Consider the following 57,671-nt stretch of genomic DNA (forward strand, 5'->3'; position numbering starts at 1 on the left):
TGGTGGGCGCGTACGGAACGGCGGTCGTGATCAGCAGGAGGTGAGGGGGGGGGCGGGGGGGTGGGGGCGCCCCCACCCCGCGGCGGTCACGCCAGGCGCCGTGCGTTGGCGTCGATCGCGTCCCGCAGGTGCTCGGCCAGGCCCGGCCGCATCGACTCGTAGAACGCGCGGAAACCCGGGTCGGACACGTACATCCCGGCGAGCCCCTGGTGGATCTCGGTGGTGCACTCGTAGAACCACTTGCCGATGTGCAGCCGGTGGGCCTCGGCCAGGTCCATCGCCCGCTCACCGGTGGCCGGCTCCCCGGCCTCCATCAGCGCGTCGTAGGCGGCGCCCCACTCGGCGACCTCCGCCTGCATCCGCTTCCAGTCGTCCTTGGTGTACCCGGCGGCCCGGCGCTGCGACTCGGCGTGGGCGTCGGTGCCGCCCCAGCGGCGTTCCGCCTCCTCGGCGTGCTCCTCGGGGTCCTTGCCCCCGAAGACCTCGAACTTCTCCTCGGGCGTGAGGTTGATGCCCATCTTCCGTGCCTCCATGGCTGTTTCGACGGCGGCGGCCATTCTTCGCAGTTCGGCGATCCGGTCGGAGAGCAGCCGGTGCTGTCGCCGCAGGTGCTCCTGCGGGTCCGCTCCCGGATCGTCGAGCAGTACCGCGATCTCGTCGAGCGGGAAGCCGAGTTCCCGGTAGAACAGGATCTGCTGGAGCCGGTCGAGGTCGCCGTCGTCGTAACGGCGGTGCCCGGCCCGGCTGCGCCCGCTGGGCGAGAGCAGTCCGATTCCGTCGTAGTGGTGCAGGGTGCGCACCGTGACTCCGGCGAATCCGGCGACCTGTCCCACGGGGTACTCCATGGCTTCCCCGCTCCCTTCTCCGATCGGGTACGTAGCGAGCCTGAGCCCTGACGTGACGTGAGGTGCAAGCCCGAAATGCCGTCACCCCGGCGCCATTAGGGCGGTTATGTGCCTTTTGTATCGTTATGGTGAGCCGATGGCCATCGATTCCTCCGTGCCCGCCGGACCCGTGCCCGAGTCCACCCCCGTACGGCGGCTGCTGCCCGTCATCGTGCCCGCACTGGCCGTCGGGGTCCTCTCCGCCCTCGTCCTGCTCGGCGTCAGCCTGCTCGCGGAGAGGCTTCAGGACGTGCTCTGGGAGACGCTCCCCGACGCGCTCTCCGTCGGCCGCTACTCCACGCTCTGGATGATCGTGATGCTCACCGTGAGCGGGCTGGCGGTCGGGCTGCTCGTCCGGGTGGTGCCCGGTCACGCGGGCCCCGATCCGGCGACCACCGGGCTGGTCGATCCGCCGCTGCCGCCGGGCGTGGTCCCGGGGCTGCTGCTGGTCACGGCCGTGACCCTGGCGGGCGGGGTCAGCCTCGGCCCGGAGAATCCGATCACGGCCGCCAACATCGCGCTGGCCTTCTGGCTCGGCCGCCGTTTCGTGCCCGGCACTCCGATGGAGCTCTGGCTCTCGCTCGCCGCGGCCGGCACCATTGGGGCGCTCTTCGGCACCCCGGTCGGCGCCGCACTGATCCTCACCGAGACCCTCACGGAGCGCGCCGGACCGGGCGCGCTCTGGGACCGCCTCTTCGGCCCGCTCGCGGCGGGCACCGCGGGTGCGCTCACCATGACGCTGCTGGCCCACCCCAGCTTCGACCTGGCACTGCCGGCCTACGACGGCCCGCACTGGGGCGACCTGCTCTCCGCCGTCGTGATCGCCCTGGCGGGGGCGGTGCTCGGCATGCTGGCCGTGTACGCGCTCCCGTACGCGCACCGGTTCTTCCGGGCCCTGAAGCACCCGGTCCTGGCGCTGACGGCCGGCGGGCTGCTGCTCGGACTGCTGGGCGCGCTGGGCGGCCATCTCACCCTGTTCAAGGGGCTCGACGAGGTGAAGGAGCTGGCCGCCGACCCGAGCGGATGGCCGGCCGGGCAGTTCGCGGTCATGGCCGTGGTGAAGACGGCCGCGCTGGTGATCGCGGCGAGCTGCGGCTTCCGGGGCGGGCGGATCTTCCCCGCCGTCTTCGTGGGCGTCGCGCTGGGGCTCTGCGCCCACGCCCTGGTCGCCTCGGTGCCGGTGGCACTGGCGGTGACCTGCGGGGTGCTGGGGATGCTGCTGGCCATCACCCGGCAGGGCTGGCTGAGCCTGTTCACCGCGGCGGTGCTGGTGAGCGACGCGGCCGTGCTGCCGATGCTGTGCGTCGCGTCGCTGCCCGTCTGGCTGCTGGTGACCGGGCGGCCGCAGATGCAGCTGCACGAGGACGGTACGCCGCTGAAGTGAGCCCGGACCCCTCCCGGACCGGGCGCCGCCTCCCGACGCGCTGAACGCCCGTCTCTTCCGTATCGTCGCATCCGGATCGATTCATTCGGGTTTGCGAAGTTCACCCGGGCCATCAAGGACGGCCTCACCGCCGAGAGCTGAAAGGACCGCCCCCGATGCCTCTCCACAAGGGGTCGCCCCAGACCACGGAACCGTCCGACGCCCGCCGCCGACTCGCCCTCAACCCGTTCTACGGGGAGGCCGACCCGGCCGCGGGCATGGAGTCGGCGCCGCCCCGGCACAAGCTGCCCGACGGGCCGATGCCGCCGTCGACCGCGTACGGCCTGGTCCACGACGAGCTGATGCTCGACGGCAACTCACGGCTCAACCTCGCCACCTTCGTCACCACCTGGATGGAGCCCCAGGCCGGGGTGCTGATGGCCGAGTGCCGCGACAAGAACATGATCGACAAGGACGAGTACCCGCGCACCGCCGAGCTGGAGCGGCGCTGTGTGGCGATGCTCGCCGACCTCTGGAACGCCCCCGACCCCTCGGCCGTCGTGGGCTGTTCGACGACCGGCTCCAGCGAGGCCTGCATGCTCGCCGGAATGGCGCTGAAGCGCCGCTGGGCGACCAGGAACGCCGACCGCTATCCGGCGGCCGCCCGGCCGAACCTGGTCATGGGCATCAATGTGCAGGTCTGCTGGGACAAGTTCTGCAACTTCTGGGAGGTCGAGCCGCGGCTGGTCCCGATGGAGGGCGACCGCTTCCATCTCGACCCGCAGGCCGCGGCCGACCTCTGCGACGAGAACACCATCGGCGTCGTCGGCATCCTCGGCTCCACCTTCGACGGTTCCTACGAGCCGATCGCGGAGCTGTGCGCGGCGCTGGACGCCCTCCAGGAGCGCACCGGCCTCGACATCCCCGTACACGTGGACGGGGCCTCCGGGGCGATGGTGGCGCCGTTCCTGGACGAGGACCTGGTGTGGGACTTCCGGCTGCCGAGGGTCTCCTCCATCAACACCTCCGGGCACAAGTACGGCCTGGTCTACCCGGGCGTCGGCTGGGTGCTGTGGCGCTCACCCGCAGAGCTGCCCGAGGAGCTGGTGTTCCGGGTCAACTACCTGGGCGGCGACATGCCGACCTTCGCGCTGAACTTCTCCCGGCCCGGCGCGCAGGTGGTCGCGCAGTACTACACCTTCCTGCGACTGGGCCGGGATGGTTACCGGGCCGTCCAGCAGGCGTCCCGGGACGTGGCGCGCGGGCTCGCGGAACGGATCGAGGCGATCGGCGACTTCCGCCTCCTCACCCGGGGCGACCAGCTGCCCGTCTTCGCGGTGACGACCGCGCCGGGGGTGGAGGCGTACGACGTCTTCGACGTGTCGCGGCGGCTGCGCGAGCAGGGCTGGCTGGTGCCCGCGTACACCTTCCCGGCCAACCGGCAGGACCTGGCGGTGCTGCGGGTGGTGTGCCGCAACGGTTTCTCGTCGGACCTCGCCGAGCTGCTGCTGGAGGACATCAAGGTGGTCCTCACCGACCTGCGCCGCCAGCCGCACCCGATGAGCCGCGACCGGCAGACGGCGACGTCCTTCCACCACTGAGACGTCCTTCCGCCACCGGGACGTCCTCCCAGCCGGTCCGCCGCCGAGCGGGGTCAGCGCTCCTTCGCGTAGGGATTCTCCTGCCCCTCGGCGAGCACCCCGACGAAGGGCTCGCCCTCCCCCGCGAAGGTGTACGCCCCGCCCTCGATGCGGGCGATCAGCCCGCGCGTCCACTCGGCCCCGGCGTCCGCCGAGTGGACCCACATGTTCATGATCTCGCCGATGTGGCCGATCGACTCGGGCCCGGCCTCCGGCGTGTAGTACTCCGTGACCGTGGCCCGCCAGGCCGCGAGACCGGCGACCCGCTCCTTGAGCAGCGCGACCGCCTCGGCCCGCTCCAGGTCGACGATCCCGCCGAGGGCCGCCGAGAGCAGGTCCGGCTTCTGGTCGTACGAGGTCAGCGCCGCGCGCAGCAGCGTGAAGTACTCCTCGTCACCCCGCCCGGTGATCTCGTACTCGGTACGGGGCGGGCCGCCCGCCGTGCTCGGGGCGGTCTCGTGGGCGAGCAGCAGTCCCTGCTTCGCCATCTGCTTCAGTGCGTGATAGACCGACCCGGGCTTGGCGTTGGACCACTCGTGCGCGCCCCAGTACTCCAGGTCGTTGCGGACCTGATAGCCGTGTGCCCGGCCGTGCTGACGCACGGCGCAGAGGACCAGGAGCCGGATCGCGGACATCTCACGCACCTCTTCTACTCAACTTTGATTAGAGTAGCCCTTCGCCTCGGCGACCAGCTCGAACGCGGTCCGGCCGTCCAGGGACTCCCGGATGATGTCGGCGTGCCCGGCGTGCCGGGCGATCTCCTCGACGAGGTGGGCCAGCAGCCAGCGCATCGAGACCCGCCCGTCCTTCGGGAACCAGGGCGCCTCCGGCAGCGGGAAGGTGTCGTCCAGACTGGGCACCGAGCGGATGAACTCCTCCTCCTCGGCCACGACGCCGTCCCAGAACTTCAGCACCTGCTCCACCGTCTCGTCGCCGACGAGCCGGAAGCCGTCCGCCCAGGTGGTCTCGTTCCGGACGAGCTCGTTCAGCTGCTGCTGGGCCATCCGCAGCCAGTTCAGCTCGACCTCGGCGACATGCTTGGCCAGTCCGGAGAGGGAGAGCTCACTGGCGCTGGGCCGGCTCGCCGCCTGCTCCTCGGTCAGCCCGATCAGGGAGCGCCGGATCGCGCCGCGCTGGGCCTCGATGAAGGAAAGGAACATGCCGCGCTCGTCGCCGGGGGCTTCCGAGGGAACGTGGGTGACCATGGTGTCCGCCTTGATGATCCGTGCCGGTTCTTTCTGACACCGACCAAACTACGGACCCTTGCGGTCAGCCTCTGTCCTCAACTCGAGAATCAGAACGGGAATTCGCTTCGGCCGTGCTGGATCGAGATCCATCGCTGGGTGGTGAAGGCCTCGACGGTCGCCTCGCCGTTCAGCCGGCCGAGCCCGGAGGACTTCTCGCCGCCGAACGCCACCAGCGGATCGTCCTGCACGGTCGAGTCGTTGACATGGAACATCCCGCTGACGATCCGCCGCGCGAACCGCACCCCGCGTTCGGTGCTGCCGGTGTGCACGGCGCCGCTCAGCCCGTACGGGGTGTCGTTGGCGATGCGTACGGCCTCGTCTTCGCCGTCGAATGTCAGCAGCAGCGCCACCGGGCCGAATATCTCCTGGGACAGCAGCGGTGAGCCGTCGGGGAGCCCGGCGAGCACTGTCGGCTCCACGAGGTTGCCGCGGGTCCGGCCCCGGACGAGTGCGGTGGCCCCCTCGGCGATCGCCTGGTCGACCAGTGCGGTCAGGGCGTCGGCCTGGAAGGTGTTGATGACCGGGCCGATCCGGGTCTCCGGTTCGCGCGGGTCACCGGTCTTCAGCGCGGCGACCGCGGCGGTGAACTTCTCGGTGAACTCCCGCTCGACACGGCGGTCCACCAGGATCCGGTTGGCGGCCATGCAGACCTGCCCCTGGTAGACGAAGCGGCTGTGCACGGCGGCGTCGACCGCGTAGTCGATGTCCGCGTCCTCCAGCACCACCAGGGCGCTGTTGCCGCTGAGTTCGAGGATCGTCCGCTTGAAGTGCCCGGCCGCGACCGCGCCGACATGGCGGCCGACCCGGTCCGAGCCGGCGAACGAGATCACCTTGGGCACGGGGTGCTCGATGAACGCGTCGCCGATCTCCGCGACATCGGTGATCACGACGTTGAGCAGTCCCGCGGGCAGTCCGGCGTCCGCGAAGATCTTCGCGATCAGGGTGCCGCCGACGATCGGGGCGTTCTGGTTGGGCTTGACGACTACCGCGTTGCCGAGCGCGAGGGCGGGTGCGACGGATTTCATCGCCACCAGGAAAGGGAAGTTGAACGGGCTGATCACACCGACGACACCGACGGGCAGCCGGTAGAGGCGATTCTCCTTGCCGTCCGCCAGGGCGGGCAGCAGCCTGCCGGGCGGACGCAGCGCCTGCCGGATCGCGTCGCGCAGGAATTCCTCGGCGACCCGGACCTCGTACTCCGCCTTGACGCGGGTGCCGCCGAGTTCATCGATGATCGCTTCGACGATGCCGTCGCGCAGTTCCCCGGTGATACGCAGTGCGCGTTCCAGGATTTCGCGGCGCTCGTACGGTCCGGTGGTGGCCCAGGTGCGCTGGGCGCGCTCGGCGGCGCGGTAGGCCAGGTCGACCTCCTGCGCGGTGGCAATGGTGATCGCGGCGAGTTTCTCCCCGTTGAAGGGGTTGAAATCGATGATGTCCCACGAGCCGGTTCCGGTCCGCCACTCACCGTCGATGTATTGGTCGGCCAGCTCGTAGAAGAAGGACATGCCGATCCCTTGACTCAGGTGCAACTCCCGTCGAACCGTCATCGTACTGACGAATCAGGTGAGTTGGAGTAGACCACGCAGCAGATCGCGGCTCTCCTCGGGCCCGGGGCTGTCCTCGTGGAGTCGCACCATGGCCTTTTCGTACTGAGCGACTTCTTCGGCCTTGTCCAGATAGAGCGCACTTGTCAGCTGCTCCAAATAGACAATGTCCGACAGATCGGATTCCGGGAATCGCAGCATCGTAAAAGAACCGCTCTCGCCGGCATGCCCGCCGAAACTGAAGGGCATGACCTGGAGAGTGACGTTGGGCTGTTCCGACATTTCGATCAGATGCCGCAATTGCCCGCGCATCACTTCACGATCGCCGTACGGCCGGCGCAGCGCCGCCTCGTCCAGTACGGCGTGGAGATGGGGTGCGCGTTCGGAGACGAGGGCCTTCTGACGCTCCAGCCGCAGTGCCACCCGGCGGTCGATCTCGACGGCGGGCGCGGCACCCATGCCCCGGGTGACGACCGCGTGTGCGTACGCCTCGGTCTGCAACAGGCCGTGCACGAACTGGACTTCGTACACCCGGATGAGCGATGCCGCTCCCTCCAGTCCGATGTACGTCTGGAACCAGCCCGGCAGCACATCGCCGTAACTGTGCCACCAGCCCGCCACATTGGCCTCACGCGCCAGACCGAGCAGGGCGTCGCGCTCCGCCTCGTCCGTGACTCCGTAGAGCGTGAGCAGATCCTCGACGTCCCTTGCCTTGAAGCTCACCCGTCCCAACTCCATGCGGCTGATCTTCGATTCGGAGGCCCGGATGGAGTAGCCGGCCGCCTCACGGGTGATGCCGCGCGAGTCGCGCAGCCGCCTGAGCTGCGAGCCCAGCAGGATGCGCCGCACCACAGATCCACTCGACTCGCCTGCCGCCACTGGCCCGGTCCTCCCCATCGCTTCCCTGGCATCGGGGCTCCCCCCTGAACCCCAAGTGCCGGATTCTGCCACCAAAACGCTTCAGCCCGTACTCATTCGATTACGGAAATGAGAAGCCTTCCAGAAAGCTGTGAAAATACGCGCAGGGAGAAATGACCAAGAACCGGCACGGGTTCGGACAGGTCAGGCGCGTGCACGTGCATCTGCCCTTGCATCTGCCCTACGCATTGGGAACCATGGGGCTCGCGCACCTGCGTGCTCGTTCGTGTTGTGCCGCTGTACCCCCCGCAGTTCTGATACAGCCGCGAATCCCGGGAGTGCCTCGCATGGGGACGAATGGATCGACGATGCTCGAGCCGTTACGGCAGGGGCTTCCCCCCATCGATCCCTCAGGCGTCTCCGGATCGGCCACCTGCACACTGCCCGCCCGCTACGAAGCCGTGGGCGGGGCGAGGCGGTTCACCCGGACGACGCTGAACGGATGGGGGCTCGCCGACCGGTTCGACGACGTCGCGCTGGTGGTCTCCGAACTCGTCACCAACGCCCTGCGGCACGCCCTGCCCTCGGACAGCACCGCGCCGGAGTCCCAGGACCCGCCGGTACGGCTGCACTTGATGCGCTGGAGCTCACGGCTGGTGTGCGCGGTGCGCGACCCCAGCCAGGAGAGCCCGGTCGCCTCCGAGGCGCCGGACTGCGCGGAATCCGGCCGCGGCCTCTTCCTCGTGGAGTCCTTCAGCGACTCGTGGGGCTGGCACCCCTCGCCGGAGACGGAGGGCCCGAACGCCCCGGCGTCGTCGCGCGGCAAGGTGGTCTGGGCGCTGTTCCGGCTCTCCGACGGCGTCTGATCCGCCCGGCCGCGACGAGCGGCCGGCGGTCCGGGCCGGACACCGGCCCGCGGGGAGCGCTCAGCCGCCCGCTATGAGGTGGTCGAACTCCCCGTCCTTCACGCCGAGCAGCAACGCCTCTATCTCGGCCGGCGTATAGACCAGCGCCGGCCCGTCGGGGTGGCGCGAATTCCGCATCGCCACATCTCCGTCGGGCAGTTTCGCGAACTCCACGCAGGAACCCTGGGAGTTGCTGTGTCTGCTCTTCTGCCAGACGACTCCGCGAAGCTCTGTGGCCGCCATGCCGTTGTACACGTGGTGCACAGGACGCTCCCCGAGTTGCAAGGTGCAAGTGTCAACTGTCTCGGATCATAGCTCTGTTCAAATGTACCTGCATGCGCAGATGCATGCGCGGATGCACGTGCACGCGGGGTGTTCCCGCGATTACAGCTTTACTCCGTATGGATAGACGCAGCGGACGCCGTTTCGGCTGCGTCTACCCCGGGTCGAGCTCTCCATCCCGGCGGAACCCGCTGATAACTTGGCTCGGTCTTTCGTCAACAAGGGGGAATTACAGATGCACAGGCTCGTACGGACCGGCGTGGTGATCGCCGCCGGAATCCTCTCCGCCGCGGCACTGACCGGCTGCGGCAGCGACAGCGAGAAGAGCGACGCCCCGAGCGGCTCCACCGCCTCGGATCAGCCCGGCGGGACGTCCGGCGGGTCGTCCGGCGACGACAGCGGGTCCGGGACGAACGCGGCGGCGCTGGAAGGCGGTTGGGCCGGGAAGACCGACGGCAAGGCGGTCGTCCTGTCGGTGGCGTCGGGCAAGGCCGTGCTCGTCACCGAACAGCACGCCTGCACGGGCACCGTGCAGGACGCGGACAAGGTGACGCTCACGCTGAAGTGCGTCGACGGCGCCGCCGACCGCACCGCGGGAACCGTCGAGTCCAACGACGGCAAGACCGTCGTGGTCTCCTGGGCCGGCGGGGTCGAGGACACCCTGGCCAAGACCGACCCGGGCGCCCTGCCGTCCGGCCTGCCGGACCTGGCCGACCTGCCGACCACGGCTCCCTGACGGCTGCCGCCCGGTCTTCTCAATCCTTTTGATCCGAAGGCGGGTTCGTCGGCTTCGGCTCCGGATCCGTCTTCGGAGCGGTCTTCGGAGCCGGAGCCGCATTCGGAGCGTTCTTCGGCTTTCCGTCCAGCCCCCGGGAGAAATCCTCCAGGGCTTCGAGGAGCAGGTGGGCCCCTTCCCGTACGAAGGGGTCCGCCTTCCCCTCGTCCGCGAGCTGCCGCGCGTCCCACTCCGCCAGCGCCTCGCGCACCTCGGCCCAGTCCGGCACCTTCCGCTCCCGCACCGACTTCGCCCCCTGCTCGGTGGCCCGGCGCAGCGCCCCGGCCAGGCGCGCCGCGTCCGGTACGGGGGTGGCGCCGCCGCCCGGCAGATGGGCCTCCAGGAGCATCGCGGCCCGGCCCAGCTGGGCCAGCGCGTGCTGGGTGTCGTCGGCGGCGGCACGGGACAGGCCCCGGTTGCGGACCGGTTCGTGCTGGGCGGTGGCCAGCGCCTCCTGCCAGGCGACCCGGGCCTCACGGGTGTCGAGCAGCGCGGAACGCACGTCGTCGTGGCCGCGCGCGGCCGGTTCGGCGTACTGGTCGACGACCGAGGCGGCGTACCGCCCGTCCGCCTTCAGCCAGTCCCCGAGCCTGCCGCGCAGCCTCGGGGTCTCCCAGGCCGGGTAGAGGGCGTACGAGATCATCGCGAGCAGGCCGCCGGCCAGGGTGAGGACGACCCGTTCGAGCACGGTCTGCGACCAGTCGTCGCCCGCCATCCCGAGCAGGAAGACGACGTACGCCGAGACGCAGGCCTGGCCGACCACGTACCCCGTGCCCATCAGCAGGTACATCAGCAGGGCGCAGAGCACGGAGAGCACCGCGGCCGTGGTCACCCCGGGATGGGCGGTCTGGACGATCGCGGTGGCGAGCGAGACGCCGACGATCGTGCCGCCGAACCGGGCCACGGACCGCCCGTAGGTCTGGGAGAACTCCGGCCGCATCACCATGACGGCGGCCATCGGCGCCCAGTAGCCGTGGCCGAACGGCAGCGCGGTGCCGATGAGATAGCCGACGGCCGCGACGACGGACACCCGGACGGCGTGCCGCAGGATCGGTGACCCCGGGCGCAGCTGCGCGCGCATCGCCTGCACGACGACGGGGACCAGCCGGAGCAGGGTGGGACGGCGGCGGTGCGGGGCGGGGGGCGTCCCGTCCGAGGGGATCTTGATGGCCTCGGCGGCCTCCTCGGCCTTGGCGTCCTGCTCCTTCGTCCCCTCGCCCTCGGCCGTCTCGATGACGTCGGAGAGCAGTGCGCCGAGCCGGTCGGCGGCGCGGAGCGGCGGGCCGGTGAGCAACGTTCCGGTGTCCGGTGTCTTCAGCGCGGCGACGGCGGACGGGGTCAGCTCGACCGGGTCGCCGTGCCGGATCGCGCGGGCCGCCGAGTCGAGCACCGATCCGGCGGCGGCGAGCAGCTCACGGACCCGTTCCCGCTCCGGCCCCTCGTCCGGCACCCCCAGGGACGGGTCGGCGAGCGAGGCGAGCACGGGCCTGATCCGTTCCGCGACCCCTCGGGAGCCGCGCAGCTCGGGCGGCCGCCGGCGGGCCTGGCGCGGGGTGACCGCGGCCGCGCTGCGGGCCGTCATCAGCGGCACCGGGTCGAAGGGGGCGAGCGGGTCGTGGCGCAGCCGCCGGGCGTAGTCGGCCTCGGCGGCCAGCGCGTCGGCGAGGGCGTCACGCTGGGCGCCCCATCTGCGTACCGGGAACAGGACGATCAGCGCCGCCTGCACGATTCCGCCGAACAGGATCATCATGGCGTGCACGGCCGAGTTGGCGACGGAGGTGGGCAGGGTGACCGTGACCAGCATGATCGCCACGTTGGACGCCGCGATGATGCCGGCGGTCGGGCCCGCCGCCCAGGCCAGTCCCGCGATGAACGTCCAGAGCACCAGCAGGGCGAGGAACAGCGGCAGCCGGGAGCCGGTGAGGTAGCCGAGGAACGTCGACACGGCGAGGCTCGCCCCGGAGACCAGGGCGAGTACGGGCCGGGGGCGCCAACTGCGCTGGAAGGTGGCGATGGCCGCCTGGAACGCGCCGAACGCGGAGCTCGCGGCGACCACCGGGCCGAAGAACGCGAGGCTGACCCCGATGACGAGGGCGAGACCGGCCGCGCCCCGGATCGCGATGAGCGGTTCGAGACGGCGCCGCTCGATCGACAGGCCCGAGCGGGCGGTCTCCTTCAGCGCCCGGAGCCAGCTCATGCCGAGAGCCTAACCGGAATTACCGATTGGCCCGAGTTGCCGGGAGTGCGGCAATTGCCGATTGGCCCGAGTTGCCGTGGGGGGGTGGGGGCACGACCGGGGTCCGCCGGGCGCTCCCTCGGCGGTCGCCGCGCAGGGGGCGTCCCATGCTTCTCGGTGCCCGCCGTGCAAGGGGCATCCCGTGCTTCTCGGCGCTCACCGCGCAAGGGGCATCCCGTGCTTCTCGGCGCTCACCGCGCAAGGGGCATCCCGTGCTTCTCAGCGCTTGCCCCGGCCGCCTCGGAGCTCCGGACCGTTCCCGCCCATCCGGGCCCGGTCCGCCGCCGCCGTGCCGTGGGTCCATCCGTCCAGGTCGGTGGCGCCCCGGACCCGGGTGGTCGTGGTCTCGGGGAACATCCGCTCGGCGGTGTCCGTGACGGCCATGTCCCGGGCGGCGAGGACCGGCAGCAGACCGGGGCCGCCGGGCCCCGCCGGTCCGGCCGCGGATCCGGTACCGGCCTCGGCGGCGGCGGTGACGCGGGCGGTGTCGGCGGCGAGCCTGCTGCCCAGCCGCTGGGCGTACGCCATCAGGAACGACTGCCGGAACGTCTTGGTCCGCTTGCGTCCGCCGGCCCGCTGGCCCGCCTCCGCCTTCGTCATCGCCACCGTGCCCTGGACCAGCAGGGAGGTGTGCAGCAGTTCCACGGCGTCCAGGTCCGGCTCGAAGCCGACCACCGTGGAGAAGCCGAGGTCGCTGTTCCACACCGCGCGGCAGCGGTTCGCGGCGGCGACCGCGTCGAGCAGGATCGCCTTCGCCGTCTCGTACGGCGCGTCCACCCCGATCCGGCACGCCCCCGGCGCCTCCTTGCTGTGCGTACGGGCGGCGAGCAGGGCCTCGTCGATGGAGTGCCGGGCCATCAGCTCCTGCGCCTTGGTGGTGAGGGCCTCCGCCTCCTCGGGGAAGCCGGTCGCCTCCGCCTTGGCGAGCAGGGCGCGGATCCGGGTCAGCATCCGGGGCTCGTCGTGCGCCGGCGGCAGGTGGAGCCCGTGCGGGGAGGCGCCGGGCGGCGGCCCGACCGGCTCGATCGCGGGGAGCCGGAGCAGCAGCCGGTACAGGCCGAGGACGGCGGAGGCGTAGGAGAAGCGGTCCGGCCGGTTGCGGGGCGGTGCGGCGGGCAGCCCGTCGAGCTGGCCCTGCCAGCGGGGCGGCAGCCGCTCGTACCGCGCGGTCTCCGGGACGATCAGCCCGGCGGCGAGTCCGGCCGCCGTCTCGTCGAGGTCGCGGCGGACCAGGCGTACGACATCGGCGGGCTGCCAGCCGCGCTCCCAGGCCCGGCGGACGAACTCCTCGCCGCGCCGGAACAGTTCCGCGTCGGCCGTCGGGTCGGCGGCGAGCAGGGAGGCGCCGGCGTCGAGACCGGCGTCGCCGTCCGAGTAGAGGGCTGCCGCGAATGCCTGGTCGATCACCGGTTCCATGAGGTCAGGGTAGGCAGGGTGGCACGGCGGGGCGGGAGGGGGCCGAAGATCCCGGCCGGTTCGGCGACGCCGCAGATGCGCGTGCCGGACCCCGGGAGCCCGGCCAGGATCTTCAGCCCCTTCCGGCGGCCGGCCCTGCCCCGCGGACGGACGCCCTCACCGGGCCCGGACGGACAGCGCGTTTAGTCCATCCAGCCCCACCCGCTGACGAAGTATCCGCTTTCATTCTTTCGTCATGATTTCGCATGCTTTCATCTCGCCATGAAGGCGACCAACGGAGGCGATCGGACGATGACCGGAGACCGACAGCAAAGCCCGGACGACGCACGGGTGATCACGTCACGGCGGCGCGTACTGGCAGCCGCCGCGCTCGCGCCGGTACTGACCGCGGCGAGCCCCGCCGCCGCCCGCGCCCTGCCCACCGGAACGACCGGGCCGGGGCACGGAAGACTGGTGAAGCCGGTACCGACCGAGCTGGACCACTGGGCGGGCGTCGCGAAGGCGCTCGGCCGCAGTGGCAGCATGCTGCGCGGCACGACGTACCACACGGCTTTCCCCCGGCGGGATCTGCTGGTGGTCTCCGACGGCGTCGTCGTCACCCCGGGGCTGGCACTGGGCACGCACGTGGCCTTCGTCCGCTACGCCGACGGCAGCACGATGGTCATGGGCGACGTGGTGGTCACCGAGGACGAACTCCAGCACGTGATCGACGCATGGCAGGCGAACGGGATCCAGCAGACCGCGCTCCACAAGCACCTGCTCGCCCAGACGCCCGACCTCTGGTGGGCCCATGTCCACGGACACGCCCACGACGCGGTGGCCCTGGCCCGCGGGCTGCGCGCGGGATTCGACCGCACCGGCACCCCGCCCGCGGTGGCCCCGGCCCGGCCGGCCACGGTCGATCTGGACATCGCCCGGATGGAGGCGGCGCTGGGGGCGAAGGGCTCCGTCGAGGACGGGCTCTACAAGATCGTCTTCGTGCGCCGCGAGACCGTCTCGGACGGCCATCTGATCCTGCCGCCCGGCCTGGGCTCGACCAGCGCGTTCAACTTCCAGCCGCTCGGCGGCGGCCGGGCCGCGCTCAGCGGCGACTGCGCCATGCTCGCCGACGAGGTCCCGCACGTGCTGAAGGCGCTGCGGCGCGGCGGGATCAAGCTCGTCGAGCTGCACAACCACCACCTGTCGGAGGACCCCCGCCTGTTCTTCACCCACTTCTGGGCGGTGGACGACGGCGTGCGGCTCGCCCGCGCGCTGCGCCGCGCGGTGGACGCCACCAACGTCGTACCGGGCGGCTGAGTCCGGCCGAGGACCACCGGTCACCGCCCGCCCCGCCGGCCACCGGTCACCGCCCGCCCCCGCCGGCCGCCGGACCGGATTGCGCCGGTCCAGCGACCGGCATCGTCCGATCCGTTCTGCATATGGACCAATCGGTCCGGGGCGGCGCGTGGCCCCGCGGGCGACCGGGCACCCATGTCCCGTCCAGGCCCGCGATTTCGTGAACCCCCGTCAGATCCCCCTCTGGAGCTCCGCATGGAACCAGTAGCCGGCGCACGGCACTGCCCGTTCGACTACGCCGAGGCCCTCGAATTCGACCCGGTGCTCAGGCACTTGATGACCGAAGAGCCCGTCTCCCGCATCCGCCTCCCGCACGGCGACGGCGAGGCATGGCTCGTCACCGGCTACGACGACGTGCGTACGGTGACCACCGACCGGCGCTTCAGCCGTACCGGCATCATCGGCCGGAACTTCCCGCGCATGACCCCCGAACCGATCGTGCAGGACGAAGCGATCAATGTGATGGACCCGCCGGGAAGCAGCAGGCTGCGCAGCCTGATCTCCAAGGGCTTCGCCCCCCGCCACCTGGAGCGCATGCGGGTGCGCACCCAGCACGTGGTCGACGAGCTGCTGGACCGGATGGAGGAGCACGGCACCCCGGCCGACCTGTTCGAGCACCTGGCCGCCCCGCTGCCGCTGACCACCATCTGCGAGGTCCTCGACATTCCGGAGTCCGACCGCGCCCAACTACGCGCCCACGCCCGGACCATGATGGACACCACCGTGGAGAACAAGCCCGCCGCGGTACGCGCCAAGGCCGATCTCCGCTCCTACTTCGAGACGCTGACCGCGCAGCGGCGCGCCGACCCGGGCGACGACCTGATCAGCGCGCTGGCCACCGCCCGCGACGGGGACGAGATCCTCAACGACCAGGAACTGACCGTCATGGCCATGGTCCTGCTCATCACGGGCCAGGACACCACCACGTACGAGATCGGGAACATCGCCTACACGCTGCTCACCAGGCCCGACGAGCTCGCCATGGTCCGCGACCGCCCCGAGATGCTCCCGCAGGCCATCGAGGAGCTGCTGCGCTTCATCCCCTTCCGCAAGGGTGTCGGCATCCCCCGGGTCGCCCTGGAGGACGTGGAGCTGAGCGGCGTACGGATCCAGGAAGGGGACATCGTGCACGTCTCCTATCTGACGGCCAACCGCGACGGCCGGAAGTTCGACCGCCCCGACGAGCTGGACCTGGAGCGGCAGGGACCGTCCCACATGACCTTCGGGTGGGGCGGGCACCACTGCCTCGGTGCCCCGCTCGCGGCCACGGAGCTCCAGATCGCCATCGGGACGCTGCTGAAGCGCTTCCCCGCACTGAAACTGGCGACTCCGGCCGAGGAGGTGCGCTGGAACAGGACGTCGATCTGGCGCTATCCCCTCGAACTGCCCGTCACGTGGTGACCGGGCGCTCCGACAGCCGTCATCGATGATGCGTCGGCCCCCGGCCGGCGGCAACCCGGACCACTTTCCGGGCCGCCGACCGGGGCCCGGCCCCTCCCCGACCCGGCACAGTCCCCTCCCCGCCCCCTCCCCGACCCCGCACAGTCCCCGACCCGGACTCTCTCCGGCCCCGACCCGGACTCTCCCCGGCCCCGACCCGGTCTCTCACGGGCCCCGACCGGCCCCCGACGCTCTCCGCGGCGCCCTCCGCGGCACCCGCCACAGCGCTCCCGGCGGGTGCTCGGCGTGCGGCCCCGATCCGCCTGCCGTACCGTGATTCCGACGGCCACCCAAGCCGTGGCGGATCCGCTTCCGCCCACGAACGGCTAGAACTCAGTCTTCGACGGTCGGCCCGTCCGCGCCCGTTCCAGGGGTACCTGACCCGGCGCCGGAATCCACCAGTGAATCCCCATCCGCGCAACGCCGCGCGTGCGGAACCGTGGTGGCCGCCTCCGGCCGGGAAGCCCCGGAACCCTTCGGGCCCGGCCGTGTTGGACCATGTCCGCTTAGGAGGAGTTCCATGGCGGTTCTCTGCAAGCCGGCCATTGCGGTTCCCGAGTACGTCATCACCAACGAGGAAACCCTCGACCTGGCTCGACGGCTGCACGGCGACCACCCGCAGATCGACCTGGTCCTTCGTCTCATCGAACACACCGGGGTGCAGAAACGGCATCTGATCCAGCCGATCGACAAGGTGTTGCAGCACCCGGGCTTCGACGCCCGCAGCGTCACCTACGAACAACACACCAAGGCCCGGGTACCGGCGGTGGTGCGCCAGGCGCTCGACCAGGCCGAACTGGAGCCGCAGCAGATCGACTTGATCGTCTACGTCTCCTGCACCGGCTTCATGATGCCGCCGCCGACCGCGTGGCTCATCGGTGAGATGGGCTTCCGGCCGGAGACCCGGCAGCTGCCGATCGCCCAGCTCGGCTGCGCCGCGGGCGGTGCGGCCGTCAACCGGGCCCACGACTTCTGCACCGCGTACCCCGACGGCAATGTGCTGATCGTGGCCTGCGAGTTCTGCTCGCTCTGTTACCAGCCCACCGACCTGGGTGTCGGATCGCTGCTGTCCAACGGGCTGTTCGGCGACGGCATAGCCGCCGTCGTGCTCCGCGGCAGCGGCGGCACCGGGGTCCGTCTGGAGCGCAACGGCTCGTACGTCATCCCGGCCACCGAGGACTGGATCTCCTACGCGGTCCGGTCCACCGGGTTCCACTTCCAGCTCGACAAGCGGGTGCCCGGCACGATGGAGCCCCTCGCACCGGCCCTGGAGGCGGTCGCCGAGGAGAACCAGTGGAACGCGGGCAAGATGGACTTCTACATCATCCACGCGGGCGGACCGCGCATCCTGGACGACCTGAGCCACTTCCTGGACGTACCGCCCGAGGCGTTCCGCTTCAGCCGGGCCACGCTCACCGAGTACGGCAACATAGCCAGCGCCGTGGTGCTCGACGCCCTCGGCCGCATGTTCGACGAGGCATCGGCCCTCGACGGCCACCGGGGTCTGATGGCCGGCTTCGGCCCCGGCATCACCGCCGAGATCTCGCTGGGCACCTGGACGAGCGAGTCCGAGTCCTGACGCCCTCCGGTCCCCCGGCCCCAGAGCCCGCCAGGCATCTGCGGACCGGGGGACGCGCCCCGGCCGTCTCCCGTCCCCGGGCGTCTCCCGTCCTGGGTGGGGCGGCGCGCGTCGCGGCCCGATGTCAGTGCCGGGTGCCAGACTCGAAGACATGACCGAACGGTGGGCTCTGGCCATGACGGAGACCGGCGGCGCCCTCCTCGCCCCGCTGGACCCCACCGGCCTGCCCGCCGCCCCCGTCGTCGCCGAACCCGACCTGGTGGAGGCGGTCCGCTCCCGCCCCGACGTCACCCGCTGGGTGTGGCGGTCCACCGCCGAGATCTACCCTCGGCTGCTCGCGGCCGGCGTCCCCGTGGGCCGTTGTTACGACATCGAGGTCGCCGAATCCCTCCTCCTCGCCCACGAGGGCCGGCTAGGTGAGCCCCGTTCCGCTGCCGCCGCCCACGCCCGCCTCCGGGGCGCCCCCGTACCCCCCGATCCCCCGGCCCGCTCAGCGGAGCCCGGCTCGCAGTCCTCGCTCTTCGAGCCCCGCTCCGGCACCCGGCTCCCCTTCGAGGACCTGCTCCAGGTGTACGCCGACCAGCTCCGCAGGCACGACGCCACCGAGCACCCGGGCAGGATGCGGCTGCTCACGGCCGCCGAGTCGGCCGGCATGCTGGTCGCCGCCGAGATGAACAGGTCCGGTCTGCCCTGGCGCGCCGATGTCCACCGGCAGGTCCTGGACGAGCTGCTCGGCGAGCGTTACGCGGGCGGCGGCGAGCCCCGCAGGCTGGCCGAGCTGGCCGACGAGGTCTCCGCCGCCTTCGGCAGACGGGTCCGCCCCGACCTCCCCGCCGACGTGATCAAGGCGTTCGCGCAGGCCGGCATCAAGGTGAGGTCCACCCGCCGCTGGGAGCTGGAGGAGCTGGACCACCCGGCGGTGCAGCCCCTCGTCCAGTACAAGAAGCTGTACCGGATCTGGACGGCGCACGGCTGGAGCTGGCTCCAGGACTGGGTGCGCGACGGTCGCTTCCGCCCCGAGTACCTGCCGGGCGGCACGGTCAGCGGCCGCTGGACGACCAACGGCGGCGGGGCGCTCCAGATCCCCAAGGTGATACGGCGGGCGGTCGTCGCCGACGAGGGCTGGCGGCTGGTCGTCGCGGACGCCGACCAGATGGAACCCCGGGTGCTCGCCGCGATCTCCCGCGACCGCGGCCTGATGGAGGTGGCGGGCCACGAAGGCGATCTGTACACGGCGCTGTCGGACCGGGCGTTCCACGGCGACCGGGACCACGCCAAGATCGCACTGCTGGGCGCCGTCTACGGCCAGACCTCGGGCGACGGCCTGAAGAATCTGGCCGCCCTGCGCCGGAGGTTCCCGCTGGCCGTGGCCTATGTCGACGATGCCGCGAAGGCGGGCGAGGAAGGACGTCTCGTACGGACGTGGCTGGGCCGGACCAGCCCGCCCGCCGTCGGGAGCGGGGCCGACGAGGAGGCCGGTATCCCTCAGGAGGGCGCCGACCCGCCCTCCGCCGACAGCGGGTTCACCCCCGGCTACGCGTCGTCGAACGCCCGCGCGCGGGGCCGCTTCACCCGTAACTTCGTGGTGCAGGGCAGCGCGGCCGACTGGGCGCTGCTGCTCCTGGCCGCCCTGCGCCAATCGCTCGGCTCGGCCGGTCTGCGGGCGGAGCTGGTCTTCTTCCAGCACGACGAGGTGATCGTGCACTGCCCCCAGGAGGAGGCGGAGACCGTCGTGGAGGCGATCCGGGCGGCCGGTGAGCTGGCCGGGCGGACCGCCTTCGGTGATACGCCGGTGCGTTTCCCGTTCACTACGGCGGTGGTGGAGCGTTATTCGGACGCGAAGTAGTGCCCGGGGCGGACCCGGGTGCGGTGCCGGGGCCCTCGCCGAACCCGGCGAGCCCGTGGTCGTAGTGCGCCGGACGCAGATGCTGATGCCGGTGCCGGGCGTTGAGCAGATGGATGACGAACGCTGCGATCGCGATCATCGCGAGGACGACCACGACCATGACCAGGGTGTCCATGCGATACCGGCCCCCTTCGATGCGCAGGCCGACACGAGCGGCTCACCGGGAGCCGTACGCCTCCAGGCTACTCCGCCGACCGGAGCGCGCCCCCGGGAAGAATCCCCGGGAGCGCGCCCGCGCAGCGGCGTACCCCCCCCCCCCCCCCCCACTGAGCTGTCTGCCTACCCGCGTTCCCACAGCGCGGGGACGTTCGGCGGTTCCCAGCCGGCCATGGCCGAGTGCGCCTGCAGACAGCGATATGTGGCGCCGCCGTACGTGACGCGGTCTCCCGCGCTGTAGAGCGTCCCGGCCGCCCAGGTGGAGCCGGGCGGGTCGGTCGGCGGGTCGGTGGGCGGAACGGTCGGCCCCTGGTCGACGTCGAGGACGAAGTCGAACGTCCCCTCCCGCCCGGAGCCGATCTCCCGGACGTTCATCAGGAGCGCCGGGTCGAAGATCGAGTCGGTGTTGTTGCGCGGTTCGTCGGGGAAGTACAGCTGGGTGGTCAGGATGCCCGAGCCGGGCGCCTGGACCTTCACATGGATGTGGCGCGTGCGCCCCGGGTACAGCCCCGGCACGATCGTGGTCAGGCTGAAGGCCCCCGACTGATCGGTGAACTGGTGCCCGCGGAAGGCGAATCCGCTCATGTCGTACGCGCCGTTGGTGTCGGCCTGCCAGAAGTCCAGCAACGCTCCGGGGACGGGCTTGCAGCTCCGCCCGAAGACATAGCCGCTCACGGTCAGCGGGACGCCGGGCGTGCCTGCGGTCACCAGGCTCGTGCGGAGCGGGGAGTTGGGCTTGAAGTAGGGCCCCTCGATCTGCTCGTGGGTCGGGCCGTCGCCGTCGTCGCAGTTCGGCGTGGGCGCCGGCGGCCGGCCACCGGTACCGGCGTCGCGGGCCAGCGCGACGCCGCCGCCCGCGAGCAGCGGGACGGTGCCGGCCACGAGCGCGGCCTTGAGCAGGGTCTTGCGGCTGATCCGGCGGTCGCCGTCCGGGCCTTCGGTCGGTTCTGGGGTCATGGCTGATTCCTCGGGTGGGGGAAGGGCACGTGCATGACACGGAGCAGGAGCGGGAGGTGCGCAGCGGGGGGTGCGCGCCGCCCGGCCGGGAGGCGTGGAGTTGAGGCCGGGCGGGCGCGGTGATCGGCGGCGGCCCCGTCGGAGCCGCCGGACCGGCCGGTTCGTGGGAGACCGGCCGGAGTGCGGGGCGGCCGTCAGATGCGCTGCCAGAGGGCCGGGACATTCGGCGGCGTCCAGCCGGGCTGCGCCTGGTGGGGCTGGAGGCAGCGGTAGCTGTCGGAGCCGTACGTCACGACATCGCCCGCCGCGTACGTCGTGCCCTGCGCCCAGCTGCCGCCCGGTTCGGTCGGCGGGTCGGTCGGGTCGGGCGGGGTGCCGTTGGTGACCAGGGTGAGTCCGTACGCCTGGAGCGCCGGGTTCACCGGCTGGAAGTACGTCGTACCGCCCTGGGAGCAGTTGCCGGAGCCGCCGGAGGTGACGCCCTGCGCCTGGCTGCCCGAGATGAACGAGCCGCCGGAGTCGCCGGGTTCGGCGCACACATTGGTGCGGGTGACGCCGGAGACCGTGCCCTCCTGGTAGGTGACGCTGGTGTTGCGCTGCTGGACCGTCCCGCAGTGCCAGCCGGTCGTCGAGCCGGAGCGGCAGATCGACGCCCCCTCCAGCGCCTCGGTGGACCCGGTGACCGTCACATCGCCGTTGCCGTAGCCGTTCACCAGGGCGCGCGGCGTCCAGCCGGTGTTGGTGGCGACCCAGGAGTAGTCGCGGCCGGGGAAGGTGGAGCCCTGGAAGGAGCCCTGGGCCTGCTGGTTGTACCCGCTGGTACTGACCCCGGGCGTCCCGCAGTGACCGGCGCTGACGAAGCCGGACTGGCTGCTGCCGCGCTTGACGGGGAAGCCTATGGAGCAGCGTCCCGAGCCGTTCATGTAGTACGCGTCACCGCCCCGGAGATCGGTGAACGTACGGGGCCGCTCCGCCGACCGACGCACCGTCACCAGATCGCGCGGCACTCCCGCCTCGGCGAGGAACCCATCGGCGGCCGAGGCGCGGGCGGCCTGCACGACGACCCGGTTGGTGGCCACGTCGACGTACCAGACGGGCACCCCCTCGGGGGCCCGGCGCAGCGCGACGCGGTCCAACGCGGCCTTGGCGGAGTCGAGTTCGGCCTGACTGTGCTCGACGACGACGGGCCTGGCACCGGCCTCGCGGATCCGGGCGGCGTCCGAGGCGTCGGTGGTGGCCACGGTCAGGGCCGCGTCGTCACCGCTCACCCGGGCCCCGGCGAAGTCCGCGCCGAGGGAGTACTTCAGCCCGGCGGCGACGGCCGCCGCCCGGGCCTCATGGCCGATCCGGCCGCGCGCCTCGTCGGCGGACAGTCCGAGATCGCGCCGCATGGCCTTCAGCAGACCGGGCGAGAGCTGCCCGGTCCCCGTGGCGGTGGGGGTGCGGAACTGCGAAGCCGGATCGGCGGATGCACTGCCGGTCAGGCCGGCCAGCGCGAGCGCACCGACGGCCACGGTGGCGGTACACGCGGCCAGGGCACGTCTGCGGAGCACGGAGCTCTCCACGGAACTCTCCTTGACTTCGGGGGAATTGCCGCCAAGGTAGCCGCGTACACGTCATCCCCAGGAGATCCCGTTCACCCCCTCACTTCGCGTTATGGGGCCCGGCCGGCCGCCACGGCGCCCCGCTCCGTGGTCGTGCCGGGGAGGTCCACATACGCCGCCGATCCCCGTAGGTTCGCCCCATGCGAATAGGTGAGCTACTGGGTTCCGGCCGATCCGCCGATGTGTACGCACTCGACGACACGTGGGTGCTGCGCCACTACCGCGACGGCATGGACGCCACTCCTGAGTGGATGGTCATGTCCTACCTCGGCGCACACGGCTTCCCGGTCCCCCGCCTCGGCCCCCGGGACTCGGAGACACCCCCCTGCGACCTGGTGCTGCAACGCCTGACCGGCCCGACGATGCTGGAATCCCTGCTGGCCGGCGAGGTGTCGGCGGCCGACGCGGCAGCCGTGCTGGCCGGGCTGCTCGCCGAACTCCACACCGTCCCGGCCCGGCTCTCCCCGGACCCCGAGGACCGGATCCTCCACCTGGACCTGCACCCGGACAACGTGATGCTGACGGACCGGGGCCCGGTGGTGATCGACTGGAGCAGCACCAGGGAGGGCGTCCCGGCCGCGGACCGGGCGACGACGTCCCTGATCCTGGCCCAGGCAGCGGTTGATCCCGGGTTCCCGGCGCCGGCGGACGCCCGCGCCCTGCTGGACGAACTGCTGCCGTACTTCTCCGCGTCCGGCGGCATCCCCGCCCGTCACCTGGCCGAGGCCGCCTCGCGACGCGCCGCCAACCCGACGACGAGCCCGAGCGAGGTGGCACTCATCGGCGAGGCGGCATCCCTGATCACCGAACTGACGGCCTGAACACCGGCACCGCCCGGCTCACTTCGCGGCGGGCTGAGCCGGCAGCGAATAGACGTGCTGCGGGGTCACGACGCGGGTGATCGCCTCACCGAAGAGGGTGCTCGGCTCCGAACCCCGGTAGTCGGTGTCCGTGTTGAGGAGCACGACCAGGGTCGCCCTGGACTCCGGCAGGTAGATGACCAGGGCTTCGTACCCCGGCAGCGAGCCGTTGTGCCCGATCCAGCCATGGGCGTCGAAGATGCCCAGGCCGTAGCCGGTGTCCGGCAGATTGCTGGGGACCGTCTTCAGCCGCTCGGCCTGGGTGGCCGGGCTGAGCAGCGTGCCGGTGGCGAGCACCCGGGCCCAGGTCCGCAGGTCCCGCTGGTCGGAGATCGCGCCTCCGGCGGCCCATGCCCAGGAGGGGTTCCAGTACGTGGCGTTCTCGGTCCGGCCGCTCGCGGTCTGGTCGGTGTACCCCTGGGCGTGCGGGGCGGGGAACGCCGCGGTCCGGGGCAGGAACGTGTGGTTCATGCCCGCCGGCTCGAAGACGTACTGTTCGAGGTAGTCCGCCAGCGGCCGGCCACTCGCCTTCTCCACCACGAGCCCCAGCAGAATCGCGTTGGTGTTGGAGTACTCGAACTTCTCGCCCGGCCGGAACTGCATGGGGTGCTTGAAGGAGTAGTTCAGCAACTCCTGTGGTGTGAACGGCCGTTGCGGGTCGCTCGTCAGCGCCTTGAAGAAGTCCGGATCCATGGAGTAGTTGAAGAGCCCGCTGCGCATCCCCGCCAGCTCGCGCAAGGTGATCCGGTCCCCGTCGGGAACCCCCTTCACATACTTGCCGATCGGATCGTCCAGCCGGACCTTCCCCCGGTCGACCAGGGTGAGCAGCGCCGTCACCGTGAACGTCTTGGTCACACTGCCGACCCGCATGTTCAGACCGGTCGACATGGGTGCCCCGGAACTCTTGTCGGCGACCCCGAAGGCCCGGACGTAACTCCCCTTGCCCGGAACCCAGAGCCCGACCGTGACGCCGGGCACCCGCGCATCCCCCATGACCTGGCGCACCGCTCGGTCCAGCTGCTTTGCCACGGCGGGGGTGAGCGGCGGGAACTCCTCGGTCGGCGACGCCGACGACGAAGACGAGGGAGGTGAGGGAGGTGAGGGAGGTGAGGGAGGTGAGGAAGACGAAGCGGATACGGAGGGTGACGGAGCCGTCTCGGACCGGGCCGCTCCCACCGGCACCGTAACGGCCAACAACCCGGCGGCCGCCACGGCTGCGGCCCCCCTGCGCAGTCGTATGTGCGAGCGCGTCATGGGCCGACTCCCGTCACGAGAGAACAGGACTCCACAAGCAGCGTAGGCCCGGAGCGCCGGTGCCGCACGGACAGGGACGGCCGCCGGAATCCGAACACGGCCCGCGTCGGCGCACGGACAGGGGCCGCCGCCGGGGTCCGAACACGGCCGACGTCCGCGCACGGCCGCGATGCGGCACCCGACGGCTCAGGACGACCAGCCCACCGCCGCACCTCCCACGAACGGCAGCAGCCGTTCCGCCTCCTGTTCCAGGGCCGCCCGGTCGGGGTCGGCAAGCGGGCGGAGCGGGGCGAGCCGCAGTGTGCCGGTGTCCAGGGACCACGTTCCGTGGACCCGGCCGTCGACCAGGAAGGTGGGGCGCACCCGGGCCTGGCCGGGCATCACGTGTCTGCGGTCCTCGTCGCTGATGACGCGGGTGCGGTCGGCGTGGCCGAGCAGGACGTTGTCGAAGGCCGGCAGCAGCCGCACCGGGGCGGGGGTCTCGGGGTCGGGCAGCTCCGCGCCCGCCAGGTCGAACAGTTCCCGGCCGTCCGGGTCGCGGTGGCGGCGCAGTTCGCCGCGCATCTCCGCGACGACCTCGCCGAGGCGGGTCAGCCCGCACCAGGCCTGGGCGTCCTTCACCCCGGCGGGGCCGAAGGCGGCCAGATAGCGGCGGATCAGCTCCTTCGCCGATTCCCTGACGGCGGTCGCCGACGCCCGGTCCGCCATCGGGCGGCCCAGCCAGGCATCGGCGGGCGTGACGGAGACCGCCGACCGGTTGCCCCAGGAGCCCCACGCGCCGGTGGCCGCGCCGTGGACGAGGGGGGTGCTCAGCTCCGCCTGGCCGGCCAGGATCCGCCCGTCGCGTCCCGGGTGGCGTTCGGCCAGCCGCCGGGCCAGCTCCTTGCGGGAAAGGGGTTCGCCCGCGAGCAGGCCGAGCGCGTCGGACACCAGGGACGCCGGGTCCAGGCCGGTGCTGTTCCGGGTGAAGTGCGGGGAGGCCGCGGTGCGGTCGAGCACGGGTTGCAGCAGCGGCCGCAGCCGACGGAAGTCGTCGGCCGCGGCGAGGTGCTGGGTACTGCGGAGCAGGCCGGACCTGACCACCTGCCGGTCCTCCAGCAGCCTGGTGAGCCGGGGCTGCGTGAAGCCGTTGATCCTGCTCCACAGCCCTACATAGGCCCAGTTGGGCTCCTGCGCCTGGAGCGCGACCAGCCGCCCGATCACCTCCAGCGGAGTGCGATCGGTACGGGCCAGCAGGAACTGGCGGTCCATCAGTGACCGGTTCAGGGCCCGGCGGGAGAGAGTGGTCACGACAGCCGCACCGACACATTGCCCCGGTAGGCCCCCTGGAGCAGGGCGAGGAACGCCGCCGGCACGTCCTCGATACCGCCCTCGACGACCGTCTGCGGGTAGACGAAGTCGTCCGCGTCCAGCCAGGTGCTGAAGTGCTTCTGCCAGGCCGCGATCTGATCGGGTGTGTGGTGGCAGGAGAACGGCAGCAGCTCCACGTTCCTGGCCTCGGCCGCCGCGCGGTCGGGGGTCGGGAAGCGCTCCGCCGCGTCGCCGAGCTGGCTCGACAGCGAGCCGCACAGCGCGAAGCGCGCCCCGGGCCGGGCCACCTGCAACGCGGCCTCGTACTGCGCGCCGCCCACGACGTCGAAGAACACCGAGATGCCGTCGGGCGCGAGCTCCCTCAGCCGGTCGGCCGGGAGACCGTCGTGGTAGTCGAACGCGGCGTCGTAACCGAGCTCGTTCACCAGGTAGTCGACCTTCTCCGGGCTTCCGGCGCTGCCGATCACCCGCGCCGCGCCGAGGCGCCTGGCGATCTGCCCGGCCAGCGAGCCGATCCCGCCCGCCGCACCGGAGACGAACACCACGTCGCCCTCACCCACGGCCGCCACGTCGGCCATTCCGTAGTACGCGGTCGGCCCCTGGCCGAGGTGGTGGCCGGGGTCGGGGAAGAGCCCGCGGTCGAGCTTGACGTACCCGGCGGCCGGACCCGCCGAGTACTCGCTCCAGCCGGTCATCGACCGGACCAGGTCACCGGCGGCGAGCCCGGGGCTGTCGGACCGGACGACGGTGCCGACGGCGGCCACTCCCACCCGTCGGCCGGGCTGCCAGGCGGGCACCGGGATGGTGCAGTCGGCCCGCATCAGCTCCAGGTACGTCGCGGCGAGCCCCACCTGGTCGGTCCGCACCAGGACCTCGCCCTCCACCTCCGTCTCGGCGACGGTGAAGTGGCCGGGCGTGGGGACGCCGGTGATCTGCGCGGTCAGCTGGATCTCACGGGTGATCATTTCTTGGTCCTCGCGTCGGTCCGGTTGGTTCGGTTCGGCCTTCGAGACCGACCCTAGGGAGGCTTCCGGTCACTTTCCGGCCGGAAGTCGCGAGAGGATCCCGGGATGGCGAACACCAGCTCACGGACGCTCAGACTGCTCTCACTGCTGCAGACCCACCGCCACTGGCCCGGCCTGGAGCTGGCCGGCCAGCTCGGGGTGTCCGAGCGGACCCTGCGCCGCGACATCGACCGGCTGCGCGAGCTCGGCTACCCGGTCAGCGCGGCCCGGGGCACGGACGGCGGCTACCAGCTCGCGCCCGGCGCCGTACTGCCCCCGCTGCTGCTGGACGACGAGGAGGCGGTGGCTCTCGCGGTCGGCATCGGCGACGCCGCGCAGAGCGGGATCGCGGGGATGGAGGAGGCGTCCCTGCGGGCACTGACCAAGGTGGTACGGGTCCTGCCGCCCCGGCTCCGGGCCAGGGTGGACGCCCTGCGCGCGGTGACCGTCTCCGCCTCCGCGTCCGGGCCGGCCGTCGCGGCGGGCGTGCTCACCGCGATCGCCCAGGCGTGCCGGGACGAGGAACGGCTGCGGTTCGGCTACGCGTCCAGGGGCTCGGCACCGGCCGAGCGCGAGGTCGAGCCGCACCGCGTCGTCGCCACCGGCGGACGCTGGTACCTGGTCGCCTACGACCTGCGCCGGCACGACTGGCGCAGCTTCCGCCTCGACCGGCTGACGGGTCCGACGGCGACCGGCACCCGCTTCCGCCCCCGCCCGCTCCCGGCCGAGGACGCCGCGGCCTTCGTCCGGGCGGCGAGCGGCGCCCCGGCCCCGTACACGGTCGAGGCCCTGGTCCACGCGCCCGCCGCGCGGGTACGGCAGGCGGTCGGCCGGTGGGGCACGGTCGAACCGCTCGCCCCGGACAGCTGCCGCCTCACCATGACCTCCACCTCCCTCGACTGGCCGGCCCAGGCGCTGGGCAACGTGGGCGCGGAGTTCGAGGTCCTGGGACCGCCGGAGTTCGCCGCACACGTCCAGGACTGGGGCGCCCGCTTCCTCCGCGCCACCGGCAAGGCAACGACGAACCCCAGGTCAGAGGCCTGACCTGGGGTTCGTCCCGGACTGCGGACCGAGACCTGCGCGCTACGAGCGCCTGCGCACTGCGAGTAGCTGCGCGCACGGGACTGTGCACGTACGTGGCTGTGCGCGTGGCCCCGTACCGCGTCACTCCTCGTCGCGCAGCCGGGCCGCCAGCGAGGTCAGCGGCTCGGCTTCCCCGGTGTGGCCCAGGGCGGTCAGGCGGGAGACCGCCGCGGCGAGGCGCGGAAGGGCGGCACCCGGGCGTTCCAGGTAGATGCCCTCCACAGCAGCCGTGAGACGGACGCACTCGGCCCACTCACCGGCGTGGTCCTCCCCCCTCTCCGGCGTCGGCTCGCCGAGCAGGGCGAGAGCCTTCTCCAGGGCCGCCAGGGCGTCCTCGTACTCACCGGCGTAGGCATTGACCCGCCCGTGCTCGTAGGCCAGGGCGGTGTCCAGGGAACGGCCCTGGGCCTCGTACTCGGCGGCGCGGGCCTCCTCGGCGATCCGGCCGACGTCGGCGAGGTTGGCGAGGGCGTCGGCCAGGCCCTCGGCGCCCTGCCGCTCCGCCTGGAGACGGGCGAGTTCGCGCAGGCAGCCGCTGAGCTGCTCGTAGCGCGGGGCGCGGGCATGGGCGGCGATCGCCTGCTCCGCGGCCTCGCGCGCCCGGCCGAACTCGCCGGACTCGCCGAGGAGTACGGCCGTCTCCGCGGCGATCATGGCGTGGCTCCCCGGGTCGTCGTCCCAGCCCGCCGACTCGGCCGCGAGCGCGACGAACTCCGTCGTGGCGGCCTTGAGGTCCTCGCCCGTGTGCAGCGCGCGGGCTCGGGTCAGGCGCAGCTGGACGACGAGCCGGTCGTCCACCTCTCCGGCGGCGACGTCCGGTTCGGCCAGGAGCGAGTCGAGCAGCGCGATGCAGTCCTCGACGCGGCCCAGGTCGAGGCAGAGCTGAGCGGCATTGCTGTAGGCGCAGTACGCGTCCGTCCGGCTGCCCCGGCGCAGCTCCTGCTCCGCCGAGCGCGTCAGGTGCCGCAGTGCCTCGTCGGGGCGGCCGAGGTGCATGCAGGCCTCGGCCAGATCGGCGTGCAGGCGGGCGGTGTCGACCACGTCGGCCGGCCAGTCGGCGGCCAGCCGCAGCCCCTCGGCCAGGTCCGCCTGCGCGGTCTGCGCGTCCCGGAGGCCGAGCTGGAGCCGGCCGCGCAGCGCGAGCGTGCGGGGCAGGTGCCAGGCGGGGCCGTGCGCCTTCAGCCGGTCGAGGACGCCGTCGATCACGGTGACCGCGGCGGGCAGGTCGCCGGCGAGGGCGTGGGTGGTGGCCCGCAGCAGCAGGGCACCGGAGATCTGCCCGCCGAGATCGTGCCGGGTGGCGAACGCGAGCAGCAGGTCGGCCTCGGCGAGAACCGGTGCGACGTGCGCCTCGTCCCCCGACGTCTGCAGCCGCATGCCCAGCGCGGTCGCCCGCAACCGCAGCAGGCGGGCCTCCTGGTGCGGGGCGAGACCGGACGCCTCCTCGTGCAGGCGAACCATGGCCGCGTGAGCAGCGGCCAGCGCGGCAACCTTCACCTCGGCACCCTCGGCCTCACCGGCCCCACCAGCCCCACTGGCCTCACCGGCCTCACCGGCCTCACCAGCCCCACCAGCCCCACCAGCACCCTCGGCCTCACCGGCACCCTCGACAGGGATCTCCGCAACGGCGAGCAGGGCACAAGCACGCGCGACCGCCGCGTCGCCCTGCGCTCCGGCGTCGTCGTACAGGCCCGCGGCCTCCTCGTGGAGAGCGGCGGCCTCGGCGAACTCGTCCTTCTCGCCAATCCGGCTCGCCTCGTCGCTCAGCAGGTCCGCCCGCAGCTGTGCGAGCGGGCCCACGGCCGGATCGTCGGGGTGGGTGTATTCGCGGGAGGCGGCGAGCGTGTGCAGCTTCGCCCAGCACGCCCGCGCGTCCGGGTGCCCCTGCTCGTCCAGCGTCCGTGCCCGGAGGATGAGTTCGGGCAGCGAATCCGGGACCTCGGCGGCCGTACGGGCGGCGGGCGCGGCGACCGGTGCGGCCGGGGCGGCCGCCGGGGTCACTTCGTCGAGGCCGCGGGTGCGCAGGGTCAGTTCCAGCGCGTCCACGAGCGGCGCGCGGTCGAGGCGGGCCCTGCGGCGGTCGGTGTGGGCCGTGGTTCCGTTGCGGGCGTCGAAGCGGGCGGCGAGGTCGTCGGCGCGGTCCCGCACTTCGGCGCGCAGGCCGGCCACCGTCCAGGTGCGGCCCGCGTATCCGGCGGCGGGCAGCTCGCCGTGTCCCAGGGACTCGACGCGCTGGAGGAGCACTTCCACACCGGTGAGGAAGTCGAACAGGTCCAGCGGCGAGTCCACCTCGCCGAACAGGTTCCGGTTCTCGGCGAGCAGTTCCAGGCCGCGCGCCTCGTTGCCGGTCAGCGCGCAGAACTCCAGGTGCCGGCCCACCTCTCCCGCCATCGACGGGTTGCGGCGGCAGCTGCGGTAACCGGTCAGGTGCAGTTCGCGGGCCCGGTCGGCGCGGCCGTCGCGCAGCAGGGGCAGCAGCGCGTACGAGACGGAACGGGCCGGCTCCTCCTGGCAGGACTCCTTCCCGGCCAGGACGGGTTCCCAGGCGCTCAGCGCCCGTTCGTCGTCGCCCGCCGCGAGGTGGTAGAGGGCGCGCTCGCAGATCTCGCAGGCCTCGCAGTCGCTGAGCCCGGTCCGGGAGCGGCCCGCCCACAGCTCGTAGGCGAGGGTGGTGCCCTCACCGATGTGGGCGGCGAGCTGATACGCCTGCCCGTAGTAGGGCTGGAGGCCCAGTCCGGCCTTCTCGTACCGGTCGCGCATCTCCGTGAGCCACTGGCGCAGGCTGGAAAGGGGTATCTCGGGCAGCACGCGCAGCGCGTCGGCCACCCACTTGAACCGCCAGAACAGCGTGTGGCGCCGACGCTCGTCGAACACATCGGGCTGCTCGTCGAACAGGTTGAGCAGACGGGCGAAGACGACCGGCGACTTCCGGGGCTCGGAGCCGTAGGTGTAGGCCTCCTGGAGCTCGAAGAGCGCGTGGACGAGCGGGACGGGCTCGGCGAACTGCTCGGCGGCGTCCACCAGTTCCTCGGCGGTGACCGTGCGGGTGCGGCCGTAGGGGCGCCGGTCGTTCTCCTCCAGCGCCTGGTACAGCTCGTCGGTGTTCTGGGGTGCGGTCGGCATCGTCAGCTGTCCTTGCGGAGGGCGTGGGCGAGGAGGTCGAGGAAGGAGCGGTTGATGAGGCTCGATTCGGCGGGTCTGAGCGGGCGCCTGGACAGCAGCACGGCCTGCCCGTAGAGGGCTTCGGCGCTGGTACGGGCCAGCTCCGGCTCCTCGATGGCGACGGCGGCGCGGACCAGCGGGTTCAGCTGGTTGAGGATCAGCTGGGCCCGCGGGGCCTCCTGGCGCAGGGCGCCGAGGATGTCGCCCCACACGCCGCCCTCCTGCTCACGGGCGAGCTGGGAGCGGGTCCGCTCGTGCCGGGCCTCGCGGCTGTCGACGAGGAGGGCGGGAGCGGAGGCGGGCTGGAAGGTGCGCAGCGCGACATCGCAGTCGAAGACGGCGAGGGCGTCGCGGGCCAGGGCGAGGTAAGCCACGGCGGCCAGTTCCGTCTCGCGGTCGACGGGGTCGAGGTGGGCGGTGAGGGTCGCCGGGTCGAGGTCGGCGACAGCGGCCTCGGGCCTGATCTCGGGCAGCCGGTGGACCAGTTCACGGTCGTACGTGTAGCCGCCGTTGACGACGCCGAGCCCGGCGGCCGAGGCGATCGCCGCGACCTGCCGGAACTCCTCCACGCTCGATGTCACGAGCACGGTGCGGTGGGTGCGCGCGAACTCGTCGAGAGTGGTGTGCCCGTCGGTGGTCTCGAACGGCAGCCAGGGCAGCAGCATCCGCAGGATCTCGTCGTCGTGCACCGCGAGCGACTTCACGGCCAGGTGGTGGGCCTGGAGGAACCGGCCGAGCAGGTCCGGATCGCTGGCGGCGGCCCTGGCTATCCACTCGCGCAGCCGCTCGGCGAGGGCGTCGCGGACGGCGGCGAGAGTGTCGTCCTCGTACAGGGACTCGCGGGACGCCGTCGGGCGCAGGCCCTCGGCGTCGATGACACAGCGGACGAAGAACGCCCACTCGGGCAGGAGTTCCTCGGCCTGCTCGGACAGCAGCATGCCCTTGACGTGCACGCGATGGCCATGGCGGCGCCCGGCCGGCACCGCCTCGGGCAGCACGCACGCGATGCCCTTCAGGCCGACGGCCGGCAGGTCCAGCTCGATGGTGTCCAGCGGCGTGAACCCGAAGACCCCCTCCCCGTACGCGGCCAGCGCCCGGGAACGTGCGCCCGGCGTGGGGTACGTACGGGCCCAGGGCGCGGGCTCCGGATTGACGGCCACGCCTGCTCCCCCCGTGCCGTCGTCGAAGGTCACCGGGTGGCGCAGCAGGGAGCCGAAGTGCCGGGCCAGCACGTGCACCTGGGCCGGCCTAGTCCACTCGCCCGCGTCGGCGCGCGGCGTCAGCGTGACGGTGGTCCCGGGGCGGGTGCGGGCGGACGCGGGCAGGGTGCGCACGGTGTAGCTGCCGTCGCCGCGCCCCCGCCACTCCACGGCGGGTGCGTCGGGGGTGCGGGCGGAGCGGCTCAGGACATGGATCTCGTCCGCGACCAGGAAGCAGGAGAGCAGCCCGATGCCGAACTGGCCGATGAAGTCGCCGCGTTGCTCGGCGATCCGCTCGGCGCGCTTGCTGCTGCGGCCGATCGTGGCGAGGAAGCTGTGTACGTCGGCCTCGGTGAGACCGACGCCGTCGTCCTCGACGCGTACCGCCGAACCGTCGGCGTACAGGCGGATGCCGAAGGCGTCGGCGGGGGCGTCCGGTGCGAGTCCGCGCCGGGCGGTCAGCGCGTCCACCGCGTTCTGCAGGAGCTCGCGGAGGTAGACGCGTGGGCTGGAGTAGAGGTGGTGGGAGAGGAGATCGACGAGGCCGCGCAGATCCACCTGGAAGGTGCGATCGGCGCCGGCCGGGTTCGCTGCGGTGTCGGGCAGAGTCATCGGGCAGTCCGGGGTGAAAGGGGCGACGGGTGGCGGGGGTACGGCCGCAAGCGGCTCCGGCGGCAGCCGGAACCAGGACCGGGACCGGCGTGCGCTCAGGCGCGACGCTGGTGGCGGGCGAACTGTTTCTCGGGCTCCGCGAAGTAGGACCAGGGCCATTCGGTGCGGGCGCCGTCGAGCGCCTGGAAGACGCGCCGGACCGTGTGGCGCTCACCAGCCAGCGACAGGGCCATGGCGAACATGTTGAAGTCCTGCTGCCAGCCCGGCTGCCGCACGTAGTCGGAGTGGAGAATGCTGCGATCGGCCGCGATCCTCAACTCCGCCTGGATTTCAGGAGTTTCGAGGCACCCCGCATGTTCCGACTCGACCCATTCCTCGATGTGCGCCATGGCGATCACACAGCCGATCCGGTGCCCCTGCGGAGCACGGGCGAACGCGTCGCGGGCGAACGCCAGGGCCTGGCCCGGTTCGCCGCTCCAGCGGGGCTGCAACTGCGAAACCCAGTCGATGTGGGTCTCCAGGTCCAGCGGATCACGGCGCAGGGCGGCGTCGAGCCGGGTCCTGTTGACGACCGGGCCCAGCGACATGCCCCGGCCGGAGGTGAGCAGGCAGCGCCACGGCGTGATCCACTCCGGCCGCAGCTCGGCGGCTTCGAACAACTGCTCCTCGGCAAGGTCGAGCCGCTCGTGGAAGACCCGCCACTGTTCCTGCGTGACGTTCACCGCACGCTCGGCCGTACGCGCCTCCCAGCCCCAGACGACGTGACGCGCCCCGGATATCAGCAGGGCCGTGGCCCGGTGCTCCTTGTCCTCCTCGACGGCACGGCCGATCCAGTCCTGCACACCGTCCAGGTCGGCCAACTGGCCCAGGACCTTGTGGTCGTGGCCGAGATCGAAGGGGCGCAGCGCCGCCTTGACCGCCTCCCAGTCACCCGCATCCGCCGCCTCCACCAGCGCGAGCACCCGCGCGTCCCCGAGCGCGCGCAGCGTGTACACCCCGTTCCTCCGCCGCCTCGGCACGGGCAGGGCATTCGAATCCGCCGCCGGCCCCTCCCCGCCCCCACCGAACAGCCTGCCGAACATACCGAGCCCTCCCCTGGTCCCGCGCGATCGTCCGGTGCAGCATAAGCGGCCCCACCGACATCGCTTCCACAGAGTTTTCACGGGGGCTCCACACCACGGCCCCGAAGGCCATTCATGACGAAAAAACCCCAGGTCAAAATCTTGACCTGGGGTTTTCCACGGAGCCGCCTTCGGGATTCGAACCCGAGACCTACGCATTACGAGTGCGTTGCTCTGGCCAACTGAGCTAAGGCGGCACGCCCTGTCGCACCATGGTGCGATCAGCAGCGTCGCCAAGTCTACACAGTTTCCGAGGGTGCTCCGCACCAGCCTCGTTCCGGGGGATTTACGCAGGTCAGTGGCGAGGTGGGGTGGTCAGGAGCACTTCTTGTCCTTGGCCGGCGGGGTGCCTTCCAGGAGGTAGGTGTTGATCGCCGAGTCGATGCAGTCGCTGCCGCGGCCGTACGCCGTGTGGCCGTCGCCCTGGTAGGTGAGAAGGGTGCCGGAGGAGAGCTGGCCGGCCAGGGACTGGGCCCACTTGTACGGGGTGGCCGGGTCGCGGGTGGTGCCGACCACCACGATCGGGGCCGCGCCCTTCGCCTCGATGCGGTGCGGGGTGCCGGTGGGCGGGACCGGCCAGTGGGCGCAGTTCAGGGCGGCCCAGGCGAAGGCCTTGCCGAAGACCGGGGAGGCCTTCTCGAAGCTGGGAACGGCCCGGGTGACGGCCTTGGCGTCGGCGAAGGCGGACGGCTGGTCCAGGCAGTTCACGGCGGCGTTGGCGAACATCAGGTTGGCGTACGTGCCGTTCGGCCGGCGCTCGTAGTAGCTGTCCGACAGGGCCAGGAGGCCGGAGCCGTCGCCCTTCTGCGCGGCGGTGAGGGCCTCGCGGAGCTGGGGCCAGGCCGACTCGTCGTACATGGCGGCGATGACCCCGGTCGTGCCCAGGGATTCGGTGAGCCTGCGGGACTCGCCGGTGGCGATCGGCCGGGCGTCGAGGTCGGCGAAGAGCCGCTTCAGCCGGGTGGCGGCATCGGCGGTCGAGGTGGCGCCGAGCGGGCAGTCCTTCTGCTTCACGCAGTCGGCGGCGAAGGCCTGGAACGCGGTCTCGAAGCCCGCCGTCTGGTCGCGGTTCAGCGCGACGGCGTCGAGCGACGGGTCCATCGCGCCGTCCAGGACCAGCCGGCCGACCCGGGCCGGGAAGAGTCCCGCGTACGTCGCACCGAGGAAGGTGCCGTACGACGCCCCGACGTAGTGCAGCCGCTCGTCACCGAGCAGGGCTCGCAGCATGTCCATGTCGCGAGCGGTCTCGACGGTGGAGACATGGGGCAGGATCTCGCCGGAGCGCTCCTCGCAGCCGTTCGCGAACTTCTTGTACGCGCCGCCCAGCTCGGTGACCTCGGCCGCGTCGTCCGGGGTCTGGTCGACCTCGGTGTACGTATCCATCTGCGGACCGGTGAGGCACACGACGGGCTCGCTGCGGGCCACTCCGCGCGGGTCGATGGCGACCATGTCGTACCGGGCCCGGACCTGGGCCGGGTAGCCGATGGCCGCGTAGCTCTGGAGATATTCGATGGCCGACCCGCCGGGGCCGCCCGGGTTCACCAGGAGGGAGCCGATCCGCTTGCCGGGGCCGGTGGCCTTCTTGCGGGAGACGGCCAGCTTGATCTCGCCGCCGTCCGGCTTCTTGTAGTCCAGCGGCGCCTTCATCGTGCTGCACTGGAACCCCTCGACGCCGCAGTCCCGCCACTTCAGTTGCTGCGCGTAGTACGGCTTGAGCCCGGCGGGCACTGCCGACCCGGGCGATGCGGACGGCGAGGCACTCGTCGAACTGCCGCTGCTGCAGCCGGAGATGAGCAGGCCGGCGGTGCCGAGCGTGGTGGCGAGAATCCGGAGCGAGCGCCTGGTGTTCATCCCCGGAGCGTAGTCGCCATGTGACGACTCGCCCCGATTCGCTCCCCGTAGGGGTGAACGCACGATCATGAATGAGCGATCGTGAACGGGGTGATTCGGGTGTGTGGGCGGGGTTGGCGGGTCGGCCGCGGTGTCAGCCCGCGCGCAGGGCCATCGTCATCGCCTCCACCGCGAGCAGCGGCGCCACGTTGCGGTCCAGTGCCCGGCGGCAGGCGATCACCGCCTCTATCCGGCGCAGGGTGCGCTCGGGTGTGGAGGAGCGGGCGATGCGGTCGAGCGCGTCCTGTGCGTCCGCGTTGGCGATGGCGATCCCCGAGCCGAGCTGGATGGCCAGCACGTCACGGTAGAAGCCGGTCAGATCGGTGAGCGCCAGATCGAGGCTGTCGCGCTGCGTACGTGTCTTGCGGCGCTTCTGCCGGTCCTCCAGCTCCTTCATCACGCCCGCGGTACCCCGCGGCAGCCGTCCCCCGGCGACGGCGCCGAGCGCGGCCTTCATCTCCTCCGTCTCCTTGACGTCGACCTCCTCGGAGACCTGCTTGGCGTCGTCGGTGGCGGTGTCGATCAGCTCCTGGGCGGCCTTGAGGCAGCCCCCGATGTCCTCGACCCGCAACGGAAGCTTGAGCACGGCGGCGCGGCGCGAGCGGGCCCGCTCGTCGGTGGCGAGGCGGCGGGCCCTGCCGATGTGTCCCTGCGTGGCCCGGGCGGCGGACGCGGCCCGCTCCGGGTCGATGCCGTCACGCCTGATCAGGACGTCGGCGACCGCGTCGACCGGGGGCGTGCGCAGCGTGAGGTGGCGGCAGCGGGAGCGGATGGTGGGCAGCACGTCTTCGAGGGAGGGCGCGCAGAGCAGCCACACCGTGCGGGGCGCGGGCTCCTCGACCGCCTTCAGCAGTACGTTCCCGGCGCCCTCGGTGAGGCGGTCGGCATCCTCCAGGACGATGACCTGCCAGCGGCCGACGGCCGGGGAGAGCTGGGCGCGGCGGACCAGCTCGCGGGTCTCCTTCACACCGATGGAGAGCAGGTCCGTACGGACCACCTCTACGTCGGCGTGCGTACCGATGAGGCTGGTGTGGCAGCCGTCGCAGAAGCCGCAGCCGGGTGCTCCGCCCAGGGCGCGGTCGGGGCTGGTGCACTGGAGGGCGGCGGCGAAGGCCCGGGCGGCGGTGGAACGGCCGGAGCCCGGGGGGCCCGTGAACAGCCAGGCGTGGGTCATCTTCGACCCCGGCTGGACCGATTCCCCCGCCGAATGGGCGGTGACCAGCGCATCGGCGTCCCGGGCGGCGGCACCGAGCTGCTCCTGCACCCGGTCCTGGCCGACCAGGTCGTCCCATACGGTCATGGGTCACCGCCGTTCCTGCTCGTCGCTGCTTGTTGCTACCGGCTCGTTGCTCGCCGGTCGCTGCTTGTCACTGCTCGTTGTTGCCGGCTGCTACTCGTCGATCCGGATTCCCCGATCCGACTCCCATTGTGGGGGACGGGTCTGACAATCCCGGCAACAAGGCGCCCCGGCCGCCGGTACCTGCTACCAGGACCGGCCGCCGGGGCGGGACGGATCAGCGGCGCGGGCGGCGTCCCCGGCCCGAGCTGCCCTGGCCCCCGTCGTCCTGCTGGTCGCGGTGGTCGCCCAGCAGCTCGTCCGCCAGCGTCGGCAGATCGTCCAGCGGGGTCTCCTCGGCCCAGTCGGGACGAGGGCGCCGACCGGAGCGCTCCTGGTGCTCCGAATGCTGCCGGCCCTCCCAGCCGCCGACCTGCGGAAGCTCGCGGGTGCGCTCGTTCTCGCCCTCCGGAGCGGAGGCCGCCGGGCGCTCGTCGCGGAACATGCCCCGCGGAATCCGGTCCGCCGGATCCGTGTCCCGTACCGGAGGAAGCACCGTCGTCTCGTCGGCGGCACCCGCCGCGCCGGAACTGCCGGAACCACCGGAACCGCCGGACCGGCCGGAGCCGCCCGGACGGTCGTGGATCTTGGGGATCATCGCCGTCTCGGCCTCATCGGAGGAGGGGACGGAAGGAGAGGAGGACGAACCGCCCGGCGCGGGCACCTGCTGCGTCACGTCGTTCGGGTTGATGATCGGCGTCGGCACCGTGATCTCGTTCTCCGGCACGGACGCCGCCGCAGCGGCCTCCGCACGGGCCTTCTCCGCCGCCGCGGCCGCCTCGTCCTCGGCACGCCGACGGGCCTCCTCGGCGCGCAGCAGTGCCTCCTCGGCCTTGCGCTGCTTCTCCAGCCGCAGGGCCTCGGCCTCCTTGCGCAGCCGTGCCTCTTCCTCGGCCTGCCTGCGCAGCCGGGCCTGCTCGGCCACCCGGGCCGCCTCCTCGGCCTCCCGCCGGACCCGCTCCTCCTCGGCCACCCGGCGTGCTTCCTCGGCCCGCTGCCGGGCCTCCTCCGCCTGGCGTTCGGCCTCGCGCCGGCGCGCTTCCTCCAGCTCGCGGGCCTTGCGCTCCTCCTCCTCGGCGCGGAGCTTGGCGAGCTGTTCCTGCCGCTCGCGCTCCAGCCGCTCCTCCTCCGCCTTGCGGGCCGCCTCTTCCTCGGCCTTGCGCCTGGCCTCCTCCTCGGCGGCCTTGCGCGCCTCCTCCTGAGCCTTGATCTCGGCCTCGGACAGGGGCAGGAGCTGGTCGAGCCGGTGACGTACGACCGTGGTGATCGACTCCGGGTCCTGGCCCGCGTCCACGACCAGGTAGCGGGTCGAGTCGGCGGCGGCCAGGGTCAGGAAGCCGGACCGCACCCGGGCGTGGAACTCCGGCGGCTCGGACTCCAGCCGGTCGGGAGCCTCGGTGAACCGTTCCCGCGCGGTCTCCGGGTCGACGTCCAGCAGCACCGTCAGATGCGGTACGAGCCCGCTCGTCGCCCAGCGCGAGATCCGGGCGATCTCGGTCGGGGAGAGGTCGCGGCCCGCGCCCTGGTAGGCGACGGACGAGTCGATGTAGCGGTCGGAGATGACGATCGCGCCGCGCTCCAGCGCCGGCCGGACGACCGAGTCGACGTGCTCGGCGCGGTCGGCGGCGTACAGCAGAGCCTCGGCCCGGTTGGACAGCCCGGCCGACGAGACGTCGAGCAGGATCGAGCGCAGCCGCTTGCCGACCGGTGTCGCGCCCGGCTCGCGGGTGACGACGACCTCGTGGCCCTTGGCGCGGATCCAGTCGGCGAGCGCCTCGACCTGGGTGGACTTGCCCGCACCGTCGCCGCCCTCCAGGGCGATGAAGAAACCTGTCGCGGCGGGGGCGACCGCCGGGTCGCCGCCGCGCAGCGCCTCGCGCAGATCGCGGCGCAGCGGCACTCCGGAGCGGTCGTCCGTCCTGGCGAGGACGATCACGGCGACCGGCAGCAGCAGCGCGCCGATCAGCATCAGGGCGAAGGCCGCGCCGCCGTGCTCGAAGACGAAGTCGCCCGAGCCCAGCCGGTGGGCGCCGATCGCGGCGGCCAGCAGCGGGCCCGCGAGCGCGCCGAGCGCGATGAGGACCCGTACGACGGCCTGGAGGTGCTCGGTGGTCCTGGCCCGGCGGAACTCCTCGGTCTCCTGGTCGACCAGGACATGACCGGTGTGGGCGGCGACGCCCGCGGCGTAACCGGCGAGCACCGCGATCATCAGCACGGTCGCCGTGTCCGGGACCAGGCCCATGGCGAGCAGCGCGAGGCCGGTGACGGCGGTGGCCAGCGAGAGCAGCCGACGCCGCGACAGGGTGGGCAGCACCTTCCCCGCGGTCCGGATGCCGACGCCGGTGGCGCCGGTCAGGCCGAGGATCAGCAGGGCGAAGGTGGCCGGTCCGCCGCCCAGGTCGGCGGCGTGCAGCACCGAGACGGCGGCAGCCGCGGCGATGGCCCCGGCGACCGCGGCCGACGCGCCGACGACCAGCGGGACGGATCCGGTGCGGCCCTTGTCGGGTCCGCCACCGGCCGACGGGCGCCGCAGGCCCTCCAGCGGCGAGCGCGGGCGCGGGGTCTGCGTACCGGGCAGTTCCAGGAAGTACAGGGTGGAGATCGACGCCGAGAAGAGCCCGGCCGCGACGTACGAGCCGAGGGCCGCCTGGTGGATCGAGAACCATTCCAGGCCCGAGCCCAGCAGGTTGCCGACGAGGGTGGCGATCAGCAGGACGGCCGCCGCCAGCGGGATCGCGGCGAAGTCGGTACGGACGGAGAGCCGGCGCAGTGCGTCGAGGTGGTCGGGCAGCGGGCGCACCGCGGCGCCCTCGGGGGGCGGGGCGGGCAGCAGCGCGGGGGCGGCGCCGTCCTTGGCGACCGTCCACAGGCGTTCGGCCGCGCCGGTGACGAAGACGGTGATCAGGATCATCATGAGTGCCCGGTCGGGCATCCAGTCGATCCACAGGGGCGCGACGACCAGCAGCGCGAGCCGCAGCCCGTCCGTCCCGATCATCAGCCACCGCCGGTCCAGCGGTCCGCCCGGCGCGGTGAGCGTCGTCAGCGGCCCCAGGAGTACGGCTCCGAAGAGCAGGGTGGCAAGGATCCGGGCACCGAACACCGCGGCGACGGCAAAGGCCGCACCTCGGTACCCGGCTCCGAATGAGCCCTCAAGGACCGCCGCTTGCAGCGACATCAGCACCAGCACGAGAAGGGCGAGTGCATCGCCGGTACTGCCGACGAGCTGCGCGCTCCACAACCGCTTCAGCGGGGGAACACGCAACAGGGCTCGTACGGCGCGCTCGCGTGAGTCTGCGGCAAGTGTGTCGGAGGTGGGGCTCACGACCGTTGGCTGCTCGGCTCGCGTCATCCGCCCAGCCTATCCGGAGCCATGGGGTCCCCGGAGGCCCCGTCCGAACATATGGGCGCCCGAACCTTCCCGGCGCCGCCCTGCCCGCCGACGGAGCCCAGGTCACGAGCCGCCGCACACCACCGCACACCACCACTCGCCGGGCGTACGCCCCCCGTACGCGCAAACGCCGGAGGGGCCGGAATTGCCCGGCCCCTCCGGCGTGCTCGACGGCGTCCTCGACTCGCACGGCCGACCCGTACGGCCGACCCGTACGGTCAGTCCTCCGCGGACGCCGTGGACGTCGCGGACGTCGTCTTCTTCGCGGCCGTCGCCTTCTTGGTGGCGGTCGTGGTCTTCTTCGCGGTCGTCGTCTTCTTCGCCGCGGTCTTCTTGGCGGTCGCCGTGGTCTTCTTGGCGGCCGTCTTCTTCGCGGTCGCCTTCTTGGCCGGGGCCTTCTTCGCCGTCTTCTTCTTGGCGGGCCCCTTGGCACGCTTCTCGGCGAGCAGCTCGTAGCCGCGCTCCGGCGTGATGTCCTCGACGCTGTCGGCGGTCCGCAGCGTCGCGTTGGTCTCGCCGTCGGTGACGTAGGCGCCGAAGCGGCCGTCCTTGACCACGACCGGGGCCCCGCTCACCGGGTCCGTGCCCAGCTCCTTCAGCGGCGGCTTGGCCGCGGCCCGGCCGCGCTGCTTGGGCTGGGCGTAGATCGCGAGGGCTTCTTCGATCGTGATGTCGAAGAGCTGGTCCTCGGAGGTGAGCGAACGCGAGTCCGTGCCCTTCTTCAGGTACGGGCCGTAGCGGCCGTTCTGCGCGGTGATCTCGACGCCCTCGGCGTCCTCGCCGACGACCCGCGGCAGCGACATCAGCTTGAGCGCGTCGGCCAGCGTCACCGTGTCCAGGGACATGGACTTGAAGAGCGAGGCGGTCCGCGGCTTCACCGCGTTCTTGCCGGTCTTCGGGGTGCCCTCGGGCAGTACCTCGGTGACGTACGGGCCGTAGCGCCCGTCCTTGGCGATGATCTGGTTCCCGGAGACCGGGTCCGCGCCGAGCTCGAAGTCGCCGCTCGGCTTGGCCAGCAGCTCCTCCGCGTACTCGACGGACAGCTCGTCGGGCGCCAGGTCCTCCGGCACGTCCGCGCGCTGGTGGCCCTCGGCGTCCTTCTCACCGCGCTCGATGTACGGCCCATAGCGGCCGACCCGGAGCTTGATGTCGTTGCCGACGGGGAACGAGGAGATCTCACGGGCGTCGATCGCGCCGAGGTCGGTGACGAGCTCCTTCAGACCGCCGAGGTGGTCGCCGTCGCCGTTGCCCGCGTCGGAGGCCGCCCCCGCACCGGCCGTGTCGTCGCCCACGCCGAAGTAGAAGCGCTTGAGCCACGGCACGGACTGGGCCTCACCGCGTGCGATGCGGTCGAGGTCGTCCTCCATCCTCGCGGTGAAGTCGTAGTCGACGAGCCGGCCGAAGTGCTTCTCCAGCAGGTTGACCACGGCGAAGGAGAGGAACGACGGGACGAGCGCCGTGCCCTTCTTGAAGACGTAGCCGCGGTCCAGGATCGTGCCGATGATCGACGCGTACGTCGACGGGCGGCCGATCTCGCGCTCTTCCAGCTCCTTGACCAGCGAGGCCTCGGTGTAGCGGGCCGGCGGCTTGGTGGCGTGGCCGTCGACCGAGATCTCCTCGGCGGACAGCGCGTCGCCCTCGGCGACCTGCGGCAGGCGCCGCTCGCGGTCGTCCAGCTCGGCGTTCGGGTCGTCGGCGCCCTCGACGTACGCCTTCATGAAGCCGTGGAAGGTGATCGTCTTGCCGGACGCGGAGAACTCGGCGTCCCGGCCGTCGCTCGCCCGGCCGCCGATCTTGACGGTGACGGAGTTGCCGACCGCGTCCTTCATCTGGGAGGCGACGGTCCGCTTCCAGATCAGCTCGTAGAGCCGGAACTGGTCACCGGTCAGGCCGGTCTCGGCAGGGGTGCGGAAGCGGTCGCCGGAGGGGCGGATCGCCTCGTGCGCCTCCTGCGCGTTCTTGACCTTCCCGGCGTACGTGCGCGGCTTGTCCGGCAGGTAGTCGGCGCCGTAGAGCTGGGTGACCTGCGCCCGGGCCGCGGAGACCGCGGTGTCCGAGAGGGTCGTGGAGTCGGTACGCATATAGGTGATGAAGCCGTTCTCGTACAGCTTCTGCGCGACCTGCATGGTGGCCTTGGCCCCGAAGCCCAGCTTGCGGCTCGCCTCCTGCTGGAGGGTCGTCGTACGGAAGGGGGCGTACGGGGAGCGGCGGTACGGCTTCGACTCGACGGACCGGACGGCGAACGAGGAGTCGGCGAGCGCGGCGGCCAGGGCGCGGGCGTTCGTCTCGTCCAGGTGCAGTGTCTGGGCGGAGGCGGACTTCAGCTGCCCGTCCGGACCGAAGTCACGGCCCTGGGCGATGCGCCGGCCGTCGACCGCGCTGAGGCGGGCGGTGAGGTTCGACGGGTCGGAGGCGTCACCGGTGCGGCCGGTGGCGAAGGTGCCGGTGAGGTCCCAGTACTCGGCGGAGCGGAAGGCGATGCGCTCGCGCTCCCGCTCGACGACGAGCCGGGTCGCCACGGACTGGACACGGCCGGCCGACAGGCGCGGCATGACCTTCTTCCACAGGACCGGCGAGACCTCGTAGCCGTAGAGGCGGTCGAGGATACGGCGGGTCTCCTGGGCGTCGACCATGCGCTGGTTGAGCTCGCGCGGGTTGGCGACGGCGGCCCGGATCGCGTCCTTGGTGATCTCGTGGAAGACCATCCGGTGGACCGGGACCTTGGGCTTGAGGACTTCCTGCAGGTGCCACGCGATGGCTTCGCCCTCGCGGTCCTCATCGGTGGCGAGGAAGAGTTCGTCCGACTCGGCCAGCAGCTGCTTGAGCTTCCTGACCTGGGCCTTCTTGTCCGCGTTGACGACATAGACGGGCTGGAAGTCGTGCTCGACATCGACGCCGAGCCGACGGACCTCGCCGGTGTACTCGTCCGGAACCTCTGCGGCGCCGTTCGGCAGGTCGCGGATGTGCCCGACGCTCGCCTCGACGACGTATCCGGGGCCGAGGTAGCCCTTGATCGTCTTCGCCTTGGCAGGCGACTCGACGATGACGAGTCGGCGGCCGCCCTGTGCGGTCTCGCTGGTCGGGGACAACTTCGCTCTTCTCTCCGGTCGACGCTCTGTGGGCATCCGGGCAGCGCGATGACGCTGCCGAAGGTGCTGTCGCTGCGGAGTGTGACGGTACAACCCGCCCCCGTGTCAAACGGCAAAAGCCCGCAACGGCCACTCGAACGGTAACCCGACTTCCGCCATTCCTGCCGCCCGGACCGCCCGGTACGCCGTGTGCGCGGTCGCTGCCTGCAGGTTTCCGGGTGCTGTGGCGGCGCTGCGGACGTCCGCGGCGGGCTCCGCACGGTCCGGGCGTGTTCCCCGCCACTGCCCGGCCCGCGCCGCTGGTTCCCGGACCGGACCAGTGGGCAGTGGATGGGACCGGACCGGTGAGCGGTGGACCGGGCCGGGCCGCGAGCCGCAGATCCGGCCGGGCCTGTGAGCAGTGGATCAGATTCAGATACGGGTGAAGCACCACACGCCGAGGACGAGAAAAAGTACGCCGAACACAGTGGCGAGCGCGGCGGAGGCGACGGGGCTCACGCCGTGCGCCACCGGCGCGCGGTGCAGTACACGCGCCCCCGTCCACAGCAGCAGCGCGGCACCGAACAGCGCGAACGCCGATCCGGCGAAGATCGCAGGTCCGCTCTCCATGCCGTACGCCTCCCTGTCCCTGCCCGGGCCGGGGCGTGTGCCGTCCGGCCAGGGGGAGGCTGCCACCCCAGGGCATCGGCCACGCGAACCCCGGGTGAATGGCCGGTTCCGCCCGCCTCGCGGTGGCGCCACCCGGAGTCCAGCCGGGGATCTGCACAGAGTCCCGCCGGGGATCCGGCAAAGTCCTACCGGCGTTCCGGCAGAGTCCTACTTGGACGGACTCCGGCAGAGTCCTGCCGGCGTTCCAGCAGAGTCCTACTGGGGTTCCGGCAGGGTCCCGCCAAGCCTCCGCCGGGGTTCCGTCCGGCGTCCCATCCGGAATCCGCCCCCTACGCGACGCACCGTCGGCGGCGAGCCCGAATCCGCTGCTCGCACGGCCCCTCCTTACCTACGGCGGTACGTACCCGAGCGGGAACGGGAACGGAGACCCGGGCAGGGCCGGACAGGCAATCGGGCTCGCAATCGGGCCGACAGCCAGTCCTGCAACCAGACTGGCAACCAAGCCGGCGACCAGACCGGCAACCAAGCCGGCAATCAGGCGAGCGGCGGCAAGCGACCGGGCGAGCGATCAGCCCGCCGAGGGAACCGGCTCCAGGAAGCCCTCCTCGACCAGCAGCCGAATCGCCTGCGGCGTCCGGTCGCGCAGCAGCACCGGGTCCTCGTTCATCAACTGGGCGATCGCGTCCAGGATCCGGCCCGCGGGCAGCGTCCCGTCGCACACCCCCGCGAAGCCGGCACCCACGGCGTCGACCTTCGTCGCGCGCCGCATGCCGCGGTTCTGACGGAGCACCACGTGTTCCGGATCCTCCGCGCCCGGCAGGCCGACCTGCTCCTGCACCACCTCGGCCGCCAGGGTGAAGTGCCCGGCCAGGAGCGCCGCGTCGTCCTGCTCACGGAGGTAGTCCTGACGGGCGAAGTGGGCCTCGACAGCCGGTCCGAGCGGCTGCTCCACCGCATGCGGCCACTCCTCGATCACGACCGACGGATTGCCCGCGGCGGCTGCGGCGGACTTGCGCAGGGTGATCCAGCCGAAGCCGACGCCCCTGGTCTTGCGGGCCTCGAACTCGTCCAGCCAGGCGTCGTACCGCGCGGCGTACTCGGCGGGGTCCGTGCGGTGGTCGCCACTGTCGCGCAGCCACAGCTCCGCGTACTGCGTGACGTCCTGGACCTCGCGCTGCACGACCCAGGCGTCGCAGCCGAACGGAACCCAGGAGCTCAGCCGACTCTGCCAGTCCTCGCCCTCGACATGCTGCCAGTTGGCGAGGAAGTGGGCATATCCCCCCTCGTTCAGCCGGTCACCCGCCTGTTGCACCAGGGTCCGGCACAGGTCGTCGCCGCCCATGCCGCCGTCACGGTAGGTGAGCCGGGCGCCGGGCGAGATGACGAACGGGGGATTGGAGACGATCAGGTCGTAGGTCTCGGTGCCGACCGGTTCGTACAACGAGCCCTGGCGCAGCTCGGCCGGGGCGACTCCGGACAGCGCGAGGGTCAGCCGGGTGAAGTCCAGCGCGCGCGGATTGAGGTCGGTGGCCGTGACCCGGGAGGCGTGCTGCGAGGCGTGCAGCGCCTGGATGCCGGAGCCGGTGCCGACATCCAGCGCGGAAGCGACAGGCGTACGGACGGTGATCCCGGCGAGCGTGGTGGACGCCCCGCCGACGCCCAGGACCACGCCCTCCTCGCGCGAACCGATACCGCCCGCGCCGCCGACGGCGCAGCCCAGGTCGGAGACGATGTACCAGTCCTGTTCCTCGGGCCCGCTGTACGGCCGTACGTCGACCGTGGCCCGCACCTCGTCACCGACGCGGGTCACCCAGCCGTCCTCGACGCACTCGGCCAGTGGGAGCGCGGCGGCGGCCCGCTCGTACGGCACCGGCTGCTGGAGCAGGAAGAGCCGCACCAGCGTGTCGAGCGGGGCGTCGCCCCGGGTGGCGCGGAGCGCCGGGACCGTCTCGCTGCGGGCGAGCGCGGCGTAGGCGGGCGCACCGAGCAGGTCGAGGAGCCCGTCCGCGGTGAAAGCTGCGGCGAGCAGGGCTTCGCGGAGCCGGGGCGAACGGTCGGGCACGGGGAGGCTGGTCGTACTCACCCACCCATTGTGGCCGCTCCCACCGACAACGGCAGCGGCCCGGCGCCCATCGGGGCGGCCGGGCCGTTGTACGACACGTCGTCCGGCGCGGCCGGCGCTCCGGCGCGACGGCCAGGCGTCACAACAGCCACATGCCGCAGGAGCCACACGTCGCGGCAGTCGCACGCAAAAACAACCGCATGTCGCAACGGCGGCGCGCAACAACAGCCGCGCGTCACCAAAGCCGCTGCTGCCGCTGCCGCCCGGTCACGCCTTCTTGCTGGGCGAGACGGACGGTGCCTTGGACGGCTCCGTGGAGGCCTTCGGCTGCGTCGAGGCCGTCGGCTTCTGGCAGCCCTTCTGCTTGGCCATCGCGGTGCCGACCTCGCCGGACTGAAGCTTCTTCAGCGCCTCGTCACCACTGGTGCTGATCTTGTTCAGCTCGTCCGCGATGCCCTTGAGACCGTCGGCGAACTTCGCCTGGTCCTTCGTCTCCAGCGCGTCGACCTTCTTCTGCAGGTTCGCGTACGCCGCGGAGGAGGCGTTGAGTTCCTTCACGGCTTCCTTGTGCGTGGCTTCACCGCCGTCGACCGGCGGCGCTCCCGCGGAGTCGACGGCCGTGCCCAGTGCCTTGTACGCCTGCGAGATCTGCTGGAAGGCGGCCGAGTCGGTCTTCTGGACGTCGGCGGGCTTGCTGTTGTCCGCGGTCTGCTGCTGGATGGCGGCGTTGGCGTTCGCGATCTTCTGGAGCTGGGGCTGGACCTGGTCGCAGACCTTCTTCGCCCAGTCGTTCACCTTGTCGCTGTTGTCGTCGCTGCTGCAGCCCGACAGCGTAAGTACCAGTACCGCACCGCCGGACAGTGCGGCCGCAAGCTTCTTGTTCACCGGATCGGTCCCTTCCAAGGCTCTCGGCCCCGGAACTTACACGGCGAGCGCCCTCCCCCCGGGCGCCGGGCGTCCGATGAGTTGTCTTTTGCAGCCATTTGCACCAAGGGAAATGAGGGAGATGCCACTCACCCACACAGCCCTCGCCGCTTGGGAACACATGCACGAGCAAACACACGGACGGCGTACGGATCGGCCGCTGACGGGCACCCGCGCGAAAATGCGAGCGGGCGGACGACACATCAGAATGCGTCGCCCGCCCGGTGATTGCGCCGAAGCGGTCACGCGCCACCGCCCGGCTCCGCCGAGCCGGACCGGTCACGCGCCACCGCCCGACCGCCGAGCGGGGGACTGACTACGAGTCGCCGCCCGGCCGCCGAGCCGGGGACCGGCTACGAGTCGCCGCCCGGCCCCGGCCGCTGGTTCACGAAACGGCTGCCTGGCCCGGCGACTCGGCCGGCGCGCCCCCGCCCCCTTCCCCGTCGCCGGGATCCTCGTCGCCCACGGCGATGCCGCGCCGCTTGGATACGTAGACCGCGCCGACGATGACCGCGACGGCGAGCACCGCCACCGCCGCGCGCACTCCGGCGCTCGCGTCCTGCCCGTAGCTGAACTGCACCACCGCCGGGGCGATGAGCAGGGCGACCAGGTTCATCACCTTGAGCAGGGGGTTGATCGCCGGCCCGGCCGTGTCCTTGAAGGGGTCGCCGACTGTGTCGCCGATGACGGTCGCGGCATGGGCCTCGCTGCCCTTGCCGCCGTGGTGACCGTCCTCGACGAGTTTCTTGGCGTTGTCCCACGCGCCACCGGAGTTGGCGAGGAAGACCGCCATCAGGGTGCCGGTCCCGATGGCACCCGCGAGATAGGAGCCGAGCGCTCCGACGCCGAGCGTGAACCCGACGGCGATCGGCGCCAGGACGGCCAGCAGACCGGGCGTGGCGAGCTCGCGCAGGGCGTCCTTGGTGCAGATGTCGACGACCCGCCCGTACTCCGGCTTCTCGCTGTGGTCCATGATCCCGGGGTGCTCGCGGAACTGCCGCCGCACCTCGTAGACCACGGCCCCGGCGGACCGTGACACCGCGCTGATCGCCAGCCCGGAGAAGAGGAAGACGACCGCGGCGCCGAGGATCAGGCCCACCAGGTTGTTGGGCTGCGAGATGTCCAGACTGAGTGTCATCTCCCCGGCCTTGGCCCCCACGTCGTCGACCGCCATGGCGATCGCGTCGCGGTACGAACCGAAGAGCGCCGACGCCGCCAGAACCGCGGTGGCGATGGCGATGCCCTTGGTGATGGCCTTGGTGGTGTTGCCGACGGCGTCCAGGTCGGTGAGGACCTGCGCGCCGGCGCCCGTGACATCACCGGACATCTCGGCGATGCCCTGCGCGTTGTCCGAGACCGGGCCGAAGGTGTCCATGGCGACGATGACACCGACGGTGGTGAGCAGTCCGGTCCCCGCCAGGGCCACCGCGAAGAGCGCCAGCATGATCGACGTACCGCCGAGCAGGAACGCCCCGTAGACGCCCAGACCGATCAGCAGCGCCGTATAGACGGCGGACTCCAGACCGATGGAGATGCCCGCGAGCACGACGGTGGCCGGGCCGGTCAGCGAGGACTTGCCGATGTCCCTGACAGGGCGCCTGCTCGTCTCGGTGAAGTACCCGGTCAGCTGCTGGATCAGGGCGGCCAGCACGATGCCGATGGCGACGGCGACCAGGGCGAAGATCCGCGGGTCACCACCGTGCGAGGTGATGGCGCCGTCGGTCACACCGTCCAGATCCGCGTACGAGGACGGCAGATAGACGAACACGCCCACGGCCACCAGCACCAGCGAGATCACCGCGGAGATGAAGAACCCGCGGTTGATCGCGGTCATTCCGCTGCGGTCGGCGCGCCGAGGAGCGACCGCGAAGATCCCGATCATCGCGGTGACCACACCGATCGCCGGAACGATCAGCGGGAAGGCCAGTCCTGCGTCACCGAAGGCGGCCTTGCCGAGGATGAGCGCGGCTACGAGTGTCACGGCGTACGACTCGAAGAGGTCGGCCGCCATTCCGGCGCAGTCGCCGACGTTGTCGCCCACGTTGTCGGCGATGGTGGCGGCGTTACGGGGATCATCCTCCGGGATGCCCTGCTCGACCTTGCCGACGAGGTCGGCGCCGACGTCCGCGGCCTTGGTGAAGATGCCACCGCCGACCCTCATGAACATGGCGATCAGTGCGGCCCCGAGCCCGAAGCCCTCCAGCACCTTCGGGGCATCGGCGGCATAGACGAGCACGACACAGGACGCACCGAGCAGGCCGAGGCCCACGGTGATCATCCCGACCACGCCACCGGTACGAAAAGCGATCTTCATCGCTTTGTGCGAAACAGCGGTGAGATCCTTTTCCGGCTCGCCTTCCGCGGGAGTCGCCTCACGCGCAGCCGCAGCCACGCGGACATTGCTGCGTACGGCAAGCCGCATCCCGATGTATCCGGTGGCCGCCGAGAAAAGCGCACCCACCAGGAAGAACAACGAACGGCCGGCGCGCTGCGACCAGTTGTCGGCCGGTAGCAGCAGAAGCAGGAAGAAGACCACTACGGCAAAGATGCCGACGGTGCGCAACTGCCGGGCCAGATAGGCATTCGCGCCTTCCTGGACGGCGGCCGCGATCTCCTTCATGCGGTCGGTGCCCTCACCGGCCGCCAGCACCTGGCGCACCAGCAGTCTGGCGACGACCAGGGCGGCGACGGCCACGACCGCCACGACGATCACGATGACGCGGTTGTCATCGGTGAGAACCGCGCCCGCCAGAGAAGCGGACCGGCCGGAAGGTGCGGAAAATGCGGAATCTTGCGCGGGTCCTGCCAGTGGGGTGTTGAAGAACTCCGCCATACGTCCTCCTTGACGCTCAGCGCTCAAGACGTGGACGGATTGTAGGGAGCGGGAGCTGATCAAAACAGTGCGCCGTAAATGTAATTGACCTTCACCCGTCGATCGATAAATGATCGCACTCCCGGATCGACCCGAATGCAGTAATGGGGCAGGCACATTTTCCGTAGATCATTGATCACGCATAAATAAAAAAGGCCCTGCTCAGCAGGGCCTCGAAAGACGGATCAAGAAATGGGCCGGGGAAACCGAGGAACAGGTTCGACCGGGCCGGGGCAGGCGGATCGGGGCGGGTGGATCGGGCGGCGGACCGCCACGAGACATGCGGCGCCTGCGGTGCCTCAGGAGAGCGGCGTCAGGGCAGCACGGTCGCGGGCGTCTTCGGCCAGCTCATGCGGATCACTCCGCCCTTGGCTCCCGATCTGACTTCCACATCATCGACGAGGCCGCTGATGACCGCGAGACCCATCTCGTCCTCGCCGTCGGCGTCGCTCTCGTAATCCGGCCCATCGAGTCCCGCGCCGGGCGTGGCGCCGCGTGTCGCGGAGGCTCCGACCGGTCCTCCGAGGGCGGGATCGGCCCCGGGGCCGGGCACCTCGTCGGCAACCTCGACGGAGAAGGACTTCTCCTCCTCGATCAGGGCAACGGAGACCGGTGCGGTGATGCCATGACTGCGGTGCAGCCCGACAGCGCGGCTGCAGGCTTCACCGACGGCGAGTCTGACCTCGTCGAGCACGGCTTCGTCGACCCCTGCCCGGCGCGCCACGGCGGCCGCCACGAGACGGGCTGTCCTGACGTGTTCGGGCTGGGCGCTGAAGCGGAGTTCAACGGTGGCCATGCGATCCCCCTCAGACGTACGGGCGTGCATCCCAGGGGGCCGGGCGCGCTGCCCGGCGTCCCTGCTCTTCTTCCAGATCCGGCGTAGGACCATCGGCACCGACGGGCCGACGGACTCCCGTCCGGCAGCCGGACCGCCCGCGAGCGGCCCGATCACCGAACGAACGGAACAGACCGCCCGAGCGGACCGAACGGACCAAGCGGAGCGGACCGAACCACACGAACTGCCTCGGCCGACAACCCGTCGAACGACGGACCACCGACCAGCCGCCGAACGGCCCGCGCCGACCGGCCGACTCCTCGACCAGCCGTCCGACCGCCCGGCCAACGGCCCGACCGTCCGATCGGCCTGCCTCACGGCAGTCGACCGTTGGCCGCCAGCCGTCGGGCGCGCCCACGTCGCACCGGCCGCCTGGCGGGCCACCGGTGCATCGACTGCGTGCCGAACCGGCCCTTGGACCGATCCGACCTGCGGACCGACCTCGGACCGACTGTCGGTCGGTTGTCAGTCGGTGGCCGCGACGGCCTCGTCGACCGTGGTGTGAATCGGGAACACCTTGGTCAGGCCGGTGATCCGGAAGATCTTGAGAATGCGCTCCTGGTTGCAGACCAGGCGCAGCGAGCCCTCATGGGCCCGGACACGCTTCAGGCCGCCCACGAGCACGCCGAGGCCGGTGGAGTCGAGGAAGTCGACGCCTTCCATGTCGACAACCAGGTGGTAGCTGCCGTCATTCACCAACTCGACCAACTGCTCGCGCAGCTTGGGCGCGGTATACACATCAATCTCGCCACCGACCTCGACGACCGTACGGTCGCCACCAGGGCCGGACACATTGCGAGTCGACAAGGACAGGTCCACGGATCCTCCAGCACCTTGCTATCGAGCGGTCGCCCCTCAGTCTCCCCGGCGGAGCCAGGGAACGGATCGCCAGCCGCGATGGCATTCAATCACTTACCAGCAGCCATGCACGACGCCTTGGGGCCATTGTCCGTCATGCCAGTGACACACTCGGTGCCGATGGCCAAGAATCACCGCCCCAGTCGACCACCCGGGAACAGCGACATCAGTCACTCTCCCGCCATGGTCCTCGACCGGCTCGCCGCAGTGGCGGGCCGGTCCGCGCGCATCACTCATACGGAGCACTTGCCCCCGCGTGCGGGAACCCATGCCATCTGGCCCGATCGCATCCGGCCGGAAGTTGTCGCCGCGATCCGGAAGGCCGGAATCGAACATCCGTGGGCGCACCAGTCGGCCGCCGCCGAGCACGCCCTGGACGGCGAATCCGTGGTCATCGCCACCGGCACCGCGTCCGGCAAGTCGCTCGCCTACCTCGCCCCGGTCCTCAGCGCCCTGCTCGACGGCTCCGAGGCCCCGAACGGCCGCGGCGCCACCGCGCTGTACCTGGCGCCCACCAAGGCCCTGGCGGCCGACCAGAGGCGTGCCGTGAAACAGCTCGCGGCACCGCTCGGCAACGCCATCAGGCCCGCGGTCTACGACGGTGACACCCCGGTCGAGGAACGCGAGTGGGTGCGCCAGTACGCCAACTACGTCCTGACCAACCCCGACATGCTGCACCGCGGGATACTCCCGTCCCACCCCCGCTGGTCCTCCTTCCTGCGCGCCCTGCGCTTCGTCGTCATCGACGAGTGCCACACCTACCGCGGCGTCTTCGGCTCCCACGTCGCCCAGGTCGTACGCCGGCTCCGCCGCCTGTGCGCCCGTTACGGCGCCGACCCGGTCTTCCTCCTCGCCTCCGCCACCGCGGCGGAACCCTCCGTCGCGGCCGGCCGCCTCACCGGTCTCCCGGTCAAGGAGGTCGCCGACGATTCCTCGCCGCGCGGCGAGCTGGTCTTCGCGCTGTGGGAGCCGCCCCTGACCGAACTGCACGGCGAGAAGGGTGCCCCCGTCCGCCGCACCGCCACCGCCGAGACCGCCGACCTCCTCACCGATCTCACCGTCCAGGGCGTCCGCTCGGTCGCCTTCGTCCGTTCCCGGCGTGGCGCCGAGCTGATCTCCGTCATCGCGAAGGAGCGCCTCGCCGAGGTGGACCGTTCGCTGCCGGCCCGGGTCGCCGCCTACCGCGGGGGCTACCTCCCCGAGGAACGCCGCGCCCTGGAGCGCGCCCTGCACTCCGGGGAACTGCTCGGACTGGCCGCCACCACCGCCCTCGAACTCGGCATCGACGTCTCCGGCCTGGATGCCGTCGTCATCGCCGGCTACCCCGGTACCAGGGCGTCGCTGTGGCAGCAGGCGGGCCGCGCCGGGCGCTCCGGCCAGGGCGCCCTGGCCGTCCTGGTGGCCCGCGACGACCCGCTGGACACCTTCCTCGTCCACCATCCCGAGGCGCTGTTCCAGCAGCCCGTGGAGTCGACCGTCCTGGATCCGGACAATCCGTACGTCCTCGCCCCCCATCTGTGCGCCGCCGCCGCGGAGCTCCCCCTCACCGAGCCCGACCTGGAGCTGTTCGGCCCGGCCGTGGCGGACTTGCTGCCGCAGCTGGAGGCCGCGAAGCTGCTCCGCAAACGGGCATCGGGCTGGCACTGGACCCGCCGCGAACGCGCCGCCGATCTCACCGACATCCGTGGTGAGGGCGGCCGCCCCGTCCAGATCGTCGAGGAGGGTACCGGCCGGCTGCTGGGCACCGTCGACGATTCGGCCGCGCACACCGCCGTCCACGAGGGTGCCGTCCACCTCCATCAGGGCCGCACCTACCTGGTCCGGAAACTGGACCTGGAGGATTCGGTGGCCCTGGTCGAGGAGGCCGTCCCGCCGTACTCGACCACCGCCCGCGACACCACCTCCATCGCCGTCCTGGAGACCGACACCGAGATCCCGTGGGGCGACGGGCGGCTCTGCTACGGCTCCGTGGAGGTCACCAGCCAAGTCGTCTCCTTCCTGCGCCGGAGGCTGATCACCGGCGAGGTGCTGGGCGAGACCAAACTGGACCTGCCGCCCCGCACCCTGCGCACCCGCGCCGTCTGGTGGACGGTCACCGAGGATCAGCTCGACGCCGCCCGCATCAACCTGGAGATCCTGGGCGGCGCCCTGCACGCCGCGGAGCACGCGTCGATCGGGATGCTGCCGCTCTTCGCCACCTGCGACCGGTGGGACATCGGTGGCGTCGCCGTACCCCTGCACCCGGACACCCTGCTGCCCACGGTCTTCGTGTACGACGGCCACCCGGGCGGTGCTGGATTCGCCGAACGGGCCTTCCACACCGCCCGTGCCTGGCTGACCGCGACCCGCCAGGCGATCGCGTCCTGCGAGTGCGAGGCCGGCTGCCCGTCATGCGTCCAGTCCCCCAAGTGCGGCAACGGCAACGAACCCCTGCACAAACGCGGCGCCGTACGCCTCCTCACCGAACTCCTCCGATACGCACCCCCGCCTCCCGAGGAACCGAGCTCTGCGCAGCCTCCGAGGCCGGGCCCTTCCCCGGAGGCGGAGGTGGAGGCGGAGGCAGCGCCTCCGGAGAGCCGGGAGCGGCCGCCGGAGGACCGGCCCGGGACCTGACCGCCGGTGCGTACGGCCCGAAACTCACCCGGGCCGTCACATCGGCGATCTCCCCGCTCACCGCGCACCGGACCACCACGGCTCCCTGTGCCGCGGCCACCTTCCCGGCGGCCCCACATGCCTGCTCAGGGCCTTGCAGGGCCTGGTCGGCCGCGGCCAGGGCCGCCAGGTCCGCCGCACCGCCCGCCCGGTGCCGGACGGCCACTACCTGCCCGAGAGCCAGCACGACCGCGAACACCGCACACAACGTGGCCGTGGTCATAGCCACCCACACCGTGGCCAGCCCCCTGTCCCTGTCCCCGCCCCTGCCTCCGTCTCCGCCCCTGCCCAGCCATATGAGGGCAGCCGCACGCCCTCCCCCGCCAGCCCCGCCACTCCCGCCAGCCCTGTCACTCCTGCCAGTCCCGCCAGCCCTGCCGTTCCCGTCAGTCCTGCCGTTCTCTTCAGCCCCGCTCACTGCGTCACCCCCACCGTGTCCTCGGCCAGTGCCGCCGCCTCCGCGTGAAGCGTCAGGGACAGCGGGCCCGGTCCCGGTATCGGCGCCGCCACCCGTACCCGCCACAGCTCCCCGGCCCGTTCCATCGCGACTTCGGCCCCGCCGGGTGCCGCCGAACGAGTCACCTCAAGCACCTGCGCCTCCGGCTCGGAACGGGCTGCTGCCCTCGCCCCGGCCCTCGCCGCGTCCACGCACCGGATCTGGGCGGAGGCGGCCATCAGCGCCCAGACCAGCGCCAGGGCGAAGATCGCCAGCACCGGAACCGCCATGGCCGCTTCCGCGGTCACCGCGCCGCGATCCGACACCCGGGCGCCTGGTCCCCGGTCCGCGGTACGGAAACGGACTCCGGCGCACGCTCCGGGACCGCTCTCAGAACTTCGCATCGAGCGCGTCCTTCAGCAGTGACTGCAATGCGGACATGACCGGCTGGCTGGTGACCACCTTGTAGAGCACCGCCGCGAACGCACAGGCCGCGATCGTCCCCACCGCATATTCGGATGTCGTCATTCCACTGTCCTGCCGGACCCGACGCGCCATGCCCCGCACCCAGGTCCTGATTCGCTGCACCATTTCGCCCCCGCATATTTCTTAATTAATACTGAATGGATATTTACTTGCCTGTTTCGGTCATGCGGTCTGAAGCAGTCCGGTCGCCAGACCGATCACCACGGGTGCCACTCCGACCGTCAGGAAGGCGGGCAGAAAGCAGAGCCCGACCGGTCCGGTGATCAGCACGCCTGCCCGCTGGGCGCGGGCCACGGCCTCACTCGCGCGTTCGGCACGCAGCGCCTCGGCCAGCCGTGCGACCGGCTCCGCCGCCGGAGCCCCGGTCGACCCCGCTCGTTCCAGGCACCGGGCGAGCGCACTCGCATCCGGTATCTCCCCGAACCGGCCCCAGGCCGCCGCAGGTTCGCCACCGAGACGGATCTCCGCAGCCGTCCGGGCCAGACACATGCCGACCGGCCCGCCGAGCGACTCCCCCACCGCCTCGGCCGCCTCCCTGGGCCCGGCTCCGGCGGAGATACAGGCCGCCAACAGGTCGGCCGCCAACGGGAGCTGGTGTGCGGCCTCCGCCGTCTCCGCGAGCCCTGCCCCTTGTTCGGGTCCGCGTCGGCCCCGCTGCCACCGCCAAGCGCCGTACGCCCCCGCCAGTCCCGCCACGAACCCCGGCAGGCCGCCGACCAGGACCCAGCCCACCGCCACGACGCCGAGCGGCGCGATCCACTCCTTGGCCCGGGCACCGAACGCCGTACGTCCGCGCCCGCCCCTGCGCTCACGCCGGCGTTCCGGCCCGCCCATCGCCAGCAGTGCCGCGCCCCGTCGGCGTACCGCCCGCCTCCGTCCGAGCCCCGCCAGGGCAAAAGCCGGGCAAGCGACCGCGCTCAGCACCGCGCACACTGCCGCCACCCGATGAGCGGCTTCGCCTGCGACCCCGCTCATGCCGCCTCCCCCGCCCGTACGATCCGGGCCGCCCAGCAGAGCCCGGCCGCCTCCAGCAGCCCGCCCGTCACCAGACAGACCAGCCCGGCCGGGGTGTGCAGCAGCACCCGCAGCGGATCGGCCCCGAGCGCCGCGCCCAGCCCCAGGCCCAACACCGGAAGCAGCGCCAGCACAGCCACCGTCGACCAGGCGCCCGCCAGTTGGGCCCGCAACTCCTCCCGCCTGCGCCGCTCGGCCCGCAACGCGCCCTCCAGGCGGTCCAGCCCCGCCGCGAGCCCGGCCCCGCCGTCGACCGCCACCCGCCAGCAGGCCGCCACCCCGGCGAGCCCGTCCAGCCCCGGCTCCCGCGCCGCCTGCGTCAGCGCCCCTGGCACATCGCCACCGAACCGCGCCGCGGCGATCACGCCGGCCTCGGCCGCCCCCATCACCCCAGTGCCACGCAGAGCGACCAGCAACGCCCGCCCGGGTTCATGTCCGGCCCGCAGCTCGCCCACGACCGCACCGCACAGCGCCACCACCCCGGCCGCCCGTCGCTCCCGCTCCTTGCCCAGAGCCCGCCCGCGCAGCCAGCTCCGCACCAGCGGCACGGCCGCCGCCCCGGCCAGCAGGGGCAGCAATGACTCCCCCAGCACGGCGACGAGCAACGCCACCGGGACACAGAGCCACTCCCGCCGCTCCCCCGACCACTTCCGCAGCCACACCCCGGCCTGCTCCCAGCGCGCCCTCGGCGACGGCCGGACCGCCCCGTCGACGAACAGCACCCGGGCCCTCCGACGTCCGCGGTCCTGCGCCGCAGCCAGCCAGGCCGCCACCCCGACACACAGGACCACCGCACAACTCGCGCCAGCCGACAGTCCCATCGGCGCACCACCGGTCACCGCGCACCGCCGATCAGCGACCGCAGCCGCTCCCAGCCCCGCTCCCGTACGAATCCATCGGCGCCCCAGCGCAGCGCGGGTACGGTCACCACCAGCCCTGCCGCGTCCCGCTCCAGAACCTGCACCTCGGCGATCCGCCGCTGCCCGGACCGGTCCCGTACGAGATGGACCACCACCGACAGCGCGGCCGCCAACTGGCTGTGCACCGCCGTCCGGTCCAGTCCAGCCGCCGTCCCCAGGGCCTCAAGACGGGCCGGTACGTGCTCGGCCGCATTGGCGTGAACCGTCCCGCAGCCGCCCGGGTGTCTCGCCTAAGCCTCCATAGGGCTAGGCAGTCCTTCCGCTCAAGGGACTCCCATGAGGAAGCCAACCGTCGTCATCTACGACCGTCTGTCCCGGCTGCACGCCGAGGAAGCCCCGGACCACCGCATCGCAGCGTGCCGGGCATACGCCGAGCAGCGCGGGTGGGAAGTGGTCCACGTCGCCACGGACACCAACGTCAGCGGAGCGAGCAAGCTGGAAGACCGCCCCGGTATGCGTGAGGTACTGGCGTGGCTCCCCCGCACTGACTACGTGCTTGCCGCGAAGCTGGACCGGTACGCGCGGAGCGTTCTGGAATTTCAGCGCCTTTTGCGGGCTGCCGACTCC

The 57,671-nt window shown here is 71.9% G+C and carries 43 protein-coding genes, 1 tRNA gene and 2 pseudogenes (1 of these 46 running past the window's edge); 12 read left to right on the forward strand and 34 right to left on the reverse strand.

Annotated elements, in window-relative coordinates:
• Positions 1 to 86 precede the first annotated feature (86 nt).
• Positions 87 to 845 carry a MerR family transcriptional regulator gene (locus ABZ622_RS13660; RefSeq protein WP_360542652.1) on the reverse strand — a complete coding sequence of 253 codons (759 nt, stop codon included), beginning with the start codon at positions 843 to 845 and terminating at the stop codon, positions 87 to 89.
• A gap of 136 nt (positions 846 to 981) precedes the next feature.
• Between ABZ622_RS13660 and ABZ622_RS13665 the strand changes: the two genes are divergently transcribed.
• Both ABZ622_RS13665 and ABZ622_RS13670 read left to right on the forward strand, forming a co-directional pair.
• Positions 982 to 2,268: an ion channel protein gene (locus ABZ622_RS13665; protein ID WP_360542654.1), complete on the forward strand. Its 1,287-nt coding sequence runs from the start codon at positions 982 to 984 to the stop codon at positions 2,266 to 2,268.
• Between the two features lie 155 nt (positions 2,269 to 2,423).
• Positions 2,424 to 3,848, forward strand: a complete 1,425-nt coding sequence (locus tag ABZ622_RS13670) for a glutamate decarboxylase (RefSeq protein WP_360542656.1) — start codon at positions 2,424 to 2,426, stop codon at positions 3,846 to 3,848.
• Positions 3,849 to 3,901: 53 nt separating this feature from the next.
• Here the strand turns inward: ABZ622_RS13670 and ABZ622_RS13675 are convergent, their stop codons facing one another.
• The 4 genes from ABZ622_RS13675 to ABZ622_RS13690 form a co-directional block, all read right to left on the reverse strand.
• Positions 3,902 to 4,522, reverse strand: coding sequence for a PadR family transcriptional regulator (locus ABZ622_RS13675; RefSeq protein WP_360542658.1), 621 nt, complete (start codon positions 4,520 to 4,522; stop codon positions 3,902 to 3,904).
• Between the two features lie 18 nt (positions 4,523 to 4,540).
• Positions 4,541 to 5,092: a DinB family protein gene (locus tag ABZ622_RS13680; protein ID WP_360542660.1), complete on the reverse strand. Its 552-nt coding sequence runs from the start codon at positions 5,090 to 5,092 to the stop codon at positions 4,541 to 4,543.
• Positions 5,093 to 5,181: 89 nt separating this feature from the next.
• Positions 5,182 to 6,639 (reverse strand): aldehyde dehydrogenase family protein, encoded by a 1,458-nt coding sequence (locus ABZ622_RS13685; RefSeq protein ID WP_360542662.1) that lies wholly within the window; start codon positions 6,637 to 6,639, stop codon positions 5,182 to 5,184.
• A 54-nt stretch (positions 6,640 to 6,693) separates the two neighbouring features.
• Positions 6,694 to 7,575 (reverse strand): helix-turn-helix transcriptional regulator, encoded by an 882-nt coding sequence (locus ABZ622_RS13690; protein ID WP_259927850.1) that lies wholly within the window; start codon positions 7,573 to 7,575, stop codon positions 6,694 to 6,696.
• 329 nt (positions 7,576 to 7,904) lie between these two features.
• Here ABZ622_RS13690 and ABZ622_RS13695 point away from each other — a divergent pair, with 329 nt between their 5' ends.
• A complete protein-coding gene (locus tag ABZ622_RS13695; protein WP_360542664.1) occupies positions 7,905 to 8,402 on the forward strand; it encodes an ATP-binding protein in 498 nt (165 codons plus the stop codon).
• Positions 8,403 to 8,462: 60 nt separating this feature from the next.
• Here ABZ622_RS13695 and ABZ622_RS13700 read toward each other — a convergent pair whose 3' ends face one another.
• The gene (locus ABZ622_RS13700; RefSeq protein WP_037690973.1) at positions 8,463 to 8,705 is read right to left on the reverse strand and encodes a DUF397 domain-containing protein; all 243 of its coding nucleotides are present in this window, start codon (positions 8,703 to 8,705) and stop codon (positions 8,463 to 8,465) included.
• Positions 8,706 to 8,958: 253 nt separating this feature from the next.
• Here ABZ622_RS13700 and ABZ622_RS13705 point away from each other — a divergent pair, with 253 nt between their 5' ends.
• Positions 8,959 to 9,459 (forward strand): hypothetical protein, encoded by a 501-nt coding sequence (locus ABZ622_RS13705; RefSeq protein ID WP_360542667.1) that lies wholly within the window; start codon positions 8,959 to 8,961, stop codon positions 9,457 to 9,459.
• 19 nt (positions 9,460 to 9,478) lie between these two features.
• Here the strand turns inward: ABZ622_RS13705 and ABZ622_RS13710 are convergent, their stop codons facing one another.
• Positions 9,479 to 11,695 (reverse strand): FUSC family protein, encoded by a 2,217-nt coding sequence (locus tag ABZ622_RS13710; RefSeq protein WP_360542669.1) that lies wholly within the window; start codon positions 11,693 to 11,695, stop codon positions 9,479 to 9,481.
• Positions 11,696 to 11,953: 258 nt separating this feature from the next.
• Complete coding sequence (locus ABZ622_RS13715; protein WP_360542671.1) at positions 11,954 to 13,150, reverse strand: DUF2786 domain-containing protein; 1,197 nt, start codon at positions 13,148 to 13,150, stop codon at positions 11,954 to 11,956.
• 291 nt (positions 13,151 to 13,441) lie between these two features.
• Here ABZ622_RS13715 and ABZ622_RS13720 point away from each other — a divergent pair, with 291 nt between their 5' ends.
• The 4 genes from ABZ622_RS13720 to ABZ622_RS13735 all read left to right on the forward strand — a co-directional run bounded on the left by ABZ622_RS13720 (position 13,442) and on the right by ABZ622_RS13735 (position 19,350).
• The gene (locus ABZ622_RS13720) at positions 13,442 to 14,446 is read left to right on the forward strand and encodes a DUF1259 domain-containing protein (protein WP_360542673.1); all 1,005 of its coding nucleotides are present in this window, start codon (positions 13,442 to 13,444) and stop codon (positions 14,444 to 14,446) included.
• A gap of 234 nt (positions 14,447 to 14,680) precedes the next feature.
• Entirely contained in the window at positions 14,681 to 15,886 is a 1,206-nt protein-coding gene (locus ABZ622_RS13725; protein ID WP_360542675.1) for a cytochrome P450, read from the forward strand.
• A 559-nt stretch (positions 15,887 to 16,445) separates the two neighbouring features.
• On the forward strand, positions 16,446 to 17,504 hold the full coding sequence (locus tag ABZ622_RS13730) for a type III polyketide synthase (RefSeq protein ID WP_360542677.1): 1,059 nt from the start codon (positions 16,446 to 16,448) through the stop codon (positions 17,502 to 17,504).
• Positions 17,505 to 17,655: 151 nt separating this feature from the next.
• Positions 17,656 to 19,350: a bifunctional 3'-5' exonuclease/DNA polymerase gene (locus ABZ622_RS13735; protein ID WP_360542679.1), complete on the forward strand. Its 1,695-nt coding sequence runs from the start codon at positions 17,656 to 17,658 to the stop codon at positions 19,348 to 19,350.
• On the opposite strand, the gene ABZ622_RS13740 is transcribed toward ABZ622_RS13735, so the two are convergent.
• From ABZ622_RS13740 to ABZ622_RS13750, 3 genes are all read right to left on the reverse strand, one after another.
• The gene (locus ABZ622_RS13740; RefSeq protein WP_124719520.1) at positions 19,313 to 19,525 is read right to left on the reverse strand and encodes a hypothetical protein; all 213 of its coding nucleotides are present in this window, start codon (positions 19,523 to 19,525) and stop codon (positions 19,313 to 19,315) included. The two genes, ABZ622_RS13735 and ABZ622_RS13740, sit on opposite strands and share 38 nt — an antisense overlap.
• A 164-nt stretch (positions 19,526 to 19,689) precedes the next feature.
• The gene (locus tag ABZ622_RS13745; RefSeq protein WP_360542681.1) at positions 19,690 to 20,523 is read right to left on the reverse strand and encodes a carbohydrate-binding protein; all 834 of its coding nucleotides are present in this window, start codon (positions 20,521 to 20,523) and stop codon (positions 19,690 to 19,692) included.
• 194 nt (positions 20,524 to 20,717) lie between these two features.
• Complete coding sequence (locus ABZ622_RS13750) at positions 20,718 to 22,088, reverse strand: alpha-lytic protease prodomain-containing protein (protein ID WP_360542683.1); 1,371 nt, start codon at positions 22,086 to 22,088, stop codon at positions 20,718 to 20,720.
• A gap of 179 nt (positions 22,089 to 22,267) precedes the next feature.
• Here ABZ622_RS13750 and ABZ622_RS13755 point away from each other — a divergent pair, with 179 nt between their 5' ends.
• On the forward strand, positions 22,268 to 22,948 hold the full coding sequence (locus ABZ622_RS13755) for a phosphotransferase (RefSeq protein ID WP_360542685.1): 681 nt from the start codon (positions 22,268 to 22,270) through the stop codon (positions 22,946 to 22,948).
• Between the two features lie 18 nt (positions 22,949 to 22,966).
• Here the strand turns inward: ABZ622_RS13755 and ABZ622_RS13760 are convergent, their stop codons facing one another.
• The 3 genes from ABZ622_RS13760 to ABZ622_RS13770 all read right to left on the reverse strand — a co-directional run bounded on the left by ABZ622_RS13760 (position 22,967) and on the right by ABZ622_RS13770 (position 26,517).
• Positions 22,967 to 24,016 carry a serine hydrolase domain-containing protein gene (locus ABZ622_RS13760; RefSeq protein ID WP_360542687.1) on the reverse strand — a complete coding sequence of 350 codons (1,050 nt, stop codon included), beginning with the start codon at positions 24,014 to 24,016 and terminating at the stop codon, positions 22,967 to 22,969.
• Positions 24,017 to 24,427: 411 nt separating this feature from the next.
• Positions 24,428 to 25,531: a winged helix DNA-binding domain-containing protein gene (locus ABZ622_RS13765; protein WP_360542689.1), complete on the reverse strand. Its 1,104-nt coding sequence runs from the start codon at positions 25,529 to 25,531 to the stop codon at positions 24,428 to 24,430.
• Positions 25,528 to 26,517: an NADP-dependent oxidoreductase gene (locus ABZ622_RS13770; RefSeq protein WP_360542691.1), complete on the reverse strand. Its 990-nt coding sequence runs from the start codon at positions 26,515 to 26,517 to the stop codon at positions 25,528 to 25,530. Before ABZ622_RS13770 ends, ABZ622_RS13765 begins: the two co-directional genes overlap by 4 nt.
• A gap of 105 nt (positions 26,518 to 26,622) precedes the next feature.
• On the opposite strand from ABZ622_RS13770, the gene ABZ622_RS13775 reads away from it, so the two are divergent.
• Positions 26,623 to 27,600, forward strand: coding sequence for a YafY family protein (locus tag ABZ622_RS13775; protein ID WP_360542693.1), 978 nt, complete (start codon positions 26,623 to 26,625; stop codon positions 27,598 to 27,600).
• Positions 27,601 to 27,720: 120 nt separating this feature from the next.
• Here ABZ622_RS13775 and ABZ622_RS13780 read toward each other — a convergent pair whose 3' ends face one another.
• From ABZ622_RS13780 to ABZ622_RS13845, 14 genes are all read right to left on the reverse strand, one after another.
• The gene (locus tag ABZ622_RS13780) at positions 27,721 to 30,762 is read right to left on the reverse strand and encodes a hypothetical protein (RefSeq protein WP_360542695.1); all 3,042 of its coding nucleotides are present in this window, start codon (positions 30,760 to 30,762) and stop codon (positions 27,721 to 27,723) included.
• A 2-nt stretch (positions 30,763 to 30,764) separates the two neighbouring features.
• Positions 30,765 to 32,612, reverse strand: a complete 1,848-nt coding sequence (locus ABZ622_RS13785; RefSeq protein WP_360542697.1) for an HSP90 family protein — start codon at positions 32,610 to 32,612, stop codon at positions 30,765 to 30,767.
• A 95-nt stretch (positions 32,613 to 32,707) separates the two neighbouring features.
• The gene (locus ABZ622_RS13790) at positions 32,708 to 33,694 is read right to left on the reverse strand and encodes a hypothetical protein (RefSeq protein ID WP_360542699.1); all 987 of its coding nucleotides are present in this window, start codon (positions 33,692 to 33,694) and stop codon (positions 32,708 to 32,710) included.
• A gap of 162 nt (positions 33,695 to 33,856) precedes the next feature.
• Positions 33,857 to 33,930, reverse strand: a tRNA-Thr gene (locus ABZ622_RS13795).
• Between the two features lie 118 nt (positions 33,931 to 34,048).
• Entirely contained in the window at positions 34,049 to 35,584 is a 1,536-nt protein-coding gene (locus ABZ622_RS13800) for an alpha/beta hydrolase (RefSeq protein ID WP_360542701.1), read from the reverse strand.
• A 133-nt stretch (positions 35,585 to 35,717) separates the two neighbouring features.
• Positions 35,718 to 36,923: a DNA polymerase III subunit delta' gene (locus tag ABZ622_RS13805; protein WP_360542703.1), complete on the reverse strand. Its 1,206-nt coding sequence runs from the start codon at positions 36,921 to 36,923 to the stop codon at positions 35,718 to 35,720.
• Positions 36,924 to 37,137: 214 nt separating this feature from the next.
• Positions 37,138 to 40,308, reverse strand: a complete 3,171-nt coding sequence (gene tmk / locus ABZ622_RS13810) for a dTMP kinase (RefSeq protein WP_360542705.1) — start codon at positions 40,306 to 40,308, stop codon at positions 37,138 to 37,140.
• 257 nt (positions 40,309 to 40,565) lie between these two features.
• Positions 40,566 to 43,436, reverse strand: coding sequence for a type I DNA topoisomerase (gene topA / locus ABZ622_RS13815; protein ID WP_360542707.1), 2,871 nt, complete (start codon positions 43,434 to 43,436; stop codon positions 40,566 to 40,568).
• A gap of 411 nt (positions 43,437 to 43,847) precedes the next feature.
• Positions 43,848 to 44,045 (reverse strand): hypothetical protein, encoded by a 198-nt coding sequence (locus ABZ622_RS13820; protein WP_124719537.1) that lies wholly within the window; start codon positions 44,043 to 44,045, stop codon positions 43,848 to 43,850.
• A gap of 568 nt (positions 44,046 to 44,613) precedes the next feature.
• Positions 44,614 to 46,128, reverse strand: a complete 1,515-nt coding sequence (locus ABZ622_RS13825; RefSeq protein ID WP_360542709.1) for a class I SAM-dependent methyltransferase — start codon at positions 46,126 to 46,128, stop codon at positions 44,614 to 44,616.
• A 246-nt stretch (positions 46,129 to 46,374) separates the two neighbouring features.
• Complete coding sequence (locus ABZ622_RS13830) at positions 46,375 to 46,992, reverse strand: small secreted protein (RefSeq protein WP_360542711.1); 618 nt, start codon at positions 46,990 to 46,992, stop codon at positions 46,375 to 46,377.
• A 424-nt stretch (positions 46,993 to 47,416) separates the two neighbouring features.
• Positions 47,417 to 49,864, reverse strand: a complete 2,448-nt coding sequence (locus ABZ622_RS13835) for a sodium-translocating pyrophosphatase (RefSeq protein ID WP_360542713.1) — start codon at positions 49,862 to 49,864, stop codon at positions 47,417 to 47,419.
• A gap of 352 nt (positions 49,865 to 50,216) precedes the next feature.
• A complete protein-coding gene (locus tag ABZ622_RS13840; protein ID WP_360542715.1) occupies positions 50,217 to 50,699 on the reverse strand; it encodes an ATP-binding protein in 483 nt (160 codons plus the stop codon).
• 504 nt (positions 50,700 to 51,203) lie between these two features.
• Positions 51,204 to 51,557, reverse strand: coding sequence for an STAS domain-containing protein (locus ABZ622_RS13845; RefSeq protein WP_003967428.1), 354 nt, complete (start codon positions 51,555 to 51,557; stop codon positions 51,204 to 51,206).
• Positions 51,558 to 51,635: 78 nt separating this feature from the next.
• On the opposite strand from ABZ622_RS13845, the gene ABZ622_RS13850 reads away from it, so the two are divergent.
• Complete coding sequence (locus ABZ622_RS13850) at positions 51,636 to 54,209, forward strand: DEAD/DEAH box helicase (protein ID WP_360542717.1); 2,574 nt, start codon at positions 51,636 to 51,638, stop codon at positions 54,207 to 54,209.
• Positions 54,210 to 54,252: 43 nt separating this feature from the next.
• Here the strand turns inward: ABZ622_RS13850 and ABZ622_RS13855 are convergent.
• The 6 genes and pseudogenes from ABZ622_RS13855 to ABZ622_RS13880 form a co-directional block, all read right to left on the reverse strand.
• Positions 54,253 to 54,471: pseudogene (locus ABZ622_RS13855) on the reverse strand (Rv3654c family TadE-like protein); the annotation flags it as partial.
• Positions 54,472 to 54,662: 191 nt separating this feature from the next.
• Entirely contained in the window at positions 54,663 to 55,088 is a 426-nt protein-coding gene (locus ABZ622_RS13860) for a TadE family type IV pilus minor pilin (RefSeq protein ID WP_360542719.1), read from the reverse strand.
• The gene (locus tag ABZ622_RS13865) at positions 55,075 to 55,275 is read right to left on the reverse strand and encodes a DUF4244 domain-containing protein (protein ID WP_124720133.1); all 201 of its coding nucleotides are present in this window, start codon (positions 55,273 to 55,275) and stop codon (positions 55,075 to 55,077) included. Before ABZ622_RS13865 ends, ABZ622_RS13860 begins: the two co-directional genes overlap by 14 nt.
• Positions 55,276 to 55,332: 57 nt before the next feature.
• Positions 55,333 to 56,145: a type II secretion system F family protein gene (locus tag ABZ622_RS13870; RefSeq protein WP_360542722.1), complete on the reverse strand. Its 813-nt coding sequence runs from the start codon at positions 56,143 to 56,145 to the stop codon at positions 55,333 to 55,335.
• Positions 56,142 to 57,005 carry a type II secretion system F family protein gene (locus ABZ622_RS13875; RefSeq protein ID WP_360542724.1) on the reverse strand — a complete coding sequence of 288 codons (864 nt, stop codon included), beginning with the start codon at positions 57,003 to 57,005 and terminating at the stop codon, positions 56,142 to 56,144. Before ABZ622_RS13875 ends, ABZ622_RS13870 begins: the two co-directional genes overlap by 4 nt.
• A 14-nt stretch (positions 57,006 to 57,019) precedes the next feature.
• A pseudogene (locus ABZ622_RS13880) lies at positions 57,020 to 57,322 on the reverse strand (ATPase, T2SS/T4P/T4SS family); the annotation flags it as partial.
• 58 nt (positions 57,323 to 57,380) lie between these two features.
• Here ABZ622_RS13880 and ABZ622_RS13885 point away from each other — a divergent pair.
• Positions 57,381 to 57,671 carry the beginning of a recombinase family protein gene (locus ABZ622_RS13885; protein WP_360542726.1) on the forward strand. The gene runs 1,260 nt beyond the window's last position, so the window shows 291 of its 1,551 coding nt (coding positions 1-291); its start codon is at positions 57,381 to 57,383; the stop codon falls past the right edge of the window.

Source organism: Streptomyces sp. NPDC007164 (assembly GCF_040634135.1).
In the GTDB taxonomy this organism is placed as follows: Bacteria; Actinomycetota; Actinomycetes; order Streptomycetales; family Streptomycetaceae; genus Streptomyces; species Streptomyces sanglieri.

Coding starts and splice junctions, on each gene's coding strand:
- ABZ622_RS13680 (WP_360542660.1), bottom strand. CDS start 5,092: ATGGTCACCCACGTTCCCTCGGAAGCCCCCGGCGACGAGCGCGGCATG.
- ABZ622_RS13820 (WP_124719537.1), bottom strand. CDS start 44,045: ATGGAGAGCGGACCTGCGATCTTCGCCGGATCGGCGTTCGCGCTGTTC.
- ABZ622_RS13690 (WP_259927850.1), bottom strand. CDS start 7,575: ATGGGGAGGACCGGGCCAGTGGCGGCAGGCGAGTCGAGTGGATCTGTG.
- ABZ622_RS13685 (WP_360542662.1), bottom strand. CDS start 6,639: ATGTCCTTCTTCTACGAGCTGGCCGACCAATACATCGACGGTGAGTGG.
- ABZ622_RS13660 (WP_360542652.1), bottom strand. CDS start 845: ATGGAGTACCCCGTGGGACAGGTCGCCGGATTCGCCGGAGTCACGGTG.
- ABZ622_RS13740 (WP_124719520.1), bottom strand. CDS start 19,525: ATGGACACCCTGGTCATGGTCGTGGTCGTCCTCGCGATGATCGCGATC.
- ABZ622_RS13860 (WP_360542719.1), bottom strand. CDS start 55,088: ATGCGAAGTTCTGAGAGCGGTCCCGGAGCGTGCGCCGGAGTCCGTTTC.
- ABZ622_RS13850 (WP_360542717.1), top strand. CDS start 51,636: ATGGCATTCAATCACTTACCAGCAGCCATGCACGACGCCTTGGGGCCA.
- ABZ622_RS13800 (WP_360542701.1), bottom strand. CDS start 35,584: ATGAACACCAGGCGCTCGCTCCGGATTCTCGCCACCACGCTCGGCACC.
- ABZ622_RS13790 (WP_360542699.1), bottom strand. CDS start 33,694: ATGTTCGGCAGGCTGTTCGGTGGGGGCGGGGAGGGGCCGGCGGCGGAT.
- ABZ622_RS13675 (WP_360542658.1), bottom strand. CDS start 4,522: ATGTCCGCGATCCGGCTCCTGGTCCTCTGCGCCGTGCGTCAGCACGGC.
- ABZ622_RS13695 (WP_360542664.1), top strand. CDS start 7,905: ATGCTCGAGCCGTTACGGCAGGGGCTTCCCCCCATCGATCCCTCAGGC.
- ABZ622_RS13705 (WP_360542667.1), top strand. CDS start 8,959: ATGCACAGGCTCGTACGGACCGGCGTGGTGATCGCCGCCGGAATCCTC.
- ABZ622_RS13840 (WP_360542715.1), bottom strand. CDS start 50,699: ATGGCCACCGTTGAACTCCGCTTCAGCGCCCAGCCCGAACACGTCAGG.
- ABZ622_RS13725 (WP_360542675.1), top strand. CDS start 14,681: ATGGAACCAGTAGCCGGCGCACGGCACTGCCCGTTCGACTACGCCGAG.
- ABZ622_RS13770 (WP_360542691.1), bottom strand. CDS start 26,517: ATGATCACCCGTGAGATCCAGCTGACCGCGCAGATCACCGGCGTCCCC.
- tmk (WP_360542705.1), bottom strand. CDS start 40,308: ATGACGCGAGCCGAGCAGCCAACGGTCGTGAGCCCCACCTCCGACACA.
- ABZ622_RS13730 (WP_360542677.1), top strand. CDS start 16,446: ATGGCGGTTCTCTGCAAGCCGGCCATTGCGGTTCCCGAGTACGTCATC.
- ABZ622_RS13865 (WP_124720133.1), bottom strand. CDS start 55,275: ATGGTGCAGCGAATCAGGACCTGGGTGCGGGGCATGGCGCGTCGGGTC.
- ABZ622_RS13870 (WP_360542722.1), bottom strand. CDS start 56,145: ATGAGCGGGGTCGCAGGCGAAGCCGCTCATCGGGTGGCGGCAGTGTGC.
- ABZ622_RS13805 (WP_360542703.1), bottom strand. CDS start 36,923: ATGACCGTATGGGACGACCTGGTCGGCCAGGACCGGGTGCAGGAGCAG.
- ABZ622_RS13785 (WP_360542697.1), bottom strand. CDS start 32,612: ATGACTCTGCCCGACACCGCAGCGAACCCGGCCGGCGCCGATCGCACC.
- ABZ622_RS13715 (WP_360542671.1), bottom strand. CDS start 13,150: ATGGAACCGGTGATCGACCAGGCATTCGCGGCAGCCCTCTACTCGGAC.
- ABZ622_RS13875 (WP_360542724.1), bottom strand. CDS start 57,005: ATGGGACTGTCGGCTGGCGCGAGTTGTGCGGTGGTCCTGTGTGTCGGG.
- ABZ622_RS13735 (WP_360542679.1), top strand. CDS start 17,656: ATGACCGAACGGTGGGCTCTGGCCATGACGGAGACCGGCGGCGCCCTC.
- ABZ622_RS13665 (WP_360542654.1), top strand. CDS start 982: ATGGCCATCGATTCCTCCGTGCCCGCCGGACCCGTGCCCGAGTCCACC.
- ABZ622_RS13780 (WP_360542695.1), bottom strand. CDS start 30,762: ATGCCGACCGCACCCCAGAACACCGACGAGCTGTACCAGGCGCTGGAG.
- ABZ622_RS13710 (WP_360542669.1), bottom strand. CDS start 11,695: ATGAGCTGGCTCCGGGCGCTGAAGGAGACCGCCCGCTCGGGCCTGTCG.
- ABZ622_RS13755 (WP_360542685.1), top strand. CDS start 22,268: ATGCGAATAGGTGAGCTACTGGGTTCCGGCCGATCCGCCGATGTGTAC.
- ABZ622_RS13670 (WP_360542656.1), top strand. CDS start 2,424: ATGCCTCTCCACAAGGGGTCGCCCCAGACCACGGAACCGTCCGACGCC.
- ABZ622_RS13720 (WP_360542673.1), top strand. CDS start 13,442: ATGACCGGAGACCGACAGCAAAGCCCGGACGACGCACGGGTGATCACG.
- ABZ622_RS13745 (WP_360542681.1), bottom strand. CDS start 20,523: ATGACCCCAGAACCGACCGAAGGCCCGGACGGCGACCGCCGGATCAGC.
- ABZ622_RS13775 (WP_360542693.1), top strand. CDS start 26,623: ATGGCGAACACCAGCTCACGGACGCTCAGACTGCTCTCACTGCTGCAG.
- ABZ622_RS13835 (WP_360542713.1), bottom strand. CDS start 49,864: ATGGCGGAGTTCTTCAACACCCCACTGGCAGGACCCGCGCAAGATTCC.